The 43,752-nt window shown below is 40.8% G+C and carries 37 protein-coding genes, 4 tRNA genes and 1 other annotated feature (1 of these 42 cut by a window edge); of the genes, 8 read left to right on the top strand and 33 right to left on the bottom strand.

The annotated features are described in order from the left end of the window. Positions 1 to 142 precede the first annotated feature (142 nt). From clpB to rluD, 3 genes are all read right to left on the bottom strand, one after another. The gene (gene clpB, locus PR725_RS13310) at positions 143 to 2,716 is read right to left on the bottom strand and encodes an ATP-dependent chaperone ClpB (protein ID WP_004913979.1); all 2,574 of its coding nucleotides are present in this window, start codon (positions 2,714 to 2,716) and stop codon (positions 143 to 145) included. Positions 2,717 to 2,839: 123 nt separating this feature from the next. Beyond that, positions 2,840 to 3,574, bottom strand: a complete 735-nt coding sequence (gene yfiH / locus PR725_RS13305; protein WP_109911984.1) for a purine nucleoside phosphorylase YfiH — start codon at positions 3,572 to 3,574, stop codon at positions 2,840 to 2,842. After that, complete coding sequence (gene rluD, locus PR725_RS13300) at positions 3,574 to 4,551, bottom strand: 23S rRNA pseudouridine(1911/1915/1917) synthase RluD (RefSeq protein WP_272569351.1); 978 nt, start codon at positions 4,549 to 4,551, stop codon at positions 3,574 to 3,576. The genes yfiH and rluD overlap by 1 nt, the downstream gene beginning before the upstream one ends. Positions 4,552 to 4,688: 137 nt before the next feature. On the opposite strand from rluD, the gene bamD reads away from it, so the two are divergent. The 3 genes from bamD (at position 4,689) to pheA (ending at position 7,689) form a co-directional block, all read left to right on the top strand. Then, complete coding sequence (bamD, locus tag PR725_RS13295) at positions 4,689 to 5,420, top strand: outer membrane protein assembly factor BamD (protein WP_004913985.1); 732 nt, start codon at positions 4,689 to 4,691, stop codon at positions 5,418 to 5,420. 478 nt (positions 5,421 to 5,898) lie between these two features. Further along, the gene (raiA, locus tag PR725_RS13290) at positions 5,899 to 6,231 is read left to right on the top strand and encodes a ribosome-associated translation inhibitor RaiA (protein ID WP_004913987.1); all 333 of its coding nucleotides are present in this window, start codon (positions 5,899 to 5,901) and stop codon (positions 6,229 to 6,231) included. Between the two features lie 138 nt (positions 6,232 to 6,369). Next, positions 6,370 to 6,490 (top strand) — a sequence feature (Phe leader region). Between the two features lie 26 nt (positions 6,491 to 6,516). Continuing rightward, the gene (gene pheA / locus PR725_RS13285; protein WP_004913989.1) at positions 6,517 to 7,689 is read left to right on the top strand and encodes a bifunctional chorismate mutase/prephenate dehydratase; all 1,173 of its coding nucleotides are present in this window, start codon (positions 6,517 to 6,519) and stop codon (positions 7,687 to 7,689) included. 50 nt (positions 7,690 to 7,739) lie between these two features. On the opposite strand, the gene PR725_RS13280 is transcribed toward pheA, so the two are convergent. From PR725_RS13280 to ffh, 8 genes are all read right to left on the bottom strand, one after another. Then, the gene (locus PR725_RS13280) at positions 7,740 to 9,308 is read right to left on the bottom strand and encodes a methyl-accepting chemotaxis protein (RefSeq protein ID WP_272569347.1); all 1,569 of its coding nucleotides are present in this window, start codon (positions 9,306 to 9,308) and stop codon (positions 7,740 to 7,742) included. Positions 9,309 to 9,624: 316 nt separating this feature from the next. Continuing rightward, positions 9,625 to 10,746: a bifunctional chorismate mutase/prephenate dehydrogenase gene (gene tyrA, locus PR725_RS13275; RefSeq protein WP_109911982.1), complete on the bottom strand. Its 1,122-nt coding sequence runs from the start codon at positions 10,744 to 10,746 to the stop codon at positions 9,625 to 9,627. 13 nt (positions 10,747 to 10,759) lie between these two features. Beyond that, on the bottom strand, positions 10,760 to 11,854 hold the full coding sequence (locus tag PR725_RS13270) for a 3-deoxy-7-phosphoheptulonate synthase (RefSeq protein ID WP_042851650.1): 1,095 nt from the start codon (positions 11,852 to 11,854) through the stop codon (positions 10,760 to 10,762). 714 nt (positions 11,855 to 12,568) lie between these two features. Next, entirely contained in the window at positions 12,569 to 12,922 is a 354-nt protein-coding gene (rplS, locus tag PR725_RS13265) for a 50S ribosomal protein L19 (protein ID WP_004264827.1), read from the bottom strand. 41 nt (positions 12,923 to 12,963) lie between these two features. Further along, positions 12,964 to 13,728 carry a tRNA (guanosine(37)-N1)-methyltransferase TrmD gene (gene trmD, locus PR725_RS13260; RefSeq protein WP_109911981.1) on the bottom strand — a complete coding sequence of 255 codons (765 nt, stop codon included), beginning with the start codon at positions 13,726 to 13,728 and terminating at the stop codon, positions 12,964 to 12,966. Between the two features lie 38 nt (positions 13,729 to 13,766). Beyond that, on the bottom strand, positions 13,767 to 14,312 hold the full coding sequence (rimM, locus tag PR725_RS13255) for a ribosome maturation factor RimM (RefSeq protein ID WP_047757188.1): 546 nt from the start codon (positions 14,310 to 14,312) through the stop codon (positions 13,767 to 13,769). 18 nt (positions 14,313 to 14,330) lie between these two features. After that, complete coding sequence (gene rpsP, locus PR725_RS13250) at positions 14,331 to 14,579, bottom strand: 30S ribosomal protein S16 (protein WP_004914031.1); 249 nt, start codon at positions 14,577 to 14,579, stop codon at positions 14,331 to 14,333. Positions 14,580 to 14,715: 136 nt separating this feature from the next. Next, complete coding sequence (ffh, locus tag PR725_RS13245) at positions 14,716 to 16,077, bottom strand: signal recognition particle protein (RefSeq protein WP_272569342.1); 1,362 nt, start codon at positions 16,075 to 16,077, stop codon at positions 14,716 to 14,718. Positions 16,078 to 16,463: 386 nt separating this feature from the next. Here ffh and PR725_RS13240 point away from each other — a divergent pair, with 386 nt between their 5' ends. Next, a complete protein-coding gene (locus tag PR725_RS13240; protein ID WP_004264820.1) occupies positions 16,464 to 17,255 on the top strand; it encodes a cytochrome C assembly family protein in 792 nt (263 codons plus the stop codon). Positions 17,256 to 17,297: 42 nt separating this feature from the next. Further along, positions 17,298 to 18,584, top strand: a complete 1,287-nt coding sequence (locus tag PR725_RS13235) for a CNNM domain-containing protein (protein WP_109911980.1) — start codon at positions 17,298 to 17,300, stop codon at positions 18,582 to 18,584. Between the two features lie 86 nt (positions 18,585 to 18,670). Here the strand turns inward: PR725_RS13235 and luxS are convergent, their stop codons facing one another. The 18 genes from luxS to gpt all read right to left on the bottom strand — a co-directional run bounded on the left by luxS (position 18,671) and on the right by gpt (position 36,262). Continuing rightward, positions 18,671 to 19,186, bottom strand: a complete 516-nt coding sequence (gene luxS, locus PR725_RS13230; protein ID WP_004914042.1) for an S-ribosylhomocysteine lyase — start codon at positions 19,184 to 19,186, stop codon at positions 18,671 to 18,673. A 153-nt stretch (positions 19,187 to 19,339) separates the two neighbouring features. After that, complete coding sequence (gene gshA, locus PR725_RS13225; protein WP_004914045.1) at positions 19,340 to 20,899, bottom strand: glutamate--cysteine ligase; 1,560 nt, start codon at positions 20,897 to 20,899, stop codon at positions 19,340 to 19,342. Between the two features lie 195 nt (positions 20,900 to 21,094). Then, positions 21,095 to 21,171 (bottom strand) — tRNA-Arg (locus PR725_RS13220). 93 nt (positions 21,172 to 21,264) lie between these two features. After that, positions 21,265 to 21,341: transfer RNA gene (locus PR725_RS13215), tRNA-Arg, on the bottom strand. Positions 21,342 to 21,460: 119 nt separating this feature from the next. After that, positions 21,461 to 21,537, bottom strand: a tRNA-Arg gene (locus PR725_RS13210). Positions 21,538 to 21,548: 11 nt separating this feature from the next. Continuing rightward, positions 21,549 to 21,641, bottom strand: a tRNA-Ser gene (locus PR725_RS13205). A gap of 437 nt (positions 21,642 to 22,078) precedes the next feature. Further along, a complete protein-coding gene (gene csrA, locus PR725_RS13200; protein ID WP_004264815.1) occupies positions 22,079 to 22,264 on the bottom strand; it encodes a carbon storage regulator CsrA in 186 nt (61 codons plus the stop codon). Positions 22,265 to 22,492: 228 nt separating this feature from the next. Then, entirely contained in the window at positions 22,493 to 25,120 is a 2,628-nt protein-coding gene (gene alaS / locus PR725_RS13195; RefSeq protein WP_110732234.1) for an alanine--tRNA ligase, read from the bottom strand. Between the two features lie 326 nt (positions 25,121 to 25,446). Continuing rightward, positions 25,447 to 26,514 (bottom strand): recombinase RecA, encoded by a 1,068-nt coding sequence (gene recA / locus PR725_RS13190; protein ID WP_004914068.1) that lies wholly within the window; start codon positions 26,512 to 26,514, stop codon positions 25,447 to 25,449. A gap of 104 nt (positions 26,515 to 26,618) precedes the next feature. Then, positions 26,619 to 27,122 (bottom strand): nicotinamide-nucleotide amidase, encoded by a 504-nt coding sequence (pncC, locus tag PR725_RS13185; protein WP_109911978.1) that lies wholly within the window; start codon positions 27,120 to 27,122, stop codon positions 26,619 to 26,621. Positions 27,123 to 27,136: 14 nt separating this feature from the next. Continuing rightward, positions 27,137 to 28,339, bottom strand: coding sequence for a lysophospholipid transporter LplT (lplT, locus tag PR725_RS13180; protein ID WP_109911977.1), 1,203 nt, complete (start codon positions 28,337 to 28,339; stop codon positions 27,137 to 27,139). 1 nt (position 28,340) lies between these two features. Beyond that, complete coding sequence (aas, locus tag PR725_RS13175; RefSeq protein ID WP_109911976.1) at positions 28,341 to 30,488, bottom strand: bifunctional acyl-ACP--phospholipid O-acyltransferase/long-chain-fatty-acid--ACP ligase; 2,148 nt, start codon at positions 30,486 to 30,488, stop codon at positions 28,341 to 28,343. Between the two features lie 140 nt (positions 30,489 to 30,628). Next, positions 30,629 to 31,126: a shikimate kinase AroL gene (aroL, locus tag PR725_RS13170; protein WP_004914075.1), complete on the bottom strand. Its 498-nt coding sequence runs from the start codon at positions 31,124 to 31,126 to the stop codon at positions 30,629 to 30,631. Positions 31,127 to 31,413: 287 nt separating this feature from the next. Continuing rightward, on the bottom strand, positions 31,414 to 32,667 hold the full coding sequence (gene proA / locus PR725_RS13165; protein WP_109911975.1) for a glutamate-5-semialdehyde dehydrogenase: 1,254 nt from the start codon (positions 32,665 to 32,667) through the stop codon (positions 31,414 to 31,416). Positions 32,668 to 32,669: 2 nt separating this feature from the next. After that, positions 32,670 to 33,773, bottom strand: a complete 1,104-nt coding sequence (gene proB / locus PR725_RS13160; protein ID WP_117162884.1) for a glutamate 5-kinase — start codon at positions 33,771 to 33,773, stop codon at positions 32,670 to 32,672. Between the two features lie 116 nt (positions 33,774 to 33,889). Next, complete coding sequence (gene crl, locus PR725_RS13155; protein WP_109911974.1) at positions 33,890 to 34,291, bottom strand: sigma factor-binding protein Crl; 402 nt, start codon at positions 34,289 to 34,291, stop codon at positions 33,890 to 33,892. A gap of 71 nt (positions 34,292 to 34,362) precedes the next feature. Next, the gene (frsA, locus tag PR725_RS13150) at positions 34,363 to 35,613 is read right to left on the bottom strand and encodes an esterase FrsA (RefSeq protein WP_004914084.1); all 1,251 of its coding nucleotides are present in this window, start codon (positions 35,611 to 35,613) and stop codon (positions 34,363 to 34,365) included. Between the two features lie 184 nt (positions 35,614 to 35,797). Continuing rightward, positions 35,798 to 36,262 (bottom strand): xanthine phosphoribosyltransferase, encoded by a 465-nt coding sequence (gene gpt / locus PR725_RS13145; RefSeq protein ID WP_004914086.1) that lies wholly within the window; start codon positions 36,260 to 36,262, stop codon positions 35,798 to 35,800. A gap of 437 nt (positions 36,263 to 36,699) precedes the next feature. Between gpt and pepD the strand changes: the two genes are divergently transcribed. Then, complete coding sequence (gene pepD / locus PR725_RS13140) at positions 36,700 to 38,160, top strand: beta-Ala-His dipeptidase (protein ID WP_109911973.1); 1,461 nt, start codon at positions 36,700 to 36,702, stop codon at positions 38,158 to 38,160. A 43-nt stretch (positions 38,161 to 38,203) separates the two neighbouring features. On the opposite strand, the gene dinB is transcribed toward pepD, so the two are convergent. Further along, a complete protein-coding gene (dinB, locus tag PR725_RS13135; protein WP_004914090.1) occupies positions 38,204 to 39,259 on the bottom strand; it encodes a DNA polymerase IV in 1,056 nt (351 codons plus the stop codon). A 284-nt stretch (positions 39,260 to 39,543) separates the two neighbouring features. Between dinB and PR725_RS13130 the strand changes: the two genes are divergently transcribed. Then, positions 39,544 to 40,458, top strand: coding sequence for a glycerophosphodiester phosphodiesterase family protein (locus PR725_RS13130; RefSeq protein WP_110732235.1), 915 nt, complete (start codon positions 39,544 to 39,546; stop codon positions 40,456 to 40,458). A 178-nt stretch (positions 40,459 to 40,636) separates the two neighbouring features. Next, positions 40,637 to 40,999: a hypothetical protein gene (locus PR725_RS13125; protein WP_110732236.1), complete on the top strand. Its 363-nt coding sequence runs from the start codon at positions 40,637 to 40,639 to the stop codon at positions 40,997 to 40,999. Between the two features lie 96 nt (positions 41,000 to 41,095). On the opposite strand, the gene nqrM is transcribed toward PR725_RS13125, so the two are convergent. From nqrM to nqrF, 3 genes are all read right to left on the bottom strand, one after another. Next, complete coding sequence (gene nqrM / locus PR725_RS13120; RefSeq protein ID WP_004914094.1) at positions 41,096 to 41,323, bottom strand: (Na+)-NQR maturation NqrM; 228 nt, start codon at positions 41,321 to 41,323, stop codon at positions 41,096 to 41,098. Between the two features lie 17 nt (positions 41,324 to 41,340). Beyond that, positions 41,341 to 42,372 carry an FAD:protein FMN transferase gene (locus PR725_RS13115; RefSeq protein WP_164528475.1) on the bottom strand — a complete coding sequence of 344 codons (1,032 nt, stop codon included), beginning with the start codon at positions 42,370 to 42,372 and terminating at the stop codon, positions 41,341 to 41,343. 240 nt (positions 42,373 to 42,612) lie between these two features. After that, a protein-coding gene (gene nqrF, locus PR725_RS13110) for an NADH:ubiquinone reductase (Na(+)-transporting) subunit F (RefSeq protein ID WP_004914098.1) crosses the window boundary here: on the bottom strand, positions 42,613 to 43,752 show its 3' portion. Its footprint extends 87 nt past the window's final position; the window shows 1,140 of its 1,227 coding nt (coding positions 88-1,227); its start codon lies beyond the right edge, outside the window; the stop codon is at positions 42,613 to 42,615.

Raw genomic sequence — 43,752 nt, 5'->3', positions numbered from 1 at the left:
GTGTTTTTTTGAAAATAATTTTTAAGTGATGGTATTTTATACTTTACGTACATTTCTCAAACAAAAAAAGCGGTTTTATACGTAATTTGATATAAAAAAGGTGGCTATTATTAGCCACCTTTTGATTTCACAATAACATCAATTACTGTTTAGCAACGATTTCGTCATTTTCTACATCTAAAATGACAGGTTTACCTGGCAATAACTTACCTGACAAGATTTCTTGTGCCAGAGGGTTTTCAATTTCCTGCTGAATTGCACGTTTCAACGGCCTTGCTCCGAAGATTGGGTCAAAACCAGCCTCCCCAATTTTCTCAAGTGCCGCTGGTGTTGCACTGACTTCATAACCGTGCTCTTCAAGACGTTTATATAAACGAGCCAATTGAATATTGGCAATATTCGTAATTTGCTCTTTACCTAATGGATGGAATACAACGACTTCATCTATACGGTTAATAAATTCAGGTCTGAAACTATGGGACACCACTTCCATCACCATATCTTTCATTTCTGAGTAACCAATCATGCCAAACCTTTCTTGGATTAAGTCAGAACCCAAGTTGGATGTCATGATGATTACTGTATTACGGAAGTCTACCGTTCTACCTTGCCCATCCGTTAAACGTCCATCATCAAGCACTTGTAATAAAATGTTGAAAACATCAGGGTGTGCTTTCTCAACTTCATCCAATAAAATGACTGAGTAAGGACGACGTCGAACTGCTTCAGTTAAATACCCACCTTCTTCGTAACCAACATATCCAGGAGGTGCGCCCACTAAACGTGATACCGCATGTTTTTCCATAAATTCAGACATGTCGATACGAACCATTGCATCATCGCTATCAAACATAAAGTTTGCTAACGCTTTACATAACTCAGTTTTACCTACCCCTGTTGGCCCTAAGAACATAAACGAGCCAATTGGGCGGTTCGGATCTGATAACCCTGCACGACTACGACGAATTGCATTCGATACTGCAACTACAGCTTCATCTTGTCCAATAACACGCTGATGGAGTTGCTGTTCCATACGTAACAGTTTCTCTCTTTCGCTTTCTAGCATTCGAGATACAGGAATGCCAGTCCAACGCGCTAAGATTTCTGCAATTTCAACATCTGTTACTTTATTACGTAACAGTTTCATGCTTTTACCTTCAGCTTTCGTTGCCGCTTCAAGCTGTTTTTCCAACTCTGGAATTTTACCGTATTGCAATTCGGACATTTTTGCCAAATCACCCATACGGCGTGCTTTTTCCATCTCGATACGTGTATTTTCAAGTTCAGCTTTAATATGCTGAGTACCCGTTAATGATGCTTTTTCAGCTTTCCATTCTTCTTCTAACGCAGAATATTCACGCTCTTTCTCTGCGAGCTCTTCTTCTAACATCTCAAGGCGTTTTTTACTTGCGTCATCTGATTCTTTTTTCAGCGCTTGCTGTTCGAGTTTGAGCTGAATAATACGACGTTCCAGCCTATCTAAGGATTCAGGTTTTGAATCCATTTGCATACGTAAACTTGCACCCGCTTCATCAATTAAATCAATCGCTTTATCGGGTAACATGCGGTCAGTAATATACCGATGCGATAACGTTGCCGCTGCCACAATCGCTGGGTCAGTTATTTGCACATGGTGATGCAATTCATAACGTTCTTTTAAGCCACGTAAAATAGCAATTGTGTCTTCAACGGATGGCTCTGCGACATACACTTTTTGGAAACGACGTTCTAAAGCAGGGTCTTTCTCAATGTATTGTCGATACTCATCCAATGTGGTTGCACCAACGCAGTGTAATTCACCACGAGCCAACGCAGGTTTTAACATGTTGCCCGCATCCATCGCACCATCGGCTTTACCTGCACCAACCATAGTATGTAGCTCGTCAATAAATAGAATGACGTTACCTTCCTGTTTGGCGAGGTCATTTAGAACGGCTTTCAGACGCTCCTCAAACTCACCGCGATATTTCGCACCCGCAATCAGTGCCCCCATATCTAGGGATAATACCCGTTTATTTTTTAACCCTTCTGGAATTTCACCATTTACGATACGTTGTGCTAACCCTTCAACAATCGCTGTTTTACCAACACCTGGCTCACCAATCAGCACGGGATTATTTTTAGTACGACGTTGCAATACTTGAATGGTACGACGAATTTCTTCATCTCGGCCAATCACAGGGTCTAATTTGCCTTGCTCTGCACGTTCAGTTAAATCAACCGTATATTTTTTCAAGGCTTGGCGCTGGTCTTCAGCGCTTTGGTCATTCACTTTTTCTCCACCACGCATCTGTTCTATTGCCTTTTTTAAATTATCTTTATTAACACCTGCTGCTTTGAGCATGTCTGCTAATGTCGTATTGGCTTCTAAAGCGGCGACAAGAAATAATTCTGAGGAGATAAATTCATCTCCGTGCTTTTGTGCCAGCTGATCACATAAATTCAAATGACGCATTAAGTCACTTGATGGTTGAACATCTCCCGCTACACCTTGCACTTGAGGTAAACGACCTAGCGCATCTTCGACTTTTTGCTGAAATTGTACGGCATTCACGCCTAACGTCGTCAGCAATGGACGAACGGTACCCCCTTCTTGATTAAACAGGGCACTTAATAGATGAATAGGTTCTATAAACTGGTTTTCGCGCCCAAGGGCTAGTGATTGGGCGTCAGCGAGAGCTTGCTGGAATTTATTAGTTAAACGGTCCAGACGCATAACACCTCCAATAAATGAGATTAAATTTGCTACTGGATACTAGATGAGGTCAGTTTTTAAATATTCAAGTTTTGCAAGGAATTATTTTCATAATATCCATTAATTTAGAATAAAACACCAAGACTAGGTGTTTATCCATATTAATGAAGCCATTCTGCCAGTCTTTCCTTCCCTTCGATAGGAAAAAAATCTGTTTTCATCTGTTACGGTACAAAAATCACCGCCATACACTTTCGTTACGCCAGCAGCTTGTAGTCTTTTACGCGCTAACAAATAAATATCAGCTAGATATTTATTGTTATAAGGAATAAAAGCAGAGGCTAAATCAGACGATTGATTAACAAAAGCCTCTTTGACTTCCTTGCCGACTTCAAATTTCTTAGCACCAATAGCTGGGCCAAGCCAAGCGATAATTTCATTTGCAGGACAAATAAATTGAGCAACTGTATTTTCAAGGACTCCATGACATAACCCACGCCACCCTGCATGGGCGGCGGCTACTTCCGTTCCGGCTTGATTAGTAAATAACACAGGCAAGCAATCCGCCGTCATAATGGCACAAACTTGGCCAACCTGGTTGCTATACACTGCATCCGCTTGCCTATTGTGAATTTTATTCCCAACAAGATGTAGCACATCAGTACCATGCACTTGCTCAAGCCATACAGGCTGTTGTGGTAGCTGAGCAAGTTTTTCAAGGCGTTGACGATTTTCACTGACAGCATTGGGAACATCCCCAACATGATCACCTAAATTCAAGCTATCAAAAGGTGGTTGGCTCACACCACCTGTACGAGTTGTACTACAGCTAGCTATATTTTTAGGTTGTGGCCAATCAGGGAAAATCAATGTATTCATTACCAGTCCATATCGTCTTTATGCAGTTCAGTATCTGCTTTTAGAGCTTCAATAAGCTTAACCATATCATCAGGTAACGGTGCATGCCACTCCATTTGAATACCTGAGATTGGGTGATATAAACGCAACATGGTGGCGTGCAGTGCTTGCCTATCAAAATTACGCATGACCTCTAAAAACTCCTCTGTCGCCCCTTTTAATGGACGCGGCCGCCCACCGTATAAAGGATCACCAATTAAGGGATGATTGATATGGGCCATATGAACTCGAATTTGGTGTGTTCTACCCGTTTCCAGACGTAAACGTAAACGAGTATGAGCTCTAAAGTGTTCCATTACACGATAATGCGTTATGGCTGGTTTGCCCATTGGGTGTACAGCCATATGAGTTCGTTTAGTTGGATGGCGAGAGATAGGTTCTTCTACCATACCGCCCGCGGTCATACGACCGACCGCAACTGCTTCATATTCACGCGTAATTTCTCTACGTTGCAATGCTTCGACAAGGTGTGTTTGAGCTGGAACGGTTTTTGCGACAACCATTAAGCCTGTTGTGTCTTTATCTAAACGATGAACAATACCCGCCCTTGGCACATCTGCAATTTCAGGATAACGATATAATAACGCATTCAGAATTGTGCCATCTGGGTTTCCTGCCCCGGGGTGGACAACTAAATCACGCGGTTTATTAATAATTAGGATTTCTTCATCTTCATAAATCACATTAAGTGGGATATCTTGTGGTTCCCAGCGATTATCTTCTTCAATGAGGGCATCGATTAAAATTTGTTCACTGCCGAAAACTTTTTCTTTTGGCTTATTGATAACTTTGCCATTAACCTGCACTCTATCAGCTAAAATCCATTCTTTTATGCGAGAACGTGAATAATCAGGGAACAATTCGGCCAAAGCCTGATCTAAACGTTGACCAAGCTGTGATTCAGCGATAGTTGCACTAAGTTGTACTTGTTGAGCCATAAATTAATCTACTTTTTGGTGTTTGTGTTTTGACGGCAGTGCCGTTTCATTTAAAATATATGCTATTGTAACTCGAATTTTGCCGGGAGCCTTATGGATAGACTCCCTCGAAACACTCAGAGGATAACCTACACGTGATGATACGTATGAAAAATCTGGTGGCTGCAGCCACGTTGAGCCTGATTTTAGTCGGCTGTTCCAGCACTCCTGAAGTCAGCCCTGATAGCTCCCCTGCTGAAATATATGCAACGGGTCAGCAAAAACTACAGGACGGCAATTTTAAAGCAGCGATTAAACAATTTGAAGCTCTTGATAACCGTTATCCATTTGGTCCATATGCTCAGCAGGTTCAATTAGACCTGATTTATGCATATTATAAATCAGCAGAGCTGCCAATGGCGATAGCCGCGATTGACCGTTTCATGCGTTTGAACCCAACTCATCCAAATATTGATTATGTCCTCTATATGCGAGGCTTAACCGCGATGGCCCTGGATGATAGCTTATTGCAAGGCCTCTTTGGTATTGACCGCTCAGACAGAGATCCACAGCATGCACGAGTTGCATTCAAAGATTTCAGTCAGCTAGTTCGCTACTATCCTAACAGCTTATATTCCAATGATGCGAGTAAGCGATTAGTTTACTTAAAAGACCGTTTAGCAAAATTCGATCTTTCTGTTGTCGAATACTACAACAAACGCGGTGCTTATGTCGCGGTTGTTAATCGTGTTCAACAAATGCTAAAAGACTACCCAGACACAGAAGCAACACGTAATGCCTTAGCATACATGGAAATTGCTTATAATGAGATGGGGCTAAACCAAGAAGCGAATAAAGTTGCGAGTATTATTGCTGCAAACCCACAATAATATCATCGTGAGATCGAAAACAGCGGCCAAGGCTGCTGTTTAGGTTGTTGACAAAGCGGGATAAAAGCGTGGTTTTTCCCGCTTTGTGTTATCAGCCGAAAATCAATTCATTGATTTTCCTAATTTATTTTCAATAACCGATTAAACTTGCTGCCAAACATAATATGTTTGTCCGCAGTCTGAACAGCAGCCAAGGCTGCTGTTTTCTTTGCTAACGGCGATTTAGTTGCTTGCCCATTTAGTGTGCTAATTTTAACCCAAAAAAAACTCCGGCTAATTACCGTTCCGTTAGCCAACCCAGCCAGTTTCCCTTAATCAATTCATTTTGGCAATGCTTTTTCGCCCCTTTTTTACGTGAAATCACACTTCGGATGAGCGCTACTCTTCCTCTGAATGAGATGTGATCTATATCAATTTTTTCTTAGCAAGAACGGGTATTCTGAACTCAACAAAGACGGAAACAATGAGAGGTAACTATATGATAGTGAACATTACTAGCAAACAAATGGACATTACCCCAGCGATTCGTGAGCACATTGAGAGCCGTCTAACAAAACTCGATAAGTGGCAAGCATCCTTGATAAATACGCATGTTGTTTTATCAAAAGAGCCACAAGGTTTTATGGTTGATGCCAACATAAAAACAGCGACAGGAAAATTGGTCGCAAGTGCCAAGCATGAAGATATGTACGTTGCAATTAATGAACTAATTAACAAACTCGAAAGACAACTTAATAAAGTGCAACATAAAGGAGAATCAAGAAGAGCATATAATAGTGTAAAAGAAGCGAATAATACTGTTACGTTATAATTTTATATTATCTATCAACTAATCTTGAACCTTGTAAACGCGCTCGCTATGGGCGCGTTTTTTATGTTTCTGATCCTTACCTATTGACTTCTTAGTGAGTATCGGGTTTATTTAAATTGAATCGACTAAAGGTATTCATATGAATCTTAATTTTGTTTTCTTTTTCTTCTTTTTTAGCAACTCCTAATTAGGGGCTTTTGTCGTTCGAGAAAGAAAAGAAGACAAAATTAGAAAGCCCCCTCTAGGGGGCTTTTTTTATATCATAATATTAACAGGGTAGGCAGCATGGAAAACAGCACTAATTTATTGAAAGTAAGAGAAAAAATAAGTCAACTGGATAGTGAATTACTAAATCTTTTAGCAAAGCGCCGTGGTTATGCTGTTGAAGTCGCTGAAACAAAAATTGATGATAGCCGCCCTATTCGTGATAAAGACCGTGAGCGTCAGCTTCTTGATGTTTTAATCAACAAAGGCAAACCGCTAGGGCTTGATGGTTTTTATATCACCCGCCTATTCCAAATGATTATTGAGGACTCCGTTCTTACACAACAGGCGATTTTACAAAAACATTTAAATTTAACCCCGAGTGATACTGCCCGTTTCGCATTCTTAGGGCCGAAAGGTTCTTACTCACACATTGCTGCACGCCAATATTCTGCTCGCCACTTTGACCAACTGGTTGAATGCAGTTGCCATAAATTCCAAGATATTTTTTCATTAGTTGAGAGTGGGCAAGCGGAGTATGGCATTTTGCCAATAGAAAACACCAGCTCGGGTGCAATTAATGATGTTTACGATTTACTGCAAAATACATCATTATCAATCGTTGGAGAAATTCGACTCCCAATAAACCATTGTCTCTTAACAACAGGAAATACTGATCTCAGCCAGATCAAAACCGTGTATAGCCACCCTCAGCCTTTCCAGCAATGTAGCCAATACTTAGCGCAATTCCCTCACTGGGAAATAAAATATTGTGATAGTACATCAACTGCAATGCAAATGGTCGCAGACCAAAACTCACCGAGTGTAGCGGCGCTTGGAAGTGAAGCCGGCGGCGCGTTATACAATTTAAGCGTAATAGAACACAACCTCGCTAATCAGCAAATTAATATGACTCGGTTTATTGTTGTTGCACCGCAACCAATTGAAGTCACTGAACAAGTCCCCGCTAAAACAACACTACTTCTTACCACTGGCCAACAAGCTGGAGCCTTAGTTGATGCATTAGTTATTTTGAAAAATAATAAGATAATTATGAGTAAATTAGAATCTAGGCCAATTAATGGTAAGCCCTGGGAAGAGATGTTTTATGTAGATGTTCATTCAAACTTACGTTCAGATAATATGCAGCAAGCTTTGAGAGAACTTTCAACAATTACTAGATCAATTAAAATATTAGGCTGCTACCCATCCGAAAATGTGGTTCCTGTTGAACCTGAAAAGATCACGCCTTAATAAAATATAATCTGGCTGCACTTTTATCAGTGCAGCCTATTTAGCGGAAACTATATTGCTGCTTTAGGCTGATGACTCGACGATTTAACTCTGAAATAATTCACTAACTCCTTCAAATGATATGCTTGTTCATTTAAGGAGTCCGCAGCAACAACAGATTCTTCAACTAAACTCGCATTTTGTTGTGTGGTTAAATCAAGTTGCCCTACTGCACTATTAATTTGAGAGATCCCATCGCTTTGCTCACGGCTAGCTTGCCCAATTTCACGTAGTAGCGCATTCATCTCTTTTACTCTATCCACCATGCCATGTATTTGCTGAGTTGCTTTTTCAACAAGTTCCATGCCTTCTTGCGTTTGTGACGATGAGTTTTCAATCAACCCGCGAATATCACTCGCTGAAGCTGCACTTTTTTGTGCTAATAATCTCACTTCCCCAGCAACAACGGCAAAGCCTCGCCCATGTTCACCGGCTCTTGCCGCTTCAACGGATGCATTCAATGCTAAGATATTAGTTTGGAATGCAATCGAGTCTATTAGGTTAATAATTTCTGTCATCTGTGATGACGAACCGTTGATTGCTCGCATTTTGTTCGTAACTTGGCTCATCATATCGCCATTATTTTGCACAACAATCGCTGCTTGATCTGCAAGCATACTTGCTTCATGGGTGTGCTCAGTCGTATTTTGAACAGTTGAAGTTATTTGCTCCATTGAACTAGCCGTTTCTTCAACTGATGCGGCTTGTTCTTCTGTACGTGCGGCAAGGTTTTGGTTCCCTGCAACAATTTGCCCTGCTGCCGCCGAAATACTTTCAGAACCTTGCTGAACCTCTTGGACGATTTCCAGCAAGTGTTCTTTCATATCATTAAGTGCATTTAGCAACACACCCGTTTCATCTTTTGAGGTGACCTGAATATCTTTAGTCAAATCCCCATTTGCAATTGACTGAGCGAAATTAACCGCATTTTCCAATGGTCTAGTAATAATAGTCGTAATATACCAACCCATTACGCAGCCCGCAGCGATACTCAAGATTGAGAGCACAGCCAGTAATAATTTATTACTTTCATAGTCTGCATTGACTTTCCGGCCGATCTCTTGCATCTGCAAGTCTTGAATTGCCATCAATGTTTGAATGTGATCTCGATAATCCCGCTGAATATTCGAAGTTTTCGTCATCATCTCATCAATCGCCGCTTGCCGATTATTTTGTTGTAAGAATACATTCATACGTGCCAGCGATGCATGGAACTGTTGGCGGATCACGCGTAAATCTGCCAAAATTTCTTTAGAACGATCATCAGTGACACTGCTTTCTAGTTTTTCTAACAACTCTGTTATTTTCAGTGTAATTTTAGCAAGCTCTTCACGGCGCTTATCACTACCTCTGTCATCAAGTAAAATCAGCTCTTGGATCCCAATAAAAGAATAAAAGTTATCCATCATCTGCCCGGCTGTCGAAGCAATAGGATAGCTTTCATAAAGTACCTGCTTCATTCCTTCATTAGCCCGGTTCATATTCGCTAAAGAAAATATTGAACTTAAGATAATAAGCGCAACAAAACCACCAAATGCTATCGTTAACTTCATACTGATTTTGAGATTTTTAAAAAACATATATTTACCACGCTAGTCATCATTTAATGAGTAGTGTTATCGGTAAAACAGATAAGATCTTTATCATATAAATCGATCGATTTATAAATATTAATTTTAAAAATTGATTAATTTGGAATTAAATAGTGAATAAATTCAATTTTAGGCTAATTAGCACATTATTCGATAGAAATTATACATATAAGTACAATTACTTATTTTAAATAAAGATTTCAAGTGAGATTAACTAAAATGGAAGAATATGGAAGACAGCGATACATTAACAGCACAGATAAAGCCCCCTACCGCAATAAAACACGATAGAGGGCGGGGATGATTATTTTCGATTATCGTTTGCTCGTTGCAGTAATGATTGGCTTTCTTTCATAAAATGATGGGCATCTTCGCCGAACCACTGGCTAACTTGATTAAATTGGTGGATAAATTCCTCTTTATCTTTTTTCTCAAGTAGCATTATTGAGTCCCCTAACAATTGGTGATACCTCCGTATCAATTCAACGTTTTCATCAGAAGACATAATAATATCTGCATACAGTTGAGGGTCTTGTGCAAACAGCCGCCCAACCATCGCGAGCTCTAAACGATAAATAGGCGATGATAAATCAAGCAGTTGCTGTAAATCGATATTTTCCTCAGCAAGATTTCGTCCATAAGTAAATGTTGTAAAGTGCCGTAATGCCTGAATAAAGCTCATATTTTTATCATGCTCTTCAGCTGATATTTCTTTCAAGCGAGCTCCCCAAACTAATAGCTGTTCAAGGAACCACTGATAAGACTCCGAGCTACGGCCATTACAATAAGCAAATACTTGCTTTGCAACGCTACCAATATCAGGGCCAAACATCGGGTGAAGTCCAAGTACGGGCCCATCATGCGCAGCTAACATCGCTTCTATGGGCTGTTGCTTAATTGACGCGATATCCATCAAGATCGTGCTTTTATCCAATTTAGGCAGTTGGTTGATCACTTGTACTGTTAAGTGAATAGGTACACTGATGATCACAACGCTCGCACCAGCAACTATAGACTCTGCTTGCGGCCAATCACCTTCATTCAATATTTTGACTTGGTAACCTGATAAAGTCAGAAGGCGGTGGAACAACCGCCCCATTTTCCCATCACCGCCCACAATCACAATGGGTCCAGCTGATGGGTTCAATGTTTTGAACCCTTTATCATTTTCACGTGCGTAAGATTCACGCATGATCCGCCTTAGAATATCCTCAATCAGATCAGGTGGGATCCCCATACGCTCAGCTTCAGCGCGACGTGCGGCCAACATACTGGTTTCGCGCTCAGGCACATAAATCGGTAAGCCATGTAAGCTTTTCACTTCACCGACTTCAGCAACCAATTGCAGCCTTTTTGCTAATAAATCGAGTAACGATTTATCAACTTCATCAATTTGTTCCCGTAAATGGGATAACTCAACAGACATACCAATACCTTGATCAGCTCACTTTACTCAATTTTTGCGCACGTTGTTCAAGCACAGGTAGTAATGCCTGATGCAATTTACGCAATACCGTTTCCGTCGTTTGCCAGTTAATGCAGGCATCAGTTACTGAAACACCGTATTTCATTGAGTCACGGGCTTGTTCTGATGTTTGATTCCCTTCATTAATATGGCTTTCTAGCATAATACCTGTAATTGATTCATTACCATTAATAATTTGTTCAATAATAGAATCAACAACTAATGGCTGACGACGGTAATCTTTATTTGAGTTTCCATGGCTACAATCCACCATAAGTGATGGCTCTAAACCAGCTTTTTTCATTTCAGCTTCACAAGCCGCAATGTCCTCTGCGCTGTAGTTTGGCATTTTACCGCCACGTAAAATAACATGGCCGTTACTATTGCCTTTAGTATGTAATAAACAAACTTGGCCAGATTGGTTAATCCCCATAAAACGGTGTGGCATGGCAGCTGCTTTTAATGCATTAATTGCGGTAGATAAACTTCCATCCGTTCCATTTTTAAAACCAACAGGCATAGATAAACCCGATGCCATTTCGCGGTGTGTTTGTGACTCAGTGGTTCTTGCACCAATGGCAGACCAACTAAATAGATCCCCTAAGTATTGAGGATTGTTAGGATCCAGTGCTTCTGTCGCTAATGGTAACCCCATATTCACTAAATTAGTCAGCAAGTCACGAGCAATATGCAGGCCTTTTTCCATTTCAAAAGAGCCATCCATAAATGGATCACTAATCAAACCTTTCCAACCCACGGTTGTACGAGGTTTTTCAAAATACACACGCATCACAATATATAAGCTATCACTTAATTCTTCGGCTAATACTTTCAGACGCTCACCATATTCAATAGCAGCATCCACATCATGGATTGAGCAAGGGCCACATACCACGAGTAAGCGAGGGTCGCGTTGATGAATAATGTCAGCAATCACTTGGCGCGATGTCGCAATGGCATGCAGGTTGCTGCGACTCAGCGGATATTTCTCTTTCAGACTCTCAGGAGTGATTAATACCTGCTCGTCTTGAATATTCACATTGTTGAGTACATCTTTTTGCATGATCATTTTTTACCTACTTATTAGCTTATATTTGCTTAGTTTATTATTTACGTATTGTGTTTGGGTGTATGACTAATAACATACCATGCATCGTAAACAATTCAATCCATTTATGTAAAATATTTCCACACATGTAAAATATTATTTACACAACAGTAGTGAATTGATAAATATATAAATTTACATAAAATTAACATTTATAATATTTAAATTAGAGTTCAACACCAATTTTTAGTAAATATTTATTTACAGATTAAGATGTTAATCTCTCAGCTATATTCTAAATAGTTCGAGTTGTAGCAAGGCGGCAAAGTGAGGACATTGCAGGTCACATACTTATGTATGTGACCTGTGTGGCTGAGCGCAGCCAACACAGCTAGGACTTGAAATAAACTCTCTCAGCTATATTCTAAATAGTTCGGGGTGTAGCAAGGCGGCAAAGGAATGAGACGCTAGGAGCATGTGACTAGTGCGAATGAGTGCTGCCAACATAGCTACAACTTGAAATAAACTCTCTCAGCTATATTCAAAATAATTCGAGTTGTGGCTAGGCGTCAAACGAGGTTATCTCGGGGAGCATACATAAGTATGTGACCCGAGTAACCGAGAGAAGACAACAACGCCACAGCTTGAAGTATGACGAATATAGTGGTGAATGTAAAAAGGCCCGCAAATGCGGGCCTCTCTCATAACATAACTTTCGGATGTAGCGAAAGCGTATTACTTGGCGTTCAGACGCTCTTTGATACGAGCTGCCTTACCAGAACGCTCACGCAGGTAGTACAGTTTAGATCTGCGAACAGCACCACGACGTTTAACTGCAATGCTATCTACGACTGGTGAGTGAGTTTGGAATACACGCTCAACACCTTCGCCGTTAGAAATTTTACGAACAGTGAATGCAGAGTGCAGACCGCGGTTACGAATAGCGATAACCACGCCCTCGAATGCCTGCAGACGTTTTTTAGAGCCTTCTACGACCCATACCTTAACTTCCACGGTGTCACCCTGACGGAATGAAGGTACGTCCTGCTTCATTTGCTCTTGTTCAAGTTGTTTAATAATGTTGCTCATAATAACTCTCTTACCCTAGGTAAACTGATATGTTTAGACAATTAATTGTCTGGATTCATTTGTTGCTCAGACTGATATTCCCGTTGGAATTCAGCCAGCAACATCCTCTGCTCGTCAGTCAGAGCTAGGCTTTCCAGAAGCTCAGGTCTTCTAAGCCAGGTACGGCCGAGTGATTGTTTCATGCGCCAGCTATCTATTTTAGCGTGGTTTCCTGAAAGTAAAACATCAGGAACTTGCATGCCGTCTAACACTTCAGGGCGGGTATAGTGTGGACAATCTAACAAACCATCTGCAAAAGAGTCTTCTTGGGCAGAGGCTTGATGACCAAGTACCCCCGGTATAAACCGTGAAACTGAGTCAATCAACACCATCGCGGGGAGCTCCCCACCACTGAGAACGTAATCACCGATTGACCATTCTTCGTCAACTTCGGTTTGAATGATACGCTCATCAATGCCTTCATAGCGGCCACAAACAAGAATCAATTTCTCATTGGTTGCCAGCTCGCAAACACCGTCTTGACTGAGTTTGCGCCCTTGCGGTGAAAGATAAATAACCTTTGCACCAACACCAGCCTCAGTTCTTGCTGCGTTGATTGCATCCTTAAGCGGTTGCACCATCATCAGCATGCCTGGACCACCACCATAGGGGCGATCATCAACAGTTTTGTGCCTATCGTGAGTAAAGTCACGCGGATTCCAGCACTCAAATGTTAGCAGGCCATTTTTCACTGCCCGACCAGTTACCCCGTACTCGGTTATTGCGCGGAACATTTCGGGAAACAGGCTAATTACACCAATCCACATCATTTCGTCCCACTTATCAAAACCGTTCAACCGGAGATTTAAAAACCAGGATCCCAATCCACTTCAATAAGTTTGGCATCGAGATCGACTTTCTTGATAACCTGCCCATCAAGAAACGGAACTAACCGCTCCTTGATGCCAAATGCATCTTTTAAATTCGCCTTAATGACCAGTACATCATTTGAACCGGTCTCCATCATGTCAGTGATGGTACCAAGGTCATAGCCTTGTAACGTCACTACATGGCAACCCATCAGGTCTTTCCAGTAGTATTCGTTTTCTAACTCAGGAAGTTGGGTTGAATCAACCGCAATCTCAAAGTTAGTCAAAAGCGCAGCTGCATCGCGGTCATCGACCCCGTTCAGCTTGACGATGATATCCTTGTTATGATGTTTCCAATCTTCAATTTCAATGTGTTGCCATTGACCTGAGCGTTGGATAAACCAAGGCTGATACTCAAAAATACTTTCAGCATGTTCGGTGGACGAAAAAACTTTGAGCCAACCACGAATACCGTACGCTGCACCTAATTTCCCCAATACGATTGGGTTTTCAGGTGGCTGTAGTTTAGTTTGCTTGCTCATTGTTACCACCGCGACAGATTAAGCTGCTTTCTTAGCTTGTTTGACCAGTTGTGCAACACGGTCAGAAATAGTTGCGCCTAAGCCAACCCAATGCTCAATACGGTCCAGGTCTAAACGCAGTTCTTCTGCTTGACCAGCAGCGATCGGGTTGAAGAAACCAATACGCTCAATGAAACGACCGTCACGCGCATTGCGGCTATCGGTTACAACGATTTGGTAGAACGGACGTTTTTTAGCGCCGCCACGAGATAAACGAATTGTTACCATAACATCCTCATTAGTTAACAAAACAACCAGACTCCATCGAGGGATAGAGTCCGGCTGTCATATAAAAAGCCCGAAAAGTTTACTCACTTTGACGCAAAAATCAATCAAAAGTGCGTTTTCTTTGAGGCTTTATTGCTTAACGCCCCGGAAAACCCGGAGGCATCATACCCTTCATACCGCGCATCATCTTGGCTAGACCACCTTTTTTCATTTTCTTCATCATGCGTTGCATGTCATCAAATTGTTTTAAGAGGCGGTTAACTTCTTGCACGGTAGTTCCCGAACCTGCCGCAATACGACGTTTTCGCGAACCTTTAATAATTTCAGGTTTTTCACGTTCTTTACGTGTCATGGAATTAATCATCGCTTCCATACGAACGGTGATTTTATCATCCATTTGGGACTTAACGGCATCCGGTAACTGAGACATCCCGGGCATTTTGCTCATCATGCTCGCCATACCGCCCATATTACGCATTTGATTTAATTGACTTAAAAAGTCATTTAAATCAAAGCCATCCCCTGTTTTAAGTTTTTTAGCCAGCTTTTCAGCTTCATCGCGGTCAACTTTATGCTCAATCTCTTCAATCAGAGAAATTACATCACCCATACCGAGAATACGCGACGCGACGCGCTCTGGATGGAATGGTTCTAAGGCGTCAGTTTTTTCACCAACCCCTAGAAATTTAATGGGTTTGCCTGTAATTGCGCGAATAGAAAGCGCCGCACCGCCTCGCGCATCACCATCGACCTTGGTCAACACAACCCCAGTCAGTGGCAAGGCTTCATTAAACGCTTTCGCTGTGTTTGCCGCATCCTGTCCTGTCATCGCATCGACGACGAATAAGGTTTCAACTGGCTTAATAATGCGGTGAACTTCTTGGATTTCTTCCATCATCGCTTCGTCGACGTGCAAGCGACCCGCGGTATCTACTAACAGCACATCGTAGAATTGCAATTGTGCGTGTTTTAATGCTTTTTGAACAATAGCAGCGGGTTTTTCTTGTACTTCCGAAGGGAAAAAATCAATTCCAACACTTTCAGCTAACGTCTCTAATTGTTTAATCGCCGCGGGGCGATAAACGTCAGCAGAGACAACTAATACTTTTTTCTTTTGTTTTTCTTTTAAAAGCTTACCTAATTTTGCAACGCTGGTTGTTTTACCCGCACCTTGCAAACCCGCCATTAAAACGACCGCAGGAGGTTGTGCGGATAAATTAAGTTGGTGGTTTTCGTCCCCCATCGCGCGAGTCAGTTCATTTTGAACTATTTTGATGAACTCTTGGCCTGGTGTTAGACTTTTATTGACATCTTGCCCAACCGCATTTTCTTTAACTTTTTGAATGAATTCACGGACTACTGGCAAAGCAACGTCAGCTTCCAGCAAGGCCATGCGAACTTCGCGTAGTGTTTCTTTAATATTTTCATCAGTTAGACGCCCACGCCCACTGATATTGCGCAACGTGCGCGATAGTCTGTCAGTTAAATTATCAAACATATGTCTTAGCTCAATTCTGTTGATGGGCCGATGTCAGCCTGATCTGGTTGCTAATACAGATAATTTCAAGTGCGTGTTATCTAACAACTTGAATTATAAGCATCAATGCCTTCACAATGAGGAAGGAAAACCAACACTAAAAATAATCGCGGCAAAATAATGCCCCATTGTAACATGCCCGCAGTTTTTTCGCTGCCCCCTGTTTGAAACGGATGATACAGGTTATTATGGCTTGAATTTAATAATACGAACCAACCCCGTAGGCACATGAAGTGCTATCCGCAATGAATATATTGCGATTGGCCCGTCCAATAGTTGGAGCCTGCACTCGTACAAGTTATACTATGAAATAACTTTCCACTAAAAATGATTAACGACACTATACTATGCCCGTATTTGCAGTCATAGCAGTTTGTACATACATGGTCAGTCTGTTACTGATCGTCCCCGGCCAAGTGCGTAAACAGCCGTTTTACCGCCATCTCGCGCTTTTTCTTGCCGTTGTTGCGTTAGTAACTCACGCTATTACATTGAAATTCTTGATTTTCAGTGAAGCCGAAGGACAAAACCTCACTCTGTTGAATTTAGGCTCAACAGTGAGCTTACTCATGTGTGTGATTATGACTGTTGTCGCTTACTGGGGAAAGGCTTGGTACTTAACGCCCATAGTCTATAGTTTTGCCATCATTAACTTGATGCTGTCAACGCTAATGCCTGGTGAGTTTATTACGCATCTCGAAGCTCGCGTCCCCCTGTTTGTTCACATTGGCCTCGCTTTGTTGAGCTATGCAACACTTCTTATTGCGGCTTTATATGCATTACAAGTGGCTTTAATCGACCATCAACTAAAAAACAAAACCTTAAAATTTAGTCCCGATATGCCACCGATGATGGTGATTGAACGTAAAATGTTCCATATCACTCAAGTTGGTGTCATTTTGCTAACTCTGACCTTATGCACTGGCTTTATTTATATGGATAATATTTTTGATAAAGAAAATATTCATAAATCAGTGTTATCCGTTATCGCCTGGTTTGTTTATATCACTCTACTTTGGGGGCATTTCCATGGAGGATGGCGAGGTAAGCGCGTTCTATTTTTCCATGTTGGCGGTTCAATCATCTTAACTATGGCTTTTTTTGGTAATCGTCTAATACAGGAGTTCATGGTATTTTGACGCAAATAAAGTCACTACTTTCACCACATAAGGAAACTTGTTTTGGATGATGTGTCCACGAGTACGCTAATCATCATATTGATTGTTTTAATTTTTATGTCAGCCTATTTTTCTGCATCAGAAACTGGGATGATGACGCTAAACCGTTATCGGTTAAAACATTTAGCAAAACAAGGTAATCGCTCAGCGATACGTGTTGAGAAACTGCTTAAACATCCTGACAAGCTGTTAAGCCTAGTCCTTATCGGTAACAACTTAATCAACATAGTTGCTTCCGCATTAGCCACTATTATCGGTATGCGACTATATGGTAACGCGGGTGTAGCGATGGCAACCGGGATCCTAACTTTTGTGATACTCATTTTTGCCGAAGTTATGCCAAAAACACTGGCAGCGCTGTACCCTGAAAAAATTGCATTTCCAAGTAGCTATCTCTTAAAACCATTACAAGTAGTTATGATGCCTATTGTTTGGGCATTTAATACTATTTCAGCACTACTGTTACGTTGCATTGGGGTGAAATCACTAACCGCACGAACTGATGCGGTTAATAAGGAAGAGCTACGCACCATTGTTAACGAATCAAAGCATAAAATTAGCCGCCGAAATCAAGACATGCTGATTTCCATTTTAGACTTAGACAAAGTCACAGTTGGCGATATTATGCTACCCAGGAATGAGATTGTTGGTATTGATGTCAATGATGACTGGAAATCAATTATTCGGCAGCTTACGCACTCCCCTCATGGCCGTATTGTGCTTTATCGCGATTCACTTGATGACTCTATTGGCATTTTACGCGTCCGCGAAGCGTACCGTCTCATGATGGAAAAACGTGAATTTAATAAGCAAAATCTCATTAAAGCTGCAGATAACATTTATTTTATTCCTAACAGTACACCGTTAAATGTTCAGTTAGTTAACTTCCAGCACAATAAAGAAAAACTCGGGATTATCGTTGATGAATATGGCGAGATTCAAGGTCTTATCACTGTAGAAGATATCTTAGAAGAGATAGTTGGTGATTTCACCACCTCTATGTCGCCATCCTTAGCTGAAGAAGTTTTGCCACAGAGCGATGGGAGCGTTCTTGTGGACGGTTCTGCTAATATTCGTGAACTGAATAAGGCTTTTGATTGGAATCTCCCTGTAGATGGTCCTAGGACGGTTAATGGCATGGTTTTGGAAGTCATCGGTGATATTCCACAACTTGAAGAGCAAATCGTGGTAGGACATTACCTTATCGAAGTATTAGCGATGAATGAAAATATCGTTAAGCAGGTCAGGATCACACCTCTTACTTTTAGTTCTCAAGTCCCCGACCTTTGATTTCTTCATAAACTTGCCATTAAATTCTGCTATAAAAATAAAAAGAGCCTTAATTGGCTCTTTGCATAAAGAATATTTGATAAAAACTAAACGTGTAGCTGTTCAAGTTTCTCAGCAGGTAATGCTAACTCATCGTTCTTATTGATACCAATTTCAGATGCAAGAACATTACGTGCAATTTGCTGAGCTTCTTCCAGTGAGTGCATTTTATATGTGCCGCACTGATAGACATTCAATTCAGGAATTTTGTTTTGGTCTTTCACCTGCAAAACATCTTCCATTGCTGCCTTCCATGCATTAGCAACACGCAGTTCATCGGGCTGACCAATAAGGCTCATATAAAAACCAGTACGGCACCCCATTGGTGAAATATCAATAATTTCAACACCATTACCATTGAGGTGATCACGCATAAAGCCTGCAAAGAGGTGCTCTAAAGTATGCGTCCCTTTTTCTGTCATGGCTTCTTCATTTGGTACAGTAAAACGCAAATCAAAAACCGTGATGGTATCACCACTTGGTGTTTTCATGGTCTTTGCCACACGTACAGCAGGCGCTGACATGCGAGTATGATCGACAGTAAAGCTATCTAATAATGGCATTTTGTGACCTCCTCAAAAATAAAAAATATTTTCTAAAATAAATGAAACTATTTTGAAAATGCAGAGTCTGAATTATTGAAAGACGCGCAATTTGTTATCATCCCTAATTCTCTAAGAGATTTTTTATTTGGCCACCTAGAGTGGCCATTTCTTTTAGCGTCCTGCATGAATGCGTAGATAGTCCTCAAAGCTTTCGCTCTCACTTTGTTCCATCTTCGCTTGCTTCTCTATTGAAGCCAATCGTGCTTGCTCAAATTGCTCTTCAGTTATCACTTCATACGGTTCATTCACTAACTGTTCAAAATATTTTTCAGCTAATTCTAACCCGTAGCCACCAATGCCTTTCTCTAACATTTCATCCATAACGAGCGCTGAATATGTGAGAGTTGGGTCTTTAAACATAGCGACAAATTGGTGACAAACTTCTTGATATTTTGCATCGCAACAAGTGTCTAACACTTCAGCCACGCGGATCAAGTCATTAAATAATTGCTGTCCAACTTCAACTAACGGCTTAACTTCACTACCACAACCGAAACCAATAACTTGACCTGGCTTACGACCTTCAAGGATGACACGATTCCAGTTTTGACGGCAACAGTCTAATTCTTGTGCATTCATTTCAGGCGCATCAGCGAGTACACACCATATTAAGAATAGATCAACAAAACGAGCTTGAGTTTCATTAACGCCTATTGCACTAAATGGATTGATATCAAGTGAACGGACTTCAATGTACTCAATACCACCGCGCAATAATGCATCGGAAGGTGATTCATTGCCTTTAGGAACGCGTTTCGGGCGTATTGGGGCGTAGAGCTCATTTTCAATTTGTAGCACATTGGTATTTAGTTGAATATATTTGCCGTCTTTTTTGACACCCAGTTTTTCAAATTCAGCTGAAGGCTTATGGATAGCTTTTTTCAGGTTTTCTACGTATTCATCCAATTTATTGAATGTGATATTTAAATCACTTTGTGATTTATTTGTATAACCTAAGTCACTCATACGTAGAGATGTCGCATAAGGCAAGTAATACGTACCACAGTCCGTTTTATCAAATGACAGCGACGTCTCCCTATCTTTCAAAAAAGAGCCGCAAATCGCCGGAGAGGCGCCAAATAGATAAGGAATAACCCAACCAAAGCGGTAGTAATTTCTAATCAGACGTAAATAGCCTTCAGAAATTTTTTCTTTACCGCTTTCTTCATCTTCAATACCTGCCCATGCTCGCCAAAATTCAATCGGCAAAGAGAAGTTATAATGCACGCCTGCTATCGTTTGCATCAAAGCACCATAACGATTTTTAAGGCCTTCACGGTACAGCGTTTTAAACTGCCCCACATTAGAAGAGCCATATTGCGCAAGAGTGATTTTATCTTCACTTTCAATAAAGCACGGCATACTCAACGGCCACATTCTTTCATCTTGAAGGTGACGAGCTGTATAGCGGTGTAAATCTCGCAAGAAAGCCAAATTATGGCTAATGCTTTTATCTACAGGAGTAATAAATTCGAGTAGGGACTCCGCAAAATCTGTCGTGATCCATTTATGTGTTAAAGCTTTTCCCAGCCCTTCTGGATGCAAGGTCTCTGCAATTGCGCCTGTTGGGGTTACACGCAATGTTTCACGCTCTATACCACGTTGAATACCATTTAGTGTTTCTGGGTGCGCCTCTAACCATGAGAGCGCTTTCGATACGTCCGGGATCAAGTCGACCTCCCGCCTGTGATGTTAATTTATTTTATTAAGGCAATTACTTTAGCTTAAATCACATAAATTGTCGCTGTCTAGATGTGTGGTTTATGAGGGAATAAATCAAAGATGCATGGAAAATGCGATTTAGTTAATTTTATGAATGGTAATTTTAGGCAAAAAAAACTCCTCAAATGAGGAGTTTCTTAATGATGGTGCATCCGGGAGGATTCGAACCTCCGACCGCTCGGTTCGTAGCCGAGTACTCTATCCAGCTGAGCTACGGATGCAAATTCATTCGATTTTGAATCGATATATTCTCAATAACTTATCTGAGTTAAATTAAAAGGTATTATTGATATGCTAAGTTATTAGCTAAGAGATGGTGCATCCGGGAGGATTCGAACCTCCGACCGCTCGGTTCGTAGCCGAGTACTCTATCCAGCTGAGCTACGGATGCATACTTAATGCAAAGGAGTGCTGCTCTCTCAAACTTCTTTATCAACTTCTTAGTTAATGCTTTGTTTGGCTGCTAAAACCAAAACAAAACCCCATCAGATCTTCTCATAGGGTTAAAGATGGTGCATCCGGGAGGATTCGAACCTCCGACCGCTCGGTTCGTAGCCGAGTACTCTATCCAGCTGAGCTACGGATGCATAATCTAAAATGGCGGTGAGGGAGGGATTCGAACCCTCGATGCAGCTTTTGACCGCATACTCCCTTAGCAGGGGAGCGCCTTCAGCCTCTCGGCCACCTCACCATATTTTAGTTACACACGATTTGTTTTTTCAAACATCTCGTTGCTGTGTGGCGCACATATTACTTTCCTAGACTTAGAAGTCAAACAATTTTTCCAAACTTTTTGCATTCCGGTGTCTGTTTGCACATTTCACAAGCAAGATGATTAGTTTAACACCGGAAAAGATATATTTCAGCCCCTATGACACTAACTTTATAAACAAAAACACTGGAAAAAAATTATTCTACAAATGAATAAAAATATGTTCACAGGATTGATTAGCCTATATTTCAAACAAAAGGAAACAAAATTTCAGTACATGAGAACCGAAAACTAAACAATAATGTGAGTTTGATGCTAGAGAAGTATAAAAATGAAAGGATATTTTTAGAATATAATACGAGTAAGACAAGCGCCCATTCTTGCTGTGTGGTCAATCATTGGACGCTTATTCATTATTATTGATTATCTGGTTGAGTCTTTTCAGCCTGGATCCGTTGATAAATTTCTTCACGGTGAACAGAAACTTCTTTTGGCGCATTAACACCAATACGAACTTGGTTGCCTTTGACACCCAATACAGTAACTGTTACCTCATCGCCTATCATGAGTGTTTCACCAACTCGACGAGTCAGAATAAGCATTCTTTGCTCCTTGAAATATTAAAAGAGTCGGGTCTCTAGGTATCCCCCGCTATTGTCCATCACACACCGTGAAAACGTAAAGCAATGACATTCACCTAAAGCATTGATGCCATCAATACAAGCATTCTAATTATTTACAAGCAAAATATAGCACTACAAACGATACATTAACAATGCCGCAACAGATTAAAGTTGCCTCATCTTTTAATGAGGCAACTTTGTAAGTGCTTACAGGCGTGCTTCAACCCATTCTTCGACACTCGCCATAGCAGTAGGTAATGCGTTAACGTCAGTACCTCCTGCTTGAGCCATGTCTGGGCGGCCACCACCTTTACCACCAACTTGACCTGCAATGTGGGAAATCAAGTCACCTGCTTTAATTTTAGCAGTTAAATCATTAGTCACCCCAACAATCATACTGACTTTATCACCACTTGTTGTTGAAAGCACGATAATCGCTGATTTCAACTGATTTTTAAGGTCATCAACCATAGTTCTCAACAACTTAGGATCAGTATCTCCTAATTGAGTCACTAATAATTTGACGCCTTTCACGTCTTTCGCTTTGCTGCTTAGTGAAGCACTTTCTTGAGATGCTTGTTGATCTTTTAGTTGCACAATTTCTTTTTCGAGCTGGCGAGATTTATCTAATGCCGCTTTCACTTTCTCGACAAGGCTATTCATATCACCTTTAACCAAGTGTGCAATTGCCGAAAGTTGCTCTGATTGATTGTGAATACTTTCAATTGCTGTAGTGCCTGTCGTCGCTTCAATACGACGAACACCTGCAGCCGTACCCGATTCACTCAGAATACGGAATAAACCAATATCTCCGGTACGACGCGCATGGGTACCACCACATAATTCGATAGAAAAATCACCCATACTCAGAACACGTACACGCTCTTCATATTTTTCACCAAATAATGCCATAGCGCCTTTTGCTTTTGCACCTTCTAAATCCATTAGTTCGGTTTCAATTTCTGAGTTTTTACGGATTTGCGCATTCACAATATCTTCTACTTGGCGTAGTTGGTCTTGTGTCATCGCCTCAAAATGAGAGAAGTCAAAACGCAAGTATTTATCATTAACCAATGACCCCTTTTGAGAAACATGGTCACCTAATACTTGGCGTAGTGCCGCATGCAGTAAGTGCGTTGCTGAGTGATTTAAACGGATCGCATCACGTCTAGCACTATCCACGAAAGCGGTAATTCTATGATTAACAACGAGTGATCCCGCTTCAACCTTACCAATATGCCCAATCGCTTGACCATATTTTTGCGTGTCAGTAACTTTAAAGCTCGCACTATCATTATTTAAATAACCAGTATCACCGACTTGCCCACCAGACTCTGCGTAAAATGCTGTTTTGTCTAGTATAACTAAGCCTTCTTCACCAGCATTCAAGCTATCTACAGGCTGGCCATCTTTATATAATGCAGTAATAGTAGCTTGTTGCTCATCATATTGATAACCGGAGAATTCACTGCGCTTATCAACTTTAATTAAAGAGTTATAATCTGCCCCAAAACCACTGGATTCGCGCGCACGACGACGTTGGTCCTCCATCGCTCGCTCAAAACCTTCTTCGTCGACTTTAATATTGCGTTCACGGCAAACATCTGCCGTTAAATCGATTGGGAAGCCATAGGTGTCATATAAGCGGAATGCAGCTTCACCGTCCAGAGTATCCCCTTTCAGTGAGGCAAGCTCTTCATCTAATAATTGAAGACCACGTTCTAAAGTACGAGCAAATTGTTCTTCTTCGGTCTTGAGAACTTTTTCGACCATTGCTTGCTGGCGTCCAAGTTCATCAGCCGCGGACCCCATGACGTTAATCAGTGGCGCCACTAATTTATAGAAGAAGGTATCTTTGGCACCAAGCATATAACCGTGACGAACAGCACGACGGATAATGCGACGCAGAACATAACCACGGCCTTCATTTGATGGAATAACACCATCACTTACAAGGAATGCACAAGAACGAATATGGTCAGCAATAACACGTAATGATTTATTTTCTAAATCTGTCGCACCTGTTGCTTTAGCAGCAGCAGCGATGAGATCGCGGAAAATATCAATTTCATAGTTTGAATTAACGTGCTGCAATACTGCAGAAATACGCTCTAAGCCCATTCCTGTATCGACTGAAGGTTTTGGCAGAGGCTCCATTGTCCCGTCAGACTGACGGTTAAATTGCATGAAGACCAAGTTCCAAATTTCAATATAGCGATCACCGTCTTCTTCTGGGCTTCCTGGAGGCCCACCCCATATGTGGTCACCGTGATCATAGAAAATCTCAGTACATGGGCCACAAGGACCTGTATCACCCATCTGCCAGAAGTTATCTGACGCATATGGCGCGCCCTTGTTATCACCGATACGAATAATACGCTCAACTGGAACACCAATTTCTTTGTTCCAAATGTCATAGGCTTCATCATCAGTTGCGTAAACGGTCACCCACAGCCTTTCTTTTGGTAAGTTAAACCATTCTTCGCTAGTCAATAATTCCCAAGCAAAACGGATTGCGTCATGCTTAAAGTAATCGCCAAAGCTAAAATTGCCTAACATTTCAAAAAATGTATGGTGGCGAGCGGTATAGCCCACATTTTCTAAGTCGTTATGTTTACCACCCGCGCGCACACAGCGCTGCGCGGTTGTCGCTCGGGAATATGCTCTTTTATCCAGACCAAGAAATACATCTTTGAACTGGTTCATCCCTGCGTTTGTGAACAATAGTGTAGGGTCATTATTTGGCACTAGTGAACTACTAGAGACCACTTGATGACCTTTTGTATGAAAAAAGTCGAGAAACGCTTGACGGATCTCAGCGGTGCTTTTACTCATATTTATCCCGATATCAAGCTGGAAACAGAATTACGAATTGTTGAGATGGAATGTAACATCACCTCTAATCAACTCTCCGATTAAAAAGTGACTGATAAGATAAAGTCTCTTTGTGCAGAAGTAAAATATAGATACATCCATTCGCAGCTTTCATTGTAAAGCGTCTAGATATTTTCTGAAAGTATGTTTATACCTTGCACTGGCGTATTTTTCCACAGAAAAACTGTTCAATAAACTATTAATGTAATAGGTTTAAAACAAAACAGGCGCAACCACATCAGCGGAGCGCCTATAATTTACTTACTAATCAATAAACTAGATTGATATTAAAATTCTTCTGGTGTTTCTTCTTCATCAGAATCATTGATAAAGTCTGTTGCCGCACTGCTAAATTCACCAGTGTGGTTTAATAACATTTCACGCAGTTTGGTATCAATTTCTTGAGCGACTTCAGGGTGCTCTTTTAAATAATTTGTTGAATTAGCTTTACCTTGGCCAATTTTATCGCCGTTATAGCTATACCAAGCCCCTGCTTTTTCAATTAATTTGTGTTTTACACCCAAATCAATTAACTCGCCGAAGGTATTAATACCTTCACCATACAAAATTTGGAATTCAGCTTGTTTAAATGGCGCTGCAACTTTGTTTTTTACCACTTTAACGCGAGTTTCACTACCGACAATTTCCTCGCCATTTTTCACTGCACCAATACGACGGATATCTAAACGAACAGATGCATAAAATTTTAATGCATTACCACCCGTTGTTGTTTCTGGGTTACCAAACATAACACCAATCTTCATACGAATTTGGTTGATAAAGATCAGTAGGGTATTAGATGTTTTTAAGTTACCCGCTAACTTACGCATTGCTTGGCTCATCATACGAGCAGCTAAGCCCATATGTGAATCACCAATTTCACCTTCAATTTCTGCTTTTGGTGTTAACGCAGCAACGGAGTCAACGATGATTACATCAACCGCACCTGAGCGAGTTAATGCATCACAAATTTCTAGCGCTTGTTCACCGGTATCAGGTTGAGAGCACAGTAAGTTATCAATATCGACGCCTAATTTTTTAGCATAGATAGGGTCTAAAGCGTGTTCAGCATCGATGAAAGCACACGTTTTACCGCTACGTTGTGCTGCTGCAATAACTTGCAGGGTTAGTGTTGTTTTACCTGAGGATTCAGGGCCGTAGATTTCAACAATACGACCTAGTGGCAAGCCACCAGCACCCAATGCAACATCAAGGGATAAGGAGCCTGTTGAGATAGTTTCAACATCCATAGAGCGGTCTTCACCAAGACGCATAATGGAACCTTTACCAAATTGTTTTTCAATTTGGCCTAATGCTGCTGCAAGTGCTTTTTGTTTGTTTTCATCAATAGCCATGTTTACTCCCTAAGTGCAATGATTTGACCACTGCAAATAAAACGATTGAATTCGGTTTGTTGAAACTGATTATACTGTATAATCATACAGTATCAAGGAAATTTTTAATTTAACTGCTTTAAAAGTGTTTCAAGTATATAAACTGTTGATTGAAAACGAACTTCGTTTCGGTTTCCTTGAAACACTCTATGTTGTGTTGTGACAAATACCGTTTGGTCTGCCTGTTTTTGCGCAAAACCAAACCATACCGTACCAACAGGTTTTTCTATACTACCGCCCCCAGGGCCTGCTATTCCACTAACTGAAACAGCGAAATCTGCACTGGCTTCTTGCAAAGCGCCTTCCGCCATTTCTGTAACAACTTGTTGGCTTACAGCACCATACCGTTGTAAAGACTCGCTCTTAACACCAATCATTTGATGCTTTGCTTCATTACTGTATGTCACAAAACCGCGCTGAAAGTAATCTGAGCTACCCGAGATATCGGTTAAAACCTTCGCAACCCAGCCCCCGGTACAAGACTCAGCGGTTGTGACTGTTTTACCCTGTTCTTTCAGTTTCAGTCCAATCTGAATACTCAGTGTTTCAAGCCGTTTCTCATCTATCATGATGCTATCTACCTTTATGCCATTTTTTTACGAGCACGATCCCAAACCCATAAACCCGCAATCGCAATTGCAAATACAGCACCAAAACCAATACCCGCATTCACAACGGATAAACCTGCTTTAATTGCCAGTGAGTACAAGCCTAACATAATCAGCATTGCACTATTTTCACCTAAATTTTGTACGGCGATCGCATTCCCTGCGCCAACGGTTTCTTTCCCTTTTTCTTGTAATAATGCATTCAATGGAACGACAAATAAACCGCCAAAAATCCCAAGAATAATTAAAATAAAATAGGATGGAATAATGTTAGTTTGCAAGGAAAGTAACACTACCATCACACCTATAATAACTCCCGCAGGGATGCATCGATAAACCGTTTTTAAGGTAATAAATTTGGCAGCAAGCCCCGCACCTGCGACTATCCCCACCGCAACCATCGCATTTAGAATGGTTGGTGTGGTGTTGTCTTGTAACCCCAACGCTACAGGCACCCATGCAACGAGCAGAAAACGCAACGTTACCCCGGCCCCCCAGAACAAGCTAGTTCCGACTAGTGAAAAACGACTCTCTTGATTCGCCCATAGCACACGGCAAGCACTGAAAAAAGACGCCATCAACAGCTTAAGATCCCAACCTTTTCCAGGCCTCGCCGCAACTAAGTGTGGGATGAAAAAATTCGCAATAACGGCTAACGCATACAGTGCAGCACATGTACCTAACGCTAAGATTAAGTTAATATCGGACAGCATTCCTCCGACAACTGACCCCACTAAAATGGCTGCAATTGTTGAAGCCTCCATCACACCATTGGCCTTAACAAGGTTATCGCCGCCAGTGAGTTCACCGAGAATACCGTATTTAGCCGGTGAATAGGATGCTGCACCGATCCCCACTAACCCATAGCAAAGGAATGGGTTTAGGCCAAAACAAATCCCTAGTGCTCCAATAAATTTAAAGATGTTAGAAAACAACATCACTCGGCCTTTTGAAAACCTATCCGCGATTTGCCCAACAAATGGCGCTAAAATGATGTAAGTAAAAACAAACACCATTTGCAAGATAGGGTGACTCCACTCGGGGTAAAATTCGGCTTTGAGCTGGGCTAATATGGCAAATAATAATGCATTATCCGCAAATGCAGAGAGGAACTGTGAAGCCAGTACTGCTTTCATACCTCGGCTCATTAGCGGTGAATTGGAAGTGCTTTCTTGCATATTATTCATCCTTTAATGCCATTTGCTTTAATGTAACAAAATCCGTTTTACCACTACCTAGCACTGGCAACTCTTTAACAAAACGAATATCGCGTGGAACCGCTAACTCGGTTAATCCTTTACTTTTGGCTGCACTGGATAATGCGCTACGGTCTAATTCTTTATCTGTTGTGAACAAAACAAGTGCTTCACCTTTACTGCTATCTGGCTTTGTAACCACACCGTGATTTGCATTGGGAGAAATAGATGCCACCATTTGCTCGATACTTTCGAGGGAAACCATTTCTCCTGCAAGTTTAGCAAAACGTTTAACACGGCCTTTTATAGTACAGAAATTTTTATGGTCTAATTCAACGATATCACCAGTGTCGTACCAACCTTCCTCTATTTCACCTTGTGCATTTTCAGCTTGCGGTGTTTCAAGGACGCCAGGGGCTTCAACGCGCAAATACCCTTTCATAATATTTGGGCCTTTAAGCTGTAATTTACCACCCTGTTCAATTCCAGAAATTGGAATAATTCGCGCTTCCATTTCAGGTAAAATTTGCCCAACAGAGCCTTCTTTCGCGGCCATAGGGACATTGATTGATACAATTGGTGCACATTCAGTGACCCCATAACCTTCAAGAATTCGGATGCCAAATTTATCAAACCAGATTTTTTTCGTTTTATCCGATAATTTTTCTGCACCGGCAACCACATAACGTAAACGTGCGAAATCATACTGATGAGCAAACCGTGCGTAGTTACCTAAAAAGGTTGATGTTCCGAATAATACGGTGCAGTTTTTGTCATAGACTAATTCAGGAATGACTCGGTAATGCAATGGGCTTGGATAAAGGAAAACTCGGCTTCCTGAAAATAGAGGGATAAATAAACCAACCGTCAAACCAAATGCGTGAAATAACGGCAGTGACGACATAAAACGGTCACGTGGGGTGAAATCAGCGATCGTTTTTATTTGTTCTACGTTTGCCATCAAGCTAGCATGGCTGTGAACAACACCTTTTGGTGTACCTTCAGAACCAGATGTGAATAAAACAACGGCTTCATCAGACGGTTTACGAGGAAGAATGGCTTTTTTAGGGTTGAATAAGTGTTTAATAATCCATAATTTATCTTGCCATGTTACCGTATCTTTTAAATCTTCAAGATAAATCCAACTTGCTTCTGGCACTTGTTCTGGAATATGCGTTAAGTTGCCTTTTTCCAAAAATTGGCGCGAAGTAAAGACTACTTTCGCCGCAGAGGCTTTTAACGCGTTACTAATACCGTGACTGCCCGCTGTGTAATTGAGCATAGCAGGTACTCGGCCTCTCATTAAAGCACCGAAAATTGCAGCCGCGGTGACTGTCGCATTTGGCAATAATAGGCCAACTCTTTCATTTTCATGTGTATAGCGTTCAATAATACGACCAACCCCTAAGGTTTTTTTCAATAGGGATTGATATGAGTCTTCTTTAAATGCGATGTCCTCGATACAAGGCGTACGGCGCCCAAAAAACTGAACACTTTGAATAAATTCTTCAACTAATGTGACTTGTGGTAAACAAGACATACGAGCAGATTTCATGATTTGGTACAGGTGTTCACCAGCCAGAGCTCGACGCTCTACAGCCTTAGGTGCTTCAGGCATTGGGATAGCTTGTGCCGGCAAGATATGCAATGTGATCTTCGGAAACCATTTTAATGGAAAAATGCCTTTCAGACGCCCAAAATGGCTATATTGAGCCCCTTCTATACGAATAGGAACAACTTTTGCTCCAGACTTTGCGGCCACAAAAGCCGCTCCTTCGTATATTTTCATTAAAGAGCCATGAACTGAAATTCGGCCTTCTGGAAAAATAACTATCGGGCGCCCTTTTTCTACCTCTTTAACTAGATGACGAATACCTAGAGGGTTGGCAGGATCAAGAGGGACAATATCTGCATAGGGCTTAAGGCGCTTCACCATTTTTGGTGTGGCAAATGTTGAATAAACAGCAAATACAGGTTTAACAGGTAAGAAAAGTGCGATTAATACACCATCAAGGAAAGAAACATGATTAGGTGTAATCAAACATTTATCTTGATTAAACTCTTTCGCATCACCAATAACTTGCACGCGAAACAAAAATTTAAGTACTGTTTTGACTATCTTTGCCAACATAATGAGTCCCTATACTATGATTATATTTTTATATATTAGTGTGATACAACTATACCTTTAGTGACATCTATCTTACTGAGCTACTCCCTTTGCTCTAATTAGTATATTCCGAAAACACCGCAGGCTTATTAGTCATTAGTTTAAGTTAAATCATTAAGTTGTGCGATGATATCGTCGACAGGCTGCGCAGCATCAATAATATGGTGAGCAGTCGCACGGTAGATAGGTTCCCTTTGTTGCATCACTTCTTCAATTTCTTCAATTAAAGATTTCCCGGTCAAACTTGGTCGTTGATCCGCTTGTGGCTCTGCTGCAAGGCGTTTTGCTAAAACTTCAGGATGGGTATTTAAATAAATAACAGTGCCGTTATTACGCATAATTTGCTGATTTTCTTCTGCGAGAACCAGGCCTCCGCCAGTAGAAACAATCATATTATTTTGCTTAATCGACTTAAGGACGTCAGTTTCTAGCTGACGAAAGTAATCCCAACCGTGCTGTTCAACAATTTCAGCGATACTTTTTCCCGCTTTTTCTAAAACCAATTTATCTGTATCAACAAATTGATAGCCTTTAGATTCTGCAAATTTTTTACCAATTGTGGTTTTACCCGAACCTCTTGGACCGATAATGTAAAACATTAAATTTCATCCCATCATCATGAATACTAAGCAATACTGATTACAAATTTACTTATGATAAATTGCTTAATTTGACAAATAAAAAAAGAAAGCCACACAAGTGTGGCGATAGACTGCTGCCAAACATATTATGTTTGGCAGCAATCTAATAGGTTTTGAAAATAAACTAGGAAAATCAATTTATTGATTTTTGGCTGATAACACAAAGCGGGAAAAACCACGCTTTTATCTCGCTTTGTCAACAACCTCAAGCCACACAAGTGTGGCTATCTCATCATTTTTACTCATTATGGACGACTCAAAAAGTCGCCATATCCGATCCATTTATACGTTGTTAGTGCATCTAACCCCATAGGGCCACGTGAGTGTAATTTCTGCGTACTTACTGCGACCTCTGCACCTAAACCAAACTGACCACCATCAGTAAAGCGAGTGCTTGCATTAACATATACCGCTGCTGAATCTACACATTGAACAAAATAGTCAGCTTGATGAATAGATTCTGTCAAGATAGCATCAGAATGCGCAGTACCATACTGGCGAATATGGTCAATAGCTGCGTCAATGTCATCCACAATTTCTACGTTAAGATCCAGTGATAACCACTCATCGACAAGGTTTTCAGGTTTTACATCAACAACTTTCGCTGGGCCTTGTTTTAGTAATGGAAGTGCTTTTTCACTCGCATGCAGAGTGACTTGTTGCTGCGCCATTTTTTCACTTAAAAACGGTAGGAACTCAGTCGCAATCTCTTTATGAACTAATAATGTTTCAAGTGAATTACAGGCACTTGGGCGCTGAACTTTCGCATTAATAATCACATCAATGGCTTTATTAAAATCCACCGATTTATCAACAAATGTATGGCAAACGCCAATGCCCCCGGTAATTACCGGGATCGTGGATTGCTCACGACATAATTTATGTAACCCCGCACCGCCACGAGGGATTAGCATATCAATGTAACGATCTAATTTGAGTAATTGTGCAACTAATTCACGGTCCGGATTATTAATAGCTTGTACTGCATCTGCTGGCAAGCCGCTATTTTCCAATGCTTTTTGAATAACTTCCACTACCGCAAGGTTAGTATGATGCGTCTCTTTCCCGCCACGCAAAATGACCGCATTACCTGTTTTTAAACATAACGAGGCCACATCAACGGTAACATTAGGGCGAGCTTCATAAATAACGCCAACAACTCCCAATGGAACACGGCGACGTTGTAAATTTAAACCGCTATCCAATTGGCTTCCATCAATGATTTGCCCAACAGGATCAGCTAATTGACATACTTTTCTGACATCATCAGCAATACTTTTTAAACGCTCTGGCGTCAATAATAATCGGTCTTGTAACGCCTCACTCATACCGCTTGCTTTTGCCTGCGCCATGTCTTTTTGATTCGCTGCCAGTATAACTGCATTATCTTGTTCTAGTAGATCTGCAATTTGTAATAGTGCTGCATTTTTTTGTTTGGTACTTAACTGAGCTAATTGCCATGAAGCAACTCTTGCTGCCTTACCCATTGTCTCTAACATAATTAACTCACTATCATATCATCACGATGAACAGCCACAGAACCGTGTTCATAGCCAAGTATTTTGTTGATTTCTTGTGAATGGTGCCCAGCAATCATTCTCAGTGCATCACTGTTATAATGGCTGACCCCATGAGCTAGGTCTTTTCCTGCCATATTACGAATACGGATCACTGCGCCTCGAGAGAAATCGCCTTCAATCTTTTTAATTCCTTTTGGCAACAATGAACTGCCTTTTTCCATAATTGCCAGTTGTGCACCATCATCAATGTAGACATCCCCAGCGGCTGGAGCACCGAAAATCCAACGTTTACGATTTTCCATTGGATTTTTTTGCCCATAAAAACGGGTACCAACTGGAAGATTTTCAATAACCGCATTAATAACATCGGGTTTATTGCCTGCTGCAATGATAACATCAATTCCTGCGCGGCCCGCGACATCTGCTGCTTGTAATTTAGTTGCCATTCCACCGGTTCCTAACCCGCTAACGCTTCCCCCCGCCATTTCACGAAGTTCATCATTGATACCATACACTTCGGGTATCAATTTTGCATTTGGATTACTGCGTGGGTCAGCATCATATAAGCCTTCGATATCCGTGAGTAATAGCAGTTTGTCGGCATCGCCAAGAATCGCGGCCAAAGCGGATAGATTGTCATTATCACCGACTTTAATTTCTGCGGTAGCAACGGCATCATTTTCATTAATAACTGGAATGATTCCGTTATCTAACAGAGCTTGCAAGGTATCTCGTGCATTTAAGAAACGTTCTCTGTCTTCTAAATCGGCTCGTGTCAGTAACATTTGCCCGATATGAATACCATAAATGGAGAATAACCGTTCCCATAACTGAATTAAACGACTTTGACCGACCGCCGCAAGCAACTGTTTAGATGCTATGGTAGCCGGCAGTTCGGGGTAATTTAAATGTTCGCGACCCGCGGCAATTGCCCCAGAAGTCACAATAATAATGCGATGCCCTTTTTCATATTGCTGCGCGCATTGCCTGACAAGCTCAACAATATGAGCTTGATTTAAACGGCGCGAGCCCCCTGTTAATACACTGGTCCCTAATTTAACTACCAGCGTCTGGCTATTTTTCATCATTTTTCTGCCATTAGGATTAATAAACCAAAAAGTAGGTATCATTTTTATCAGGAGAAGCGCGTTATGCCAACAAGCATAACGCAAAATTCAACAAAAGTTGGTTTAAAACAAATTTATGCGCTTAATTCCAGTTTTAATTCTGCCATTAGCGGGGAGGGAAAGAGGCTTAACTCAAGTTCAGATAATTGTTTTGCAAGGGCTTGGTGAAATGACACTAAATTTTGCTCGGTCGCTTCAATGGTTGCCGCATCTTTTAGTGCTTTGACTTGCCAACTACCATGACTGTTGTATAGGCCAAAATGATAAATAAATTCAAAGCCCTTATCAGTTGCTACCAATTTTAGCCACCACCCCCAAAATTCGCGTTTTTCTGGGGCAATATTTGCATTCACGCAAACAACGAGGCTATCAAATATATAACAGCCATTTAAACATTGTTTTTCACGTAAATAAGGTCCTATCGAAGCAAACTTCTTTAAATACTTTCCATTTGAGTAATCAGTCGGTAAAGCCATGTTAAGGATCTCCTTCTTGGGAAGATCCCTTTTTAACAAATGGGTAAAAATAAGCAAGTTATTAAATAAAATTAAAGTATTTTTGCTTTTAACCAATTAGTAGTTTCACTTAACGCCTTTTCAAAATTAGCAAAAACAGGCTGGCTTGGTAGCATTATCGTATCAGCATCCATCGAAGAGCGTCGAATTAAATCAGATTCGGCTTTAGGGCTATAAATATCATCTTTGAGGCTAACCGATAACATTGGGACTTTACTGCGTCGCCCTAAAAGCCCTTGATTTTTAAGTGAATAACAACTTAACTCATGGCGTAAAGCAGAACCATCAACTTGATAAATACCCAAACGACTGGCGAACACATCCAGAACCATTCGAGGAATATCCTGCTGATATTTCTCTTCATGCAATAAACTGTGCACAATTGGCCCTATGACAGCGACTGCTTTAATCTTATCTGGACACATATAAGCTAATCTTAATGCTATATTTGCGCCAAAACGCATACCCACGATACCAAAACGCGTGTGGTCAATCCAAGCGATATCCCCAATCTGGCGAACAATTTGCTCATGTAGGGTGCTTGTTTCCTGTGTAAGCTTTTGTTTTACCGAATAACCAATAGATGGCATATCCAGTGTTAGCATCGCAATACCGAGAGGTTCGAGGTAGTCACGGAAATAGCGGCAAAAATCAATTTGTAAACTATCTAACATGCCGCAAATCATCACGGTCGGGTAAGGCCCTTGACCGTGTGAAGGAATATGTAAAAAGCCACAGACTTCTTTTCCACCATCAACTTTAAATGGAATTTTCTTTAAGCGATATTGAGAAAATTTTGCTGCGCTATCATACGCTTTACAAGCCAACAAAATAGCTTGGTCAGCCAGCTCGTCACCTTTAATAAAAGGATAAGCTGCAATGCTGTACAAATTAGCAGAACGCAACCAAGCATCCCCTGCTTCTGCACCTTTTTCAAACTCTAACGCTTTTTGCTGCCAATGCATGGCTTGCTGGGACCATTCAAAACACCAGTTTCCACGACGATTACCAATGACTGTATCCAATAAATTATCATCACTACGCTCAGCATCTGAGATAGCAATACGGCTTAGCACCTCTTCAATTTCTAAGGCGTCTATTCCCCGCCAAATCCACATTAAGCGGTTAATCATACGGTACCACCCCGCATGGTGAGACCCACTTAACACACTATGTTCTTTAATTTGAGAAATTGTTTGAGATGAATAAGAGACTAATGTTGACGTTTCAACTTGTCTGACTTTAGGTTTGAAAAGTTTTTCTGAAAGGTTTTGCTGAGTCATCCCTATTTCCTTGTCTATCAGAGTTGAATTTGGCCAAAAATAAAGGGAATGCAAAAATGCACTCCCCAAATTATATCGTGTTTAGCTTAAAAATTTTAGGTATTAATGTGTTTTTGCAATCAATAAATTCTATAACACTTTATAATTACAATGTTTTTACCTAAAGCTCGCGTAAAACACAGATTTATTTATCTTGTTCACACAATGGTTTAACAAAAACGACGCCCATATCCCATGGCTGTTCGATCCATGTGTCTTGTGGAATATCAACTACGTAGTCATCCACTAATGGACGCCCTGCAGGTTTTGCAAAAATAGTAACAAAGTGGGCTTTAGGGTACATGTTACGGATAGCTTGAGCTGTGCCGCCTGTATCCACCAAATCATCAATGACAATATAGCCTTCACCATCACCTTCAGCACGTTTAATCACGGTTAATTCGCGCTGGTTGTCATGGTCATAGCTAGAAATACAAACGGTGTCAACGTTACGAATACCAAGTTCGCGTGCTAGAAGTGCTCCAGGAACAAGGCCACCACGGCTAACCGCGATAATACCGGTCCATTGCTCTACTGGTAATAAACGTTGTGCGAGTTTACGGGCATGTATTTGCAACATATCCCACGTTACGACATATTTTTCGCTCATAAAATTCGGGTCCCGACTGCTGAGTAAATCTGAAATGTGTCTTGCGGAAAAAAGGTTGCGCGAGATTATAGTGATTTGGCCGGTTAAAAACCAGTAAAAAGCACCATTCGACATTAATTATTATCATTTACACTGTCCATTGCTCAAAAGAAAGTGTTATCCTGAGTTTATAAAAGAGGCAGCCTTTAATTCGAAACTTCAGGCTGTTAGGTCATAATTACAGCAATATTCCTTTTAAAATTGAAGCTGAAATTAACGTTGGTTGCCGATCAGCTCCTACTGGGTTATTCAGGATATTATCCCTAAATAGTTCAATTTGTAGCTAGGCGGCAAATGAGTAAATCCTAGGAGCATACATAAGTATGTGACTGGGATTTATGAATGAAGCCAACAACGCTACAGATTGAAATATAAAGGGAAAATAAAAGGAGAGAGACGTGTCTGAGCTAGCTACATTATCCCCCCAACCACTATGGGACATCTTCGCGAAAATCTGTTCTATCCCGCACCCTTCATACCACGAAGAAGCCTTAGCCGCACATATTGTTGATTGGTCAAAACAAAAAGGCTTTCACGTTGAACGTGATGAAGTGGGTAATATTCTGATCCGTAAACCTGCAACCCCTGGTTATGAAAACCGCAAAGGCGTTGTTTTACAAGCTCACTTAGACATGGTGCCACAGAAAAATAACGACACGGTACATGACTTTAAAACAGATCCAATTCGTCCATATGTTAATGGTGAATGGGTCACCGCTGAAGGAACCACTTTAGGTGCTGATAACGGCATTGGCTTAGCTTCTGCGTTGGCTGTTCTTGCTGATGATAGTGTTGAGCATGGGCCAATGGAAGTTCTTCTGACCATGACTGAAGAAGCCGGCATGGAAGGTGCGTTTGGCTTGAAAGCAGGCTGGTTACAAGCCGATATTCTGATTAACACCGACTCAGAAGAAGAAGGTGAAATTTACATGGGTTGTGCTGGTGGGGTTGACTTTACCTCTACGTTTGACCTGACACGTGAAGCATTACCACAAGGCTATAAAACCTTCACAATGACCCTAAAAGGCCTAAAAGGTGGGCACTCTGGTGGTGATGTACATTTAGGCTTAGGTAATGCCAATAAGCTGTTAGCACGTTTTCTAGCTGGCCACGCAGAAGATTTAAACCTAAAACTATTAGATTTCAGAGGTGGTACTGTTCGTAACGCCATTCCTCGGGAAGCTTACGCCATTATTGCCGTTCCTGCGAACAAAGTCGCTGAGTTAACTGCTCTAAGAGCTCGTTATGAAGATATTCTGAAAAATGAATTAGCCGTCGTTGAGCCTAACCTTGTTCTACTACTAGATGAAACGCAAAGCGAATTAAAAGCACTTTCTGATGACTGCCAAAAACGTTTTGTTTTCTTCTTAAATGCGGCGCCAAACGGTGTGATCCGCATGAGTGATGTTGCCATTGGCGTGGTTGAAACCTCACTTAACGAAGGTGTTGTACGACTAACTGAAGATAAAGCAGAAATTATCTTCCTTGTTCGTTCACTTATCGATAGCGGCAAAAACTACGTTGTTAACATGTTGACATCTATCAGTAAATTAGCACAAGCCCAATACCGTGCAGAAGGTAGCTACCCAGGTTGGCAACCAGATGCAGACTCACCAGTAATGCATTTAGTCAGCGATACCTACAACAAGCTGTTCGGTAAAATCCCTAATGTCATGGTGATCCACGCAGGACTTGAGTGTGGTCTATTCAAAAAACCTTACCCAGACATGGATATGGTTTCAATTGGGCCAACTATTCGCGGTGCACACTCCCCTGATGAACGTGTACACATTGCAAGCGTTGGAGAGTATTGGAAATTACTAACTGCGGTTTTAAAAGCAATTCCAGTCAAAGAATAAGCAATTAATTGTTATGAAACACCCATCATGCGATGGGTGTTTTTTATAATTCAAGTAATAATTGCCTTTCAAGCTGCGGGCTTTGCAGCATCACATGCAAACCAACTAACCGAACACCACGCCCTAAGCGGCGATTATCCCAAACTTGTTTCGCTATCTGGACTAAATCTTGTTTATTAAGAATTGGGTATACGTGTTCTTGTGTTGTTTGCTGAAAGTCTGCAAATTTAAATTTTACACCTTGACGAGCAATACGCAGATCGGGTTTTACCTTCGCTAGACGTAATTGTAGTTCGTCATAGAGTTTATCAAGCAGAGGCAGACAATCGCTCCATTGATATATATCTTCTGCAAGGGTGCGTTCAACCCCTACCGACTTTCTGAGTCTATCAGGGTTAATAGCACGCTCATCGATACCATGGCATCGATCCCAAAGTACCTGCCCGAATTTACCCATGCTTTTAACCAATGTAACAACATCATATTTTTGGACGTCAGCACAAGTGAGTAACCCCATATCCGCTAATTTCTGAGCGGTTACCTTACCCACGCCAGGAATTTTTTTAAGGGGCAAGCTAAGAATAAATTGATCCATATTTTGCGGCGTGATCACGAATTGGCCATTGGGTTTATTCATATCTGAAGCTATTTTCGCCAAAAATTTTATTGGCGCTATCCCCGCTGAAGCGGTTAATTGCAGTTCATCAAAGATTTGCTGGCGAATGGCCTCAGCAATTAGCGTTGCAGAGCCATGTAATTGCGTACAATCAGTGACATCCAAATAAGCTTCATCAAGAGAAAGTGGTTCTATGAGGTCAGTATAGCGAGCAAATATTTTTCGAATATACAGGGAGGTTTCTTTGTAAAGTGCCATATGCCCAGGAACCACTTTCAAGTGAGGGCAAAGCCTAAGTGCAATCGCAGTAGACATCGCACTGTGAACACCGTAGCGACGGGCTTCATAATTTGCAGTACTAATAACGCCTCGGCGATCTGCGCTTCCCCCCACTGCAATGGGGACATTACGAAGGCTTGGGTCGTCACGCATTTCGATCGCTGCATAAAAGCAGTCCATATCAATATGAATAATTTTACGCACGGGTTAACTCTGCTAATCAAACACCTGATTAAATATACAGTATTTTTATTAGCCATGCAATTATTGTCACATCACCATAAAATTGACGAATGAAAAAGCTAACTCCATGATAACTAGGTAATTCATATTATTGCAATAATCATCTGCCAAGCTATCCAACTCTAGATTCGGCTTAAAGTTTGTCTTAAAAATAAGTATTACTACTTACTTTTAAACAAAAAAGTAATAAAAAGAGTTGTTTTACCAACAACAATATCTTGAAAAACTATTTATGGATCATCTCTATGGCAATTATATCAACATCAAAATATGTTAAATTTATGGCTCCTCTCATTATGCTGCTTGCTAGCCAAACAGTTTTCGCACTATCCCCTAATTTAGCACTATCCCCTAAAATTGTAGCTCACCGTGCAGGAACAGCAGATGCACCAGAAAACACAATTTATGCCATTGATTTAGCCAAGCAAAATAATGCCGATGCTATTTGGCTTACCGTTCAACTTAGTAAAGATAATCAATTAGTCCTATATCGTCCGAGTGATCTAGATTCATTGACGGACAAAAAAGGTAACGTATCTGCTTATACAGTAGAACAACTCAATCATGTCAATGCTGCTTATAAGTTTAGTCAAAAACATAATCAGCAATTCCCCTTACAAAAAACAACTATCACTACACTAGAAAATATTCTGCAAAAATACCCAGACACAACTTTCTACGTAGATTTAAAATCCCCTGATGCCAACCCTGATATTCAAGCAAAGGCGATTTTAGCTCTCTTAGATAAAACTAATGCATTTAACCAAGTACGTTTTTATTCCACTAATGATGAATTTTTAAAAGCACTCAAATCCCTTTCTCCAAAGATCCCATTATTTGAAAGTCGTGATGAGACTCGCACCCTGTTGGCAAATGTTGTGATGAACCATCAATGCTCAATAGAAAATGACAAAACAACAACTCGCTGGTATGGCTTTGAACTACATCGTAAAGTTGAAGTGGTCGAAAAATATACTTTAGGCGAAGCACGCTCGCCAGCAACCCTTTCATGGGATAAAGAAGCCATTGACTGTTTTAGAAAAAATGGCAATGCCTATATCATTGTCTTTGGTGTTAATAATGACAGTGACTACCAACTCGCAAAAGAAATTGGTGTTGATGCTGTAATGGTTGATTCCCCAAAAGCATTTAAAAAATAATCTAATAACATCACCTAAGCTATTATTACTTTAATAATAGCTTAGGAATTAAATCACATCTTAAAAACATTCTTTTCATCAATTAATAATAATTGTTCTTAATTTACTGCTATAGAAAACTTGATATATTTAATCCATCACAAAAATTCTATTTAAAATAATTTAAAAAAGGTTTTATATGTCAAATATTGGAACAATGATTGTCGAGAATTATTGGAATGAAACATTAAGGAAAGTTGAAATACATTATCATAATAGTGATAACCCCTATGATAATGTGTTTATATTTTATAATCTAGCACATGCCACATCTAGCTCTAACGTAAATTCATTCCCTTACTCAACAACAGGTAAAAGTGCTTGGAAAGCTAAAATTACTACGAAAAGTAATGAACTGTGGAGTAGTGGTGATTTTTTACCTTGCCAAATTAACAACAATGATAATGGAAAGGTCACGATTAGATTTGATGGTGAGACAAAAAGCATGCATGTTAATTACCCTGTCTCTGTTTCATGTGCTAAGAAAATGCAATTAATTTAGACTGTATAACGGGAAAGTAATATTTGGAGATGTCTAATAACTATATTTAGACATCTCCGGCTCATTACTAGTTATAGAACCGTTAAATATTACTATTCAAATAATACGGTTTTTATCCAGTAATTTTTGACGGGCTTCTTCACGCGCCATACGTTTTTTACGTGCATCACAAGGCTCAGGGCAATCACACACCTTTTCAACACCAATACTGCTTAACCCGCCGCAGCTACCTTGGATACTCTTACGTTTAATAATATACCCAAGTGACATACCTAAAAAGGCCAGCAAAAACAGTGCAAAGGCTGCAATAAAAATATTCAGCATTTTTTATCCTCCTACAACTACTGTTTTTTGGTTAAAAATGGTTCGAATGCCTTAGTATAGCGCTCTTCAAAACCTTTATCTGTCTTAACAATCATAAAAACAGGAATATTCATTTTTTCAGCTAAAGCAAAGCCAACTTCAGGCCCTAAAACATTTAGTCCTGTAGATAAGCCATCAGCACTCATGCAATTTTCTGCAATTACTGTAATAGAGACTAAATTATGTGTGATTGGTTTTCCTGTTTTTGGGTCTATCGTATGAGAAAAACGAACGCCATCTTGCTCGAAGTAATTACGGTAGTCCCCTGATGTAGCGATAGAGCGGTCACCTGGTTCAATAATCTCTTGTGCTGTTTGGCTGACACCATCCGATGCGGGTTTTTCTATTGCGATACGCCATGGCACTTCTTTACCATTTGTTCCTTTCGTACGCACTTCACCACCAATATCAACCATATAATTATTGATACCTAATGATTCTAAATATTCAGCAACAACGTCGACACCATAACCTTTCGCAATGGAGGAAAGATCGACATATAGCTCAGGGATTGTTTTAATTAAGTTATTATCTTGAACAGCGAGTTTTTCGATACCAACCCATGCTCTGCGCTTAGCCAATTCTTCATCCGAAGGTGCTTTAGTGACTCTTCCTTCAGGGCCAAACCCCCATAAATTAACTAAAGGCCCAACCGTTACATCTAATGAACCATCTGTCAGCTTATTAATTTCAATGGCTTTTTTAACTACAGTTGCCGTTGCTGCAGAAACAGGGAACGGTGTATTGACTTCTTTAAACTGATTAAAACGACTTAATTCTGAGTCTGGGCGATATGTTGACATTTGGTCGTTAACTTCTTCCAAACGTTTATCTATTTCGGCTTGAATTGCTTCAGGCTTTGGCTCCAAAGAATCTGTGACATATTTAACCGAATAATACGTACCCATTGTTTGCCCCTGAAGATTCTGTTGTTCAGGTCCACCACAGGCAGTAAGAAACAGTGCTGCAACAAATAGCAGTACCGAGGTATAAATTCTTTTACTTAGCATAATTTTCTCCGCGTCAATCATGAGCGCATTTTGTTAAGGCCGCCCAGACTACTAACACACTTTACATCGTCACCCATGCAGAGAATGTTCCAGTCAAAATAATCATAAACCTACCTATTAACCGTTAACTAATTAGCGCTTAATAGATTTACTAAAATCACAAAGAGGGAAAATATTTTCCCTCTTTAAAGTGTTACTGTCTACTGACTTTGATTAGTCTAATAAAATCAGCTAAGTTGCTTAACCACCGAAGTCATCCAATAAGATATTTTCATCTTCAACTCCGAGGTCTTTCAACATTTTGATCACGGCAGCATTCATCATTGGAGGACCACACATGTAGAACTCACAATCTTCCGGTGCTGGATGATCTTTCAAGTAGTTTTCATATAAGACATTATGGATGAAGCCAGTATAACCATTCCAATTATCTTCAGGCATAGGGTCAGAAAGTGCTACATTCCATGTAAAGTTTTCATGTTCTGCAGCGAGTTGGTCAAAATCTTCGGTGTAGAACATCTCACGGACAGAACGTGCACCATACCAGAAACTAATCTTACGTTTAGAATCTAAGCGGCGCAGTTGGTCGAATATATGAGAACGCATTGGTGCCATACCCGCACCACCACCGATAAACACCATTTCAGCTTCCGTTTCTTTAGCGAAAAACTCACCAAACGGCCCAGAAATAGTCACTTTATCCCCTGGCTTTAATGACCAAATATAAGAGGACATAATTCCTGGTGGAACATCCGGATTACGAGGTGGTGGTGTAGCAATACGCACGTTTAGCATGATAATACCATGCTCTTCCGGGTAGTTTGCCATGGAATAGGCGCGAACAGTTGGCTCTTTAACCTCAGACACATAACGGAATAGGTTAAATTTATCCCAATCTTCACGGTACTCTTCTGGTACATCAAAATCTTCATATTTGACAACATGTGCCGGGCATTCAATCTGAATAAAGCCACCCGCACGGAAAGGAACGACCTCTCCTTCTGGAATTTTCAATTTCAGCTCTTTAATGAAAGTGGCTTTGTTATCATTAGAAATAACTTCACACTCCCATTTTTTCACGCCAAATATTTCTTCTGGAAGCTCAATTTTTAAATCTTGCTTAACGTTGACCTGACACGCTAACCGGCAGCCTTCTTTTGCTTCACGTTTATTAATGTGAGAAAGCTCAGTAGGCAGAATATCACCACCGCCTTCTTTGATTTTCACACGGCACTGACCACAAGAGCCACCACCACCGCACGCTGATGAAACAAAAATACCTTGGTTTGATAACATGCCTAATAGCTTGTCACCCGCAGGAGCTTCAAAACTTTTGTCTGGATCGCCATTAACTTCAACTTTGATGTTCCCTGTGTTGAC

Source organism: Providencia sp. PROV255, assembly GCF_028478065.1.
In the GTDB taxonomy this organism is placed as follows: Bacteria; Pseudomonadota; Gammaproteobacteria; order Enterobacterales; family Enterobacteriaceae; genus Providencia; species Providencia rettgeri.
Note: the sequence above shows the minus strand (reverse complement) of the source record. Positions and strands in the feature narration are given on the sequence as shown.

Bases quoted from the DNA above. Each gene is read 5' to 3' on its own strand.
- clpB (WP_004913979.1), bottom strand. From the start codon at position 2,716: ATGCGTCTGGACCGTTTAACTAATAAATTCCAGCAAGCTCTCGCTGAC.
- yfiH (WP_109911984.1), bottom strand. From the start codon at position 3,574: ATGAATACATTGATTTTCCCTGATTGGCCACAACCTAAAAATATAGCT.
- rluD (WP_272569351.1), bottom strand. From the start codon at position 4,551: ATGGCTCAACAAGTACAACTTAGTGCAACTATCGCTGAATCACAGCTT.
- bamD (WP_004913985.1), top strand. From the start codon at position 4,689: ATGATACGTATGAAAAATCTGGTGGCTGCAGCCACGTTGAGCCTGATT.
- raiA (WP_004913987.1), top strand. From the start codon at position 5,899: ATGATAGTGAACATTACTAGCAAACAAATGGACATTACCCCAGCGATT.
- pheA (WP_004913989.1), top strand. From the start codon at position 6,517: ATGGAAAACAGCACTAATTTATTGAAAGTAAGAGAAAAAATAAGTCAA.
- PR725_RS13280 (WP_272569347.1), bottom strand. From the start codon at position 9,308: ATGTTTTTTAAAAATCTCAAAATCAGTATGAAGTTAACGATAGCATTT.
- tyrA (WP_109911982.1), bottom strand. From the start codon at position 10,746: ATGTCTGTTGAGTTATCCCATTTACGGGAACAAATTGATGAAGTTGAT.
- PR725_RS13270 (WP_042851650.1), bottom strand. From the start codon at position 11,854: ATGATCATGCAAAAAGATGTACTCAACAATGTGAATATTCAAGACGAG.
- rplS (WP_004264827.1), bottom strand. From the start codon at position 12,922: ATGAGCAACATTATTAAACAACTTGAACAAGAGCAAATGAAGCAGGAC.
- trmD (WP_109911981.1), bottom strand. From the start codon at position 13,728: ATGTGGATTGGTGTAATTAGCCTGTTTCCCGAAATGTTCCGCGCAATA.
- rimM (WP_047757188.1), bottom strand. From the start codon at position 14,312: ATGAGCAAGCAAACTAAACTACAGCCACCTGAAAACCCAATCGTATTG.
- rpsP (WP_004914031.1), bottom strand. From the start codon at position 14,579: ATGGTAACAATTCGTTTATCTCGTGGCGGCGCTAAAAAACGTCCGTTC.
- ffh (WP_272569342.1), bottom strand. From the start codon at position 16,077: ATGTTTGATAATTTAACTGACAGACTATCGCGCACGTTGCGCAATATC.
- PR725_RS13240 (WP_004264820.1), top strand. From the start codon at position 16,464: ATGCCCGTATTTGCAGTCATAGCAGTTTGTACATACATGGTCAGTCTG.
- luxS (WP_004914042.1), bottom strand. From the start codon at position 19,186: ATGCCATTATTAGATAGCTTTACTGTCGATCATACTCGCATGTCAGCG.
- csrA (WP_004264815.1), bottom strand. From the start codon at position 22,264: ATGCTTATTCTGACTCGTCGAGTTGGTGAAACACTCATGATAGGCGAT.
- alaS (WP_110732234.1), bottom strand. From the start codon at position 25,120: ATGAGTAAAAGCACCGCTGAGATCCGTCAAGCGTTTCTCGACTTTTTT.
- recA (WP_004914068.1), bottom strand. From the start codon at position 26,514: ATGGCTATTGATGAAAACAAACAAAAAGCACTTGCAGCAGCATTAGGC.
- pncC (WP_109911978.1), bottom strand. From the start codon at position 27,122: ATGATAGATGAGAAACGGCTTGAAACACTGAGTATTCAGATTGGACTG.
- lplT (WP_109911977.1), bottom strand. From the start codon at position 28,339: ATGCAAGAAAGCACTTCCAATTCACCGCTAATGAGCCGAGGTATGAAA.
- aas (WP_109911976.1), bottom strand. From the start codon at position 30,488: ATGTTGGCAAAGATAGTCAAAACAGTACTTAAATTTTTGTTTCGCGTG.
- aroL (WP_004914075.1), bottom strand. From the start codon at position 31,126: ATGTTTTACATTATCGGTCCAAGAGGTTCGGGTAAAACCACAATTGGT.
- proA (WP_109911975.1), bottom strand. From the start codon at position 32,667: ATGTTAGAGACAATGGGTAAGGCAGCAAGAGTTGCTTCATGGCAATTA.
- proB (WP_117162884.1), bottom strand. From the start codon at position 33,773: ATGAAAAATAGCCAGACGCTGGTAGTTAAATTAGGGACCAGTGTATTA.
- crl (WP_109911974.1), bottom strand. From the start codon at position 34,291: ATGGCTTTACCGACTGATTACTCAAATGGAAAGTATTTAAAGAAGTTT.
- frsA (WP_004914084.1), bottom strand. From the start codon at position 35,613: ATGACTCAGCAAAACCTTTCAGAAAAACTTTTCAAACCTAAAGTCAGA.
- gpt (WP_004914086.1), bottom strand. From the start codon at position 36,262: ATGAGCGAAAAATATGTCGTAACGTGGGATATGTTGCAAATACATGCC.
- PR725_RS13130 (WP_110732235.1), top strand. From the start codon at position 39,544: ATGGCAATTATATCAACATCAAAATATGTTAAATTTATGGCTCCTCTC.
- PR725_RS13125 (WP_110732236.1), top strand. From the start codon at position 40,637: ATGTCAAATATTGGAACAATGATTGTCGAGAATTATTGGAATGAAACA.
- nqrM (WP_004914094.1), bottom strand. From the start codon at position 41,323: ATGCTGAATATTTTTATTGCAGCCTTTGCACTGTTTTTGCTGGCCTTT.
- PR725_RS13115 (WP_164528475.1), bottom strand. From the start codon at position 42,372: ATGCTAAGTAAAAGAATTTATACCTCGGTACTGCTATTTGTTGCAGCA.